This window comes from Arthrobacter sp. Y3224198 (assembly GCF_059090025.1).
Genome location: NZ_JBNHFG010000020.1, coordinates 1 through 48,737, shown reverse-complemented (window position 1 = coordinate 48,737; position 48,737 = coordinate 1). Strand labels below are relative to the sequence as shown.

General features: G+C 66.6%; 43 protein-coding genes. 16 read left to right on the top strand and 27 right to left on the bottom strand.

Annotated elements, in window-relative coordinates:
• Window positions 1-165: 165 nt before the first annotated feature.
• The 10 genes from AC5RUF_RS11795 to mdlC form a co-directional block, all read right to left on the bottom strand.
• Complete coding sequence (locus AC5RUF_RS11795) at window positions 166-969, bottom strand: enoyl-CoA hydratase/isomerase family protein (RefSeq protein WP_494130697.1); 804 nt, start codon at window positions 967-969, stop codon at window positions 166-168.
• Window positions 966-2,198, bottom strand: a complete 1,233-nt coding sequence (locus AC5RUF_RS11790) for a CaiB/BaiF CoA transferase family protein (RefSeq protein WP_494130696.1) — start codon at window positions 2,196-2,198, stop codon at window positions 966-968. Before AC5RUF_RS11790 ends, AC5RUF_RS11795 begins: the two co-directional genes overlap by 4 nt.
• Window positions 2,195-3,340 carry a hydroxymethylglutaryl-CoA lyase-like TIM-barrel protein gene (locus AC5RUF_RS11785; protein ID WP_494130695.1) on the bottom strand — a complete coding sequence of 382 codons (1,146 nt, stop codon included), beginning with the start codon at window positions 3,338-3,340 and terminating at the stop codon, window positions 2,195-2,197. The genes AC5RUF_RS11790 and AC5RUF_RS11785 overlap by 4 nt, the downstream gene beginning before the upstream one ends.
• Entirely contained in the window at window positions 3,337-4,719 is a 1,383-nt protein-coding gene (locus tag AC5RUF_RS11780) for an MmgE/PrpD family protein (protein ID WP_494130694.1), read from the bottom strand. Before AC5RUF_RS11780 ends, AC5RUF_RS11785 begins: the two co-directional genes overlap by 4 nt.
• Before the next feature lie 25 nt (window positions 4,720-4,744).
• Window positions 4,745-5,932 carry an acyl-CoA dehydrogenase family protein gene (locus tag AC5RUF_RS11775; RefSeq protein ID WP_494130693.1) on the bottom strand — a complete coding sequence of 396 codons (1,188 nt, stop codon included), beginning with the start codon at window positions 5,930-5,932 and terminating at the stop codon, window positions 4,745-4,747.
• Window positions 5,933-6,011: 79 nt separating this feature from the next.
• The gene (locus AC5RUF_RS11770; protein ID WP_494130692.1) at window positions 6,012-7,331 is read right to left on the bottom strand and encodes an MFS transporter; all 1,320 of its coding nucleotides are present in this window, start codon (window positions 7,329-7,331) and stop codon (window positions 6,012-6,014) included.
• A 165-nt stretch (window positions 7,332-7,496) separates the two neighbouring features.
• Window positions 7,497-8,600, bottom strand: a complete 1,104-nt coding sequence (locus AC5RUF_RS11765; protein ID WP_494130691.1) for an ABC transporter substrate-binding protein — start codon at window positions 8,598-8,600, stop codon at window positions 7,497-7,499.
• Window positions 8,601-8,661: 61 nt separating this feature from the next.
• The gene (locus AC5RUF_RS11760) at window positions 8,662-10,476 is read right to left on the bottom strand and encodes an ABC transporter permease (protein ID WP_494130690.1); all 1,815 of its coding nucleotides are present in this window, start codon (window positions 10,474-10,476) and stop codon (window positions 8,662-8,664) included.
• Window positions 10,473-11,591 (bottom strand): ABC transporter ATP-binding protein, encoded by a 1,119-nt coding sequence (locus AC5RUF_RS11755; protein ID WP_494130689.1) that lies wholly within the window; start codon window positions 11,589-11,591, stop codon window positions 10,473-10,475. Before AC5RUF_RS11755 ends, AC5RUF_RS11760 begins: the two co-directional genes overlap by 4 nt.
• 8 nt (window positions 11,592-11,599) lie before the next feature.
• A complete protein-coding gene (mdlC, locus tag AC5RUF_RS11750) occupies window positions 11,600-13,180 on the bottom strand; it encodes a benzoylformate decarboxylase (protein ID WP_494130688.1) in 1,581 nt (526 codons plus the stop codon).
• Between the two features lie 111 nt (window positions 13,181-13,291).
• On the opposite strand from mdlC, the gene AC5RUF_RS11745 reads away from it, so the two are divergent.
• The 3 genes from AC5RUF_RS11745 (at window position 13,292) to AC5RUF_RS11735 (ending at window position 16,262) form a co-directional block, all read left to right on the top strand.
• On the top strand, window positions 13,292-14,233 hold the full coding sequence (locus tag AC5RUF_RS11745) for a LysR family transcriptional regulator (RefSeq protein ID WP_494130687.1): 942 nt from the start codon (window positions 13,292-13,294) through the stop codon (window positions 14,231-14,233).
• A 146-nt stretch (window positions 14,234-14,379) separates the two neighbouring features.
• Entirely contained in the window at window positions 14,380-15,408 is a 1,029-nt protein-coding gene (locus tag AC5RUF_RS11740) for a cupin domain-containing protein (protein WP_494130686.1), read from the top strand.
• Window positions 15,408-16,262: a fumarylacetoacetate hydrolase family protein gene (locus tag AC5RUF_RS11735; RefSeq protein ID WP_494130685.1), complete on the top strand. Its 855-nt coding sequence runs from the start codon at window positions 15,408-15,410 to the stop codon at window positions 16,260-16,262. The genes AC5RUF_RS11740 and AC5RUF_RS11735 overlap by 1 nt, the downstream gene beginning before the upstream one ends.
• A 2-nt stretch (window positions 16,263-16,264) precedes the next feature.
• Here the strand turns inward: AC5RUF_RS11735 and AC5RUF_RS11730 are convergent, their stop codons facing one another.
• The 4 genes from AC5RUF_RS11730 to AC5RUF_RS11715 are packed head-to-tail and all read right to left on the bottom strand — an operon-like array spanning window position 16,265 to window position 22,053.
• Entirely contained in the window at window positions 16,265-17,311 is a 1,047-nt protein-coding gene (locus tag AC5RUF_RS11730; RefSeq protein ID WP_494130684.1) for an MBL fold metallo-hydrolase, read from the bottom strand.
• Window positions 17,308-19,989, bottom strand: coding sequence for an aconitate hydratase AcnA (gene acnA, locus AC5RUF_RS11725; protein WP_494130683.1), 2,682 nt, complete (start codon window positions 19,987-19,989; stop codon window positions 17,308-17,310). The genes AC5RUF_RS11730 and acnA overlap by 4 nt, the downstream gene beginning before the upstream one ends.
• 37 nt (window positions 19,990-20,026) lie before the next feature.
• Window positions 20,027-20,821 carry a citryl-CoA lyase gene (locus AC5RUF_RS11720; protein WP_494130682.1) on the bottom strand — a complete coding sequence of 265 codons (795 nt, stop codon included), beginning with the start codon at window positions 20,819-20,821 and terminating at the stop codon, window positions 20,027-20,029.
• The gene (locus tag AC5RUF_RS11715) at window positions 20,821-22,053 is read right to left on the bottom strand and encodes a CaiB/BaiF CoA transferase family protein (RefSeq protein ID WP_494130681.1); all 1,233 of its coding nucleotides are present in this window, start codon (window positions 22,051-22,053) and stop codon (window positions 20,821-20,823) included. The genes AC5RUF_RS11720 and AC5RUF_RS11715 overlap by 1 nt, the downstream gene beginning before the upstream one ends.
• Before the next feature lie 290 nt (window positions 22,054-22,343).
• Between AC5RUF_RS11715 and AC5RUF_RS11710 the strand changes: the two genes are divergently transcribed.
• Genes AC5RUF_RS11710 through AC5RUF_RS11700 form a run of 3 tightly spaced genes read left to right on the top strand, consistent with a single transcriptional unit; the run spans window position 22,344 to window position 24,923 of the window.
• Window positions 22,344-23,249, top strand: coding sequence for a transporter substrate-binding domain-containing protein (locus AC5RUF_RS11710; RefSeq protein WP_494130680.1), 906 nt, complete (start codon window positions 22,344-22,346; stop codon window positions 23,247-23,249).
• 7 nt (window positions 23,250-23,256) lie between these two features.
• Window positions 23,257-24,129 carry an amino acid ABC transporter permease gene (locus tag AC5RUF_RS11705; protein WP_494130679.1) on the top strand — a complete coding sequence of 291 codons (873 nt, stop codon included), beginning with the start codon at window positions 23,257-23,259 and terminating at the stop codon, window positions 24,127-24,129.
• The gene (locus tag AC5RUF_RS11700) at window positions 24,126-24,923 is read left to right on the top strand and encodes an amino acid ABC transporter ATP-binding protein (RefSeq protein WP_494130678.1); all 798 of its coding nucleotides are present in this window, start codon (window positions 24,126-24,128) and stop codon (window positions 24,921-24,923) included. Before AC5RUF_RS11705 ends, AC5RUF_RS11700 begins: the two co-directional genes overlap by 4 nt.
• Window positions 24,924-24,945: 22 nt before the next feature.
• On the opposite strand, the gene AC5RUF_RS11695 is transcribed toward AC5RUF_RS11700, so the two are convergent.
• Both AC5RUF_RS11695 and AC5RUF_RS11690 read right to left on the bottom strand, forming a co-directional pair.
• Window positions 24,946-26,112 (bottom strand): GDSL-type esterase/lipase family protein, encoded by a 1,167-nt coding sequence (locus AC5RUF_RS11695; RefSeq protein WP_494130677.1) that lies wholly within the window; start codon window positions 26,110-26,112, stop codon window positions 24,946-24,948.
• Window positions 26,113-26,146: 34 nt separating this feature from the next.
• Window positions 26,147-26,995, bottom strand: a complete 849-nt coding sequence (locus AC5RUF_RS11690) for a helix-turn-helix transcriptional regulator (protein ID WP_494130676.1) — start codon at window positions 26,993-26,995, stop codon at window positions 26,147-26,149.
• 148 nt (window positions 26,996-27,143) lie between these two features.
• Between AC5RUF_RS11690 and AC5RUF_RS11685 the strand changes: the two genes are divergently transcribed.
• A complete protein-coding gene (locus AC5RUF_RS11685; protein WP_494130675.1) occupies window positions 27,144-27,398 on the top strand; it encodes an Atu4866 domain-containing protein in 255 nt (84 codons plus the stop codon).
• A 33-nt stretch (window positions 27,399-27,431) separates the two neighbouring features.
• Here AC5RUF_RS11685 and AC5RUF_RS11680 read toward each other — a convergent pair whose 3' ends face one another.
• The gene (locus AC5RUF_RS11680; RefSeq protein WP_494130674.1) at window positions 27,432-28,163 is read right to left on the bottom strand and encodes an 8-oxoguanine DNA glycosylase OGG fold protein; all 732 of its coding nucleotides are present in this window, start codon (window positions 28,161-28,163) and stop codon (window positions 27,432-27,434) included.
• Between the two features lie 257 nt (window positions 28,164-28,420).
• On the opposite strand from AC5RUF_RS11680, the gene AC5RUF_RS11675 reads away from it, so the two are divergent.
• On the top strand, window positions 28,421-28,972 hold the full coding sequence (locus AC5RUF_RS11675) for an HNH endonuclease (protein ID WP_494130673.1): 552 nt from the start codon (window positions 28,421-28,423) through the stop codon (window positions 28,970-28,972).
• Window positions 28,973-28,992: 20 nt separating this feature from the next.
• On the opposite strand, the gene AC5RUF_RS11670 is transcribed toward AC5RUF_RS11675, so the two are convergent.
• The gene (locus AC5RUF_RS11670; RefSeq protein ID WP_494130672.1) at window positions 28,993-29,214 is read right to left on the bottom strand and encodes a hypothetical protein; all 222 of its coding nucleotides are present in this window, start codon (window positions 29,212-29,214) and stop codon (window positions 28,993-28,995) included.
• Window positions 29,215-29,545: 331 nt separating this feature from the next.
• Here AC5RUF_RS11670 and AC5RUF_RS11665 point away from each other — a divergent pair, with 331 nt between their 5' ends.
• Entirely contained in the window at window positions 29,546-30,724 is a 1,179-nt protein-coding gene (locus AC5RUF_RS11665) for an acyl-CoA dehydrogenase family protein (RefSeq protein WP_494130671.1), read from the top strand.
• A 69-nt stretch (window positions 30,725-30,793) separates the two neighbouring features.
• Here AC5RUF_RS11665 and AC5RUF_RS11660 read toward each other — a convergent pair whose 3' ends face one another.
• Window positions 30,794-31,594, bottom strand: coding sequence for a helix-turn-helix domain-containing protein (locus tag AC5RUF_RS11660; protein ID WP_494130670.1), 801 nt, complete (start codon window positions 31,592-31,594; stop codon window positions 30,794-30,796).
• Between the two features lie 64 nt (window positions 31,595-31,658).
• Between AC5RUF_RS11660 and AC5RUF_RS11655 the strand changes: the two genes are divergently transcribed.
• Window positions 31,659-32,210, top strand: a complete 552-nt coding sequence (locus tag AC5RUF_RS11655) for a VOC family protein (protein ID WP_494130669.1) — start codon at window positions 31,659-31,661, stop codon at window positions 32,208-32,210.
• 10 nt (window positions 32,211-32,220) lie between these two features.
• Here the strand turns inward: AC5RUF_RS11655 and AC5RUF_RS11650 are convergent, their stop codons facing one another.
• From AC5RUF_RS11650 to AC5RUF_RS11630, 5 genes are all read right to left on the bottom strand, one after another.
• Window positions 32,221-32,637, bottom strand: coding sequence for a VOC family protein (locus tag AC5RUF_RS11650; protein ID WP_494130668.1), 417 nt, complete (start codon window positions 32,635-32,637; stop codon window positions 32,221-32,223).
• A gap of 115 nt (window positions 32,638-32,752) precedes the next feature.
• Window positions 32,753-33,952 (bottom strand): multiple monosaccharide ABC transporter permease, encoded by a 1,200-nt coding sequence (gene mmsB / locus AC5RUF_RS11645; RefSeq protein WP_493996596.1) that lies wholly within the window; start codon window positions 33,950-33,952, stop codon window positions 32,753-32,755.
• Window positions 33,949-35,496, bottom strand: coding sequence for a multiple monosaccharide ABC transporter ATP-binding protein (mmsA, locus tag AC5RUF_RS11640; protein WP_493996597.1), 1,548 nt, complete (start codon window positions 35,494-35,496; stop codon window positions 33,949-33,951). The genes mmsB and mmsA overlap by 4 nt, the downstream gene beginning before the upstream one ends.
• Before the next feature lie 81 nt (window positions 35,497-35,577).
• On the bottom strand, window positions 35,578-36,693 hold the full coding sequence (gene chvE, locus AC5RUF_RS11635; RefSeq protein ID WP_493996598.1) for a multiple monosaccharide ABC transporter substrate-binding protein: 1,116 nt from the start codon (window positions 36,691-36,693) through the stop codon (window positions 35,578-35,580).
• A 444-nt stretch (window positions 36,694-37,137) separates the two neighbouring features.
• Complete coding sequence (locus AC5RUF_RS11630) at window positions 37,138-37,533, bottom strand: hypothetical protein (RefSeq protein ID WP_493996599.1); 396 nt, start codon at window positions 37,531-37,533, stop codon at window positions 37,138-37,140.
• Window positions 37,534-37,961: 428 nt separating this feature from the next.
• Between AC5RUF_RS11630 and AC5RUF_RS11625 the strand changes: the two genes are divergently transcribed.
• The 6 genes from AC5RUF_RS11625 to AC5RUF_RS11600 all read left to right on the top strand — a co-directional run bounded on the left by AC5RUF_RS11625 (window position 37,962) and on the right by AC5RUF_RS11600 (window position 45,206).
• Window positions 37,962-39,101, top strand: coding sequence for a thermonuclease family protein (locus tag AC5RUF_RS11625; RefSeq protein ID WP_494130667.1), 1,140 nt, complete (start codon window positions 37,962-37,964; stop codon window positions 39,099-39,101).
• An 85-nt stretch (window positions 39,102-39,186) separates the two neighbouring features.
• Window positions 39,187-39,801 carry a hypothetical protein gene (locus AC5RUF_RS11620; RefSeq protein WP_494130666.1) on the top strand — a complete coding sequence of 205 codons (615 nt, stop codon included), beginning with the start codon at window positions 39,187-39,189 and terminating at the stop codon, window positions 39,799-39,801.
• Window positions 39,802-40,044: 243 nt separating this feature from the next.
• Window positions 40,045-40,803 (top strand): LamB/YcsF family protein, encoded by a 759-nt coding sequence (locus tag AC5RUF_RS11615; protein WP_493996602.1) that lies wholly within the window; start codon window positions 40,045-40,047, stop codon window positions 40,801-40,803.
• Entirely contained in the window at window positions 40,800-42,731 is a 1,932-nt protein-coding gene (locus tag AC5RUF_RS11610) for a 5-oxoprolinase subunit B/C family protein (RefSeq protein WP_494130665.1), read from the top strand. The genes AC5RUF_RS11615 and AC5RUF_RS11610 overlap by 4 nt, the downstream gene beginning before the upstream one ends.
• Complete coding sequence (locus AC5RUF_RS11605) at window positions 42,728-44,470, top strand: acetyl/propionyl/methylcrotonyl-CoA carboxylase subunit alpha (RefSeq protein ID WP_494130664.1); 1,743 nt, start codon at window positions 42,728-42,730, stop codon at window positions 44,468-44,470. The genes AC5RUF_RS11610 and AC5RUF_RS11605 overlap by 4 nt, the downstream gene beginning before the upstream one ends.
• A 70-nt stretch (window positions 44,471-44,540) precedes the next feature.
• Window positions 44,541-45,206 carry a GntR family transcriptional regulator gene (locus AC5RUF_RS11600; RefSeq protein ID WP_494130663.1) on the top strand — a complete coding sequence of 222 codons (666 nt, stop codon included), beginning with the start codon at window positions 44,541-44,543 and terminating at the stop codon, window positions 45,204-45,206.
• A gap of 49 nt (window positions 45,207-45,255) precedes the next feature.
• Here the strand turns inward: AC5RUF_RS11600 and AC5RUF_RS11595 are convergent, their stop codons facing one another.
• The 3 genes from AC5RUF_RS11595 to AC5RUF_RS11585 all read right to left on the bottom strand — a co-directional run bounded on the left by AC5RUF_RS11595 (window position 45,256) and on the right by AC5RUF_RS11585 (window position 48,666).
• Window positions 45,256-46,095 carry a putative hydro-lyase gene (locus AC5RUF_RS11595; protein ID WP_494130662.1) on the bottom strand — a complete coding sequence of 280 codons (840 nt, stop codon included), beginning with the start codon at window positions 46,093-46,095 and terminating at the stop codon, window positions 45,256-45,258.
• A 30-nt stretch (window positions 46,096-46,125) separates the two neighbouring features.
• Complete coding sequence (locus tag AC5RUF_RS11590) at window positions 46,126-47,343, bottom strand: NRAMP family divalent metal transporter (protein WP_494130661.1); 1,218 nt, start codon at window positions 47,341-47,343, stop codon at window positions 46,126-46,128.
• A gap of 159 nt (window positions 47,344-47,502) precedes the next feature.
• Window positions 47,503-48,666: an NRAMP family divalent metal transporter gene (locus AC5RUF_RS11585; RefSeq protein ID WP_494130698.1), complete on the bottom strand. Its 1,164-nt coding sequence runs from the start codon at window positions 48,664-48,666 to the stop codon at window positions 47,503-47,505.
• Window positions 48,667-48,737: the final 71 nt, after the last annotated feature.

Below are 48,737 nucleotides of genomic sequence, written 5' to 3'. Positions count from 1 at the left end.
GCGGGCGGCTTCTTCCGCCTGCGCCACGGATGCGGTGCGCAGCGTGGTGATCACCTCGCCGGTGGCCGCCTCGCGCACCGGCAGCGGCTCGCCGCCGCCGTTCGTCCAGACGCCGCCGCGCGGAACCGCCCATTCCTCAGCCTTGACCATGTCCATGTCCGCTTCCTACCTGTTCTTCCACTGCGGGGTGCGCTTCTCCAGGAACGCGCGGACCCCCTCGGCCCGGTCCTCGCTGGTGTACGGATTGGGGCCCACGTTCAGGCGCAGCGCCGAGCTGACGGGCAACCCCCAGCTCTTGGTGGCCATTTCCTTGTAGCGGCGCAGGGACACCGGGGAGTTGGCGACAATGCCGGCCACGTAGTCCTTCACCGCGGCGTCGAACTCCTCCCGCGGCACCACGTTGTTGACCAGCCCGATCTGCCGGGCCTCCTCCACCGGCACCATCCGGGCGGTGTAGAGCATGTCCATGGCCAGGGCGCGCGGAATCAGCCGGGGCAGCACCACGGAGCCGAAGTTGGCGCCCATGCCGCGCTTGGCCTCGGTGAGGCCAATGGTGGCTCCCTCCACCGCAATCCGGATGTCACAGGCCAGGGCTATTTCGCAGCCGCCGGCCAGGGCATGGCCGTTGATGGCGGCAATCACGGGTTTGTAGGTCTCCAGCATCACTTCCAGCAGCGCACGGTACTCACCGGTCATGGGGGTGTGCACCTGCCGTCCGGCGCGGGCCACGCTGTCCATTTCCTTCATGTCGCCGCCGGCGCAGAACGCTTTGTCGCCGGTGCCGGTGATCACCACGGCCCAGACATCCGGATCCTCCCCGGCCTCCACGAAGGCCTTCACCAGGAGCTGGACGGTGTGCCGGCTGATGGCGTTGCGCCGCTCCGGCCGGTTGATGGTGATCCAGGCTACCGAGTCCCGGACCTCGTACAGGACTTCCTCGGGGCTGCCGGTGATCAGTCCGTCGCTCATGCGCTTACTCCTTCCGTGGCGGTCCGGCCGGTGCCGGTCTCGATGACGCCGGCGGCCAGTAGTCCGTCAATCTGCTCGTTGGTGAGCCCCAGGGCCGTGAGGACGTCCGCGGTGTCCGAGCCGAGTTCGGGCGGGGTCCGGCGCTGGGCCAGGTACTCCCCGTTGAAGGTGACCGGGGTGTTCACCACAGTCACGTCGCCCAGGACCGGATGCCGAACGCCCTCCAGTTGGCCCAGGGCCTCCACCTGCGGGTCGGCCAGGACCCGGTCCAGGGTGTTCACCGCGGAGTGCGGAACCTTCGCTCGTTCCAGGCGCTGCAGCAGGTCATCCATGGTGAACTTCGCGGTTGCTTCGCTGAGCCGTTCATTGACCACGTGCCGGTTCTTCACGCGGGCCAGGTTGTCCTCGAACCCCGGTTCGTCCCGCAGGTGCGGGGCCTCAAGGGCGTCCAGCAGCCGGTAAAAGCTCTCATTGTTGCCCACGGAGAGGAACACGTAGCCGTCCGACGCCGGAAAGGCTCCGTTGGGGACGTTGCCGCGGAACCCCGAGCCGAGCCGTTCGGGGACGGCCCCGCCGGCGGCGACGCTCATCAGCGGGGTGTTGACCCAGGCCAGGGCGGTCTGCAGCAGTGAGACCTCCACATGGGTGCCCTCGCCGGTCTGCTCGCGGCGCCGGAGCGCGTCGAAAACGCCCAGAGCCAGCCACATGCCGGTGCCCATGTCCATCATGGACAGCGGCACCCGGGCCGGCGGGCCGTCGTCGGACCCGGTCATGGCCACCACCCCGGCGTAGGCCTGCAGCATGGCGTCATAGGCGGGCTGCTGGCTGCGCGGTCCGGTGCGCCCGTACCCGGTCATTTCCACATAGACCAGGCGCGGGTTGATCTCCCGGATCCGTTCCCAGGAGAACCCAGCCGCCGCCAGTGCTCCCGGGCGCAGGTTCTGCACCAGGACGTCCGCGGATTCAAGCAGCTCTTCGAGCAGTTCCGCGCCGCGCTGGTCCTTGTAGTTCAGGACCACGGACTTCTTGTTCCGGTTCAGGGACAGGAAGGTGATGGAGATGCCGCCGCTCAGGGGCGCCCAGGTGCGGGCGTCGTCGCCGCCGCCCAGGCGTTCCACCTTGATGACCTCGGCCCCGAAGTCGGCCAGGATCTGGCAGCCGTAGGGAACGGCCACACTGGTGCCGATTTCAATGATCCGGATTCCCTTCAGGGATCCCTGGGTACTCATAGCGCCGGTTCCTTTCCTGCGGCGAGCCGCGCGTCGTAGTTCTCCCGTGCCGGGGACTGCACCGGCTCCCGCCAGGGCGAGAGTGCCCCCTGATAGACGGAGGGCCCCAGCCGGAAGTGCTGGGCTTCCTCGAAGGTTTCAATGAACGGCATGTCCATCGGATAAACGTCCGCACCAGTGGGGCGGGGACCGGCGGCGGTCACCTTGGACCACAGGGGATGCCCCACCACCTCCTCGGCAATCTTTCCGGCCTCGATCAGCAGGGGCAGGTCGATTCCCGTCTCGATCCCCTCGGATTCGAGCAGGTGCACAAAGTCTTCCGTGGGGATCATCCGGGTGGCCCGGCCGTTGCCGCAGTAGGGGCAGCCGCCCATGCCACCGATGGCGGTGTCGATGAGCAGGGTGTGGCGCTCATCCAGTTCCTCCATCGCCACGTAGGCCGACAGCATTGCCATCCCCCGCGCGTCGTGCAGGTGCAGGTGGTAGTTGCGGACCTCGGGCCAGGTCCGGACCACGCGGCGCATCATGGACCGCACCGCCGCCGGGGTGTTCCAGCTCATCGGGTCGCCGATCTGGATGCGGGTCACCGGGATCCCGGCGGAGGTCCAGGCGTCATACTGCAGCTGCAGCAGCCGCATCCGCTCATCCTCGGTGAATTCGCCCAGCCAGTTCGATCCCCAGGCCGCGTTGATGGAAATCTCCGCGTGCGTGATGCCGGCGTCGCGGGCGGAGGCCACGGCGCTGTCCAGCTGGTCCAGTTCATCCTGCTGGCTGCGGTTGGCGTTGCGCCGGACAAACACGTCGCAGAGGTGGACCTTGATCCGGCCCAGGGCGGGATCCGGGAGGGTGAGCTTGGAGGCGTATGCCGCCCGGCGCTCGGCGCCCTTCCGGTTGAGCACGATGGCCGTGTACTCCACGCCTTCCGCCGGGGTGAAACCGTCAATGACGGCCTCCACCTCGGCCATCTGCGGTGTCCACTTGGGACTGACGAAGGAGCCTACGATGATGTGCTTCAACCCGGTCCGGGACAGGGCATCCAGCAGGCGGATCTTGCCGTCGACGGGGATGTCGCGGCTTTCGATCTGCATGCCTTCGCGCATGCCCTCCTCCTGGATGACCACGGTTGGCCTGCCCTTGCTCATGAGTTCCCTCCTGGAATAAGAAGACGTGTGAAGGCCGGCCCCGGAGCGTCCGAGACCGCCTGAATGATCTGGTCGGCCAGTGCGGCCGGGTTCCCGCCCGCCACAACGCACTCCACGCATTTGTCGCGCAGCTCGGCGGCCGTCAGCGGGTCTGCATACTGGCCGTGCGTGATTTCCACGCGGGCCGCGCCGGTGGTTCCGTCGGCGAAGGTTGCCTCCACCACGGTGAACCCGGTGGCATACTCCTCCGGCCCCACCGGCGGTTTGTCGCTCTCACCCACCACCACCCGGCGCATCAGCGCCTGGACCTGGGTATCGGCGAAGGCCTGCTCGGTGAAGTCATCCAAGGTGACCCGGCCGCGCAGGTAGGCCACGGCCAGTACGTATTCCAGGCTGAACTTCGCTTCGGTGCCCGACGTCGGGGCGGTCCGGCGCAGCGGCCGGGTTCCGCGGCGGTGCAGCGTTGCCTTTACCGATACCGGCGGCTGATGGGGATGCTGCCGGCGGATCTGCAGCATGGCGTCGATGCCGCGGTGGGTTCCGTAGCAGCTGGCGTAGCGCTTGAGCCCCCAGTCCTGGATCCAGGCATCGGTCCAGTACTCCAGGCGCTCGTCCAGGGTCTGCGCAGCCGAACCCACCGGTGCCAGCAGCGGATCGCCGTAGCGTTCCAGGAACCCGTTGGGCGCTTCCAGCTCTTCCGGATTGGCGGTGAATCCCGCCCGGGCCAGTTCCACCGCCATCACCGCATCGCGGGCGGCCGTGCCGGCATGCAGCGGCTTGGTCATGGAGCCGAAATTGGGCCGCGACCCGGCAGCCAGCGATGACACCAGGCCCAGCGCGTGCCGGGTGGTATCCACCTCCAGGCCGCCCAGCCGGGCCAGGGCGGCGACCGCGGCCAGCCGGCCGACGGTGGATGTGCTGTGCCAGCCGCGGGCATAGTGGACGTGCTGCGGCAGCAGGTCCGCCAGCGCACGGAACGTTGCCGCCCCGACGTCGTACGCGCCGGTAAAGCGTTCCGGCACGGCGGCCGGGCCGCCCCACGCCTCGGCGGCGGCCACCAGTGCCGGCATCAGCACGGCACTGGGGTGCAGCGGCATGGACGGAGAGATGTCGTCGAAATCCAACAGGTGCGCCGCCGTCCCGTTGACCAGCGCCGCGTTGGACGCCGACGTCCGCTCCCCCGAGGTCCACACCGTGGCGGGTCCCGACGGCGACTGGGTCCGGGCCCAGTTGCGCAGGATCGTCTCCCCGGCGGATCCGGTGCTGCCCAGCGCCACCGCCACCGTGTCAATCAGTGCCCGAGCCACCTCTGCCCGGTGGTCCGCGCCGGCCCCGGTGCCGGCCACGGCATAGGAGGCGAGGACCTCCGTGGCGCCCATCTCCGCTGTGTACCCGGCCAAGGCGTCAGAACGACTTCGGCAGGCCGAGGGTGCCGTGGGCAATACCGGCCAGCACCAGGTTGTTGCTGATGGGCGCGGTGCGCGGCAGCCGTGCCTCGCGCCACTTGCGCTCGATGCCGTACTCCTCCGCTGCGGCGTATCCGCCGAAGGTATCGAACGCGGCGTCGGCGGCGGCCCACAGCGCTTCGGAGGCCAGCAACTTGGCGCCGTTGACTTCGAAACGCGGGTTCTCCCCCGCCGCGTACATTTCGGCGGCCCGCCAGCGCATCAGCGAGGCGGCCTGCAGCTGGGCGTAGGCCCGGGCCAGGGGCACCTGCAGCGCCTGGTTCTGGCCGATCTTGCGGCCGAACACCTCACGCTCGTTGGCATACTGCACCGCTCGGTCCAGCAGGTAGAAGCCGGCGCCGATGTATTCGCTGGTGACAATCACGCGCTCGGAGTTCATGCCGGAGAGGATCACCCGGAAGCCCTTGCCCTCCTCGCCGATGCGGTTGGCCACCGGCACCCGCAGGTTGCGGATGGCCAGCTCGTTGGTCTCGTGGTTGACCATGGTCTTGATGGGCGTGGCCTCGATCTGCCCGTTGGCGAGCGCCGTCTTCAGGTCCACCAGCAGCACGGTGAAACCATCCGTGGGCTTGACGCCGTCTTCGCGCTTGGCCGTGCGGGTCAGCAACAGCAGCAGGTCGGAGTGCTGGACACGGGAAATGAAGATCTTGTTGCCGTTGACCACGTAGTCATCACCCTCCCGCACCGCGAAGGTCTTGATGCGGGTGGTGTCGGATCCGGCGTCGGGCTCCGTCACGCCGAAGGACTGCAGGCGCAGCTCACCGGAGGCGATCTTCGGCAGCCACTCCGCCTTCTGCTCCTCGGAGCCGTGCCGCAGGATGGCGCCCATGGTGTACATGCCGGCGCGGGCCGCCCCGGCGTGGCCGCCGTTGCGCTCAATCTGCTCCAGCACCACGGCCGCGTCGCGGATATCGGCACCGCCGCCGCCGTATTCCTCCGGGATCAGCATGCTCATCCAGCCGGCTTCGTAGAGCGCGTCAACGAACTCTTCCGGGTAGGTGTGCTCGGCGTCGTGCTTGCGCCAGTACTCGTTGTCGAAGGGGGCACACAGATCATCAATGGCCTTGCGGATGACGAGCTGGTCCTCTGTGAGGCCGAATGCCGATGACTCAATGAAATCTGCCATGGTTACTCCTTATGTCGTGTTAGACACCAGTGAAACGAAGCACGGAGCTGGGTGGAACCGGATGTATCACCGGGTGGAATTAGGGCCGGGAGTTTCCGGGTCGGCGTCTTTTGGCGAGCGCCTGCGCGGCACCGGCACCCCCGGCGTCGGCACCCGCGCAGTCCAGCAACGCTGCCGCCCGGGGGACGCAGGCCAGGACCAGCGCGGCCAGCAGCAGCGCGCCACCGAGCAGCAGGAAGGCGGTCCGGACGCCCAGGGCATCCGTGAGCAGGCCGGCCAGGAGCGAGCCGGCGGCCACCGAGGTAGAGAACACCATGTGCCGTGCGGCCAGGATGCGGCCGCGGAGCGGATCGGGCGCGAGCAGCTGGATGACGGAGTTGAAGGTGGACATGGCGGCCAGGAACGCGGCACCGATCAGGACCGCGGCAATGATTCCCCCGCCCAGTCCGGAGACCACCCCAAGCAGAACGTGGCCGATTCCCAGTACGGTGATGCCGACTTGCGTGCGGCGGGCGAAGGAGGGCGGCCGGCGGCGGGGCAGCAGCCCGGCCAGGGCGTACAGCACCGAGCCGGCACCCAGGGCGGCGGTCAGCAGTCCGAGTCCGATGGTGTCCGTGCGGTAGACCGTTTCGGCGAACACCACGGTCATGCTGAAGACGGGGTTGCTGAGCATTCCCACCACGCAGCACAGTGCAACGGCCAGCAGCAGCGGCCGGCTGGACGCCAGGTACGCGCCGGCCCGGCGCCACTGCACCACGAAACCCTCCCGGTGTGCCGGCCGCTCCATGGTCCGGTAGGCACGCACAAAGAGCAGGCTCACCACCACTACTGCGAAAGAGACCGCGTTGAAAAAGAACGCCCAGGTGGCGCCCAGCGTGGCCAGCAGGACGCCGGCCAGGGCGGGTCCGACGGCGCGGGCCAGGTTGAACTGCAAGGAATTCAGGGTGACTGCGGAGAGCACATCACCCCGGGGCACCAGGTCATTGACCAGTGACTGCCAGGCGGGGTTGTTCAGCCCGTTGAACACGCCGGAGAGGGTCAGCAGGGCGATCAGCAGCGCGGGCGAGTGCAGGCCGGAGGACCATTGGAGCCACATGGCCACCGCCACGGCGCCCATGCACATCTGGGTCCACAACAGGAGCCGGCGGCGGTCCAGCGAATCAGCCAGCAGCCCGCCGAGCGGCGAGAGGACCAGGGCCGGGCCGAACTGCGCGGCCGCGGCCAGTCCCACCCAGAAGGCGCTGCCCGTGCTCTGGTACAGCACATACGGAACGGTAAGGTTCCCCAGCCAGGTCCCGGTGTTCGAAAGCAGCGCTCCGGTCCAGAACAGGGCGAAGCCCCGGTGGCGGAGTGCGGCGAACGGATGTCCCTGGACGGCCGGGCCGGTACCGGTAGCCATGTTTCCCCCAATATCGGTCGAGCCCGTGTGGAGTCGGTTGAACCCGTCCCAAAACGGGCCTGGACATAAAGCGAGCCCGGCACGGGGTCCGTGCCGGGCTCTGCGTGGCGTTCGGTGCGGAGGTGAACGCCGGCCGTACGGTGCCCTGACGGGCCGCCCGGCGGATCAGCGGCCGAAGGCACTCCGCCAGAGGGCGGCGTCTTCGGTGGCGTACTTCAGCTCATCCTCGGCCGGCATCAGCCAGACCTGGTCGGAGTTCAGGGCGGGCAGTTCACGGCCTGCGGCCACGGGCGGATCCACATCCGCACGTGCCGAGTAGTCCCCCACCTGCCGGATCACGGACTGGCCCCGCTCGGAGAGCGCGTAGTTCAGGTACAGCTCCGCCGCCTCCGGATTCTTGGTATCTGCAGCCTTGCCCGCGAAGAAGCTGAAGAGCACAATTCCCTCTTCCGGGACCACGTACTGGATGGGGGCGCCGTCCTCCGTGATGGCCACGTTCACGGCGGCGGTTCCGGCGGTGGCCACGTTGAGTTCACCGCGGGCCAGTGCCTCCTGGCGCTGTCCGCCGCTGTCATAGACGGTGGGCTTGAGCGCGGCCATCTTGGTCCAGTAGTCCGGGTCCACTTTTTCCTGGATGAAACGGTTCAGGGCAATGGATGACCCGCCCGCAGTGCCCTGGACAATGCCGATCTTGCCCTCGTTGGCCGGGTCCAGCAGATCCGCCCAGGAGGTGGGGGCATCTTCTTCGGAGACATTGTTGGTGTTGTAGGCGAAGGTGACGGGCACATTGGCGAAGGTCACGAACTTGCCGTCATTGTGCTGCAGCTCCGGCAGGTCTGCCACGGCGTCCGGGACGTAGGAGTCCCAGATGCCGGCCTCATCAAATGCGTTGGCCACCTTGTAGTCGGAAGTGATCAGCACGTCGGCGCCCAGCTGGCCGGCACCGGCCTCGGACAGGACGCGTTCGGAGAGCTTGTTGGTCACGTCGCGGACGTACTCCACCTTGATGCCGGTGTCTTCGGTGAACGCATCGTTCAAGACGTGCTGGTTCGCTTCCTGGTAGCCCGTGTAGACAGTGAGGGACTGCTGTTTCGCCGCTTCATAAGTTTCCTTGTCGGCGATCTGCTCCCCGTCGATCACGAGGCTGCCGTTGCTGGTGTCCACCTCGGCTTCGTCGGTGACCACGGAGTTGGCCGTTGCACCGGAACATGCGGAGAGGGCCAGCATGAGGGCAGCAAGCGAGGCGACGCTGCCAATTCGCTTCTTCATGGGTGGTGCCTTTCATTCTTGTGGGGGGCGGGCAACGCCTTCGCGCTGCCCGGTAGAAAAGTCAGTGGCCGGGTTCCTTGAACTTCTTTTCCCGGATGCCGATCACCTGGGTGGCAATGGCAACAATGGCGATCAGGAGCACGAACACCAGGCTGATGGCGGCCGAGTAGCTGATGCTGCCGTTTTCGAAGCTGTGGAACACCAGGATGGAGAGCACCCGGGTGTCCGAGGTGTAGACGAAGAGGATGGCGCTCATCTCCCGCAGGCCGAGCATGAGCAGCAGCAGCAGGGTGGACACCATGCCGGTGCGCATCAGCGGGATGGTGATGTCCCGGACGGCCCGAAGGCGTCCGGCCCCCAGCATGACCGCGCTGTGTTCCAGGTCCCCGTCCATCTGCAGCATGGAGGAGGAAATGCTGCGGTACCCCTGCGGCATGTTGACTGCCACGGTGGCGATCACCAGCAGCAGCAGCGTGCCGAAGACCGGCAGCGGCAGGGTCAGCCAGCCCCAGAGGATGCCCATGCCCAGGACCACCTGCGGAATGGCCAGCGGAAGCATGGACACCTGTTCCAGCAGCTGGCCCGCCTTCGACGTCGTCCGGAACCGGACATAGGAAGCCATAAAGGCAATCAGGGTGCCCGCCACCGCGGCGGCAAGGGCCATCAGGATGGAGTTCCAGGTGGACTGCTGGAAGTCTGCCTGGCCTATGGCCTGGATCAGCCGGTGGGCGGAGAATCCGCCGAACAGGTCCCCGAAGCGGTTGATGTAGGTCTTCTCCCCCATCGCGGTGAACACCAGTGCACCAACGGGAAGGACCACGGCAAGCGCGAAGTAGGCCGTGGCGAACCCGGTGGCCACCCACCGCAGCCAGCGCAGCGGAATGGTGCGGGGCCGGTTCCCCTTGCCGGTGAGGGTGGTGAACCGCTTGCGGTTCACCACCCGCTGCTGCAGCCAGGTCACGGCCACCACGGCCACCGTGAGGGCAATCGCGATGCCGGCCGCGGCGTTGGGACGGGAGTCCCCGGCCATCAGCCGGTAAATGTAGGTGGGAAGCGTTTCGATGCCGGCGGGGTTGCCCAGGATGGCATTGACCGGGAAGTTTTCCATGGCCAGGGTGAAGCAGAGGATGGCGGCGCCGGCCAGGGCAGGAATGGACAGCGGCAGGGTGACCGTGCGGAACAGGCGGCCCAGGCTGGCACCGTGCACCGATGCTGCTTCTTCCAGGTCCGCGTTCATCATGGAGAACGAGCTGTAGGTGAGCATAAAGGCGTACGGGGCGTAGTACAGGCCCAGGACGAAAATGATGCCGCCGTAGGAGTAGATGTTCAGCGTTCCGCCGATGCCGATGGCCTCCAGGAAGAGGTTCAGGTGCCCTGCGGTGGGGCTGGCGAGGATGGACCAGGCCAGGGCGCCGACCAGTGCCGGCAGGAACATCGGGGCAATTCCGGTGATGTAGATGAACCGCTTCCAGGGCGCGTCGGTCCGGGCCGCGATGAAGGCCAGCAGTGCCCCGATCAGCAGCGAGAGCACGCCTGCGCCGGCCCCGATGATCAGCGAGTTGATGATGCTCTGGATACCCTCCGGGGCGCCCAGGATCCCGAAGTTGGCCCACGTGAAGGTGCCCACCTGGGTGTTCCCGGGACGCGGCACCGCGGTGGAGAACGCCGCAATGACAATGAAGATGATGGGCAGGATGATCAGGAAGAACAACAGCACGCCCAGGATCCCGCTGGGGATCTCGCGGCGGAGGTTCTTCAGCCGAACGAGGCCCCGCCCTCCGCGCGACCGTTTCCGGTGCGGCCGGTGCAGCGGGTTTTGGGTGCCGTCGAGGGACGGGATGGCTTCGGGTTCGACCGGGCGCAGCGTGGATGTCATGCGGCCACCGCCGCCGTCTGCAGCGTCCGCGGGCCGGGATTCTCCGGGAGGATCTGCACTGCCGCCGGATCAATCGTGACCCAGACATCCTGTCCGGGCTGGAAACGCTCCGCGGCGCTGAGCGGGGCAAGGACATCGAGTTCCATGTGCCCGTCGCCGAGGGCCACGGCATAGCGGATGCTGCTTCCCTGGAAGCTGGAAACCTTGACGACGCCGCGCCAGCTGTTGGCACCGGGGGCGCCCATCTGGGAAAGCCTCAGGTCCTCGCTGCGGAAACAGGCCCGTAGGTCCTCGCCCGTTTCCCGGACCGGGGAGGCGGGGGCCAGGATGAGGTCGGAGCCCGGGAAGCTCCACGCGCCGCCGGGAGCCGGATCCACCGGATGGACGTTGGAGACGCCGAGGAAGTGCGCGATGGATGCGCTGGCCGGTTCCAGGTACATGGAGGTGGGATCCTCCATCTGGACAATGATGCCGTCCTTCATCAGTGCAATCCGGTCAGCGAGGGCAAATGCTTCCTGCTGGTCATGGGTCACGTAGACGGTGGTCAGGCCCAGCTGCAGCTGGATCTCGCGGAGTTCAATGCGCAGCCGGTCACGCAGCCGCGCGTCCAGGTTGGACAGCGGTTCATCCAGGAGCAGCACGTCCGGGCGCATGACCAGGCTGCGGGCCAGGGCAACGCGCTGCATCTGGCCGCCGGAGAGCAGGCTGGCACCGCGGGAGGCGAAGTCCTCCAGGCCCACCAGTTCCAGGACTTCATGCACCCGCTGCTTGATCTCGCCCTTGCCGATCCCCTGGATCTTCAGCGAGTAGGCCACGTTTTCGAAGACGGTCATGTGCGGCCAGACGGCGTAGGACTGGAACACCATGCCGACATTGCGTTTGTTGGGCGGCAGGTTGATTCCCGCTTCGGCATCGAAGACCACGGTGTCCCCGATGGTGATGCGGCCCGCGGTGGGCTGTTCCAACCCGGCGATGCAGCGCATGGTGCTGGTTTTTCCGCAGCCGGATTTACCCAGGAGCACCACGGACTCGCGGTCGCCGATTTCCACATTCATGTTGTCGATTGCGGTGAATTTGCCGTACCGCAGCTGGAGGTTTTCGATGGTAATTTTCATTGTTCCGCCTATTCGAAGTAGGTGAATGCTTCAATCAGGACCGGCTCCTGCGCGCTGAACGCCCGGGCCAGTGCGTCGCGAAGCTCGTCCTCGGTGGTTGCGGACTCCGCCCGCACGCCATATCCCTTTGCAATGGCCACGAAGTCGATTCCGGGAAGCTCGAAGGACGGGGTTCCCAAGGTATTAAGGCGTCGGCCGAAGTTGACCAAGGCCCCGTAGGTTTCGTTCCGGAAGATCACGAAGACCACCGGCAGATGGTGGCGGGCTGCGGACCACAGCCCCGTGATGCCGAAGTTCGCCGATCCGTCACCGATTTCCGCCACCACCCGGCGTCCGGGCTGGGCCAGCTGGATGCCGACGGCGGCCGGCAGGCCGAAGCCGAGGCCGCCGGCGGCTGCCGAGTAGAAGGAGCCCTGCGAGCGCAGCTTCACGTGGGACCAGAAGGACTCAGCGGTGGAGGTGGATTCCACCACGTGGATCAGGTCCTCCGGGCCCAGGTCCTGGATGGCCCGGAACACGGTGTCCGGGTGCATCCGCCCGGGCCGGTCGGTGCCCGGGGCAGGGATGGTCCGGGCGGGAACCGCCGCGTCGGTGCGTTTCCGTACCCGGCCGGCGAGGGCGGCGAGGGTGTCCGCAACCGGTGCCAGATAGGCGTCGCCGAAGGGGGCGCGGGCAAGCTCGTCCGGGTCCTGGGACAGCTGGATCAGCCGGGTCCCCTCCCCCAGGTAGGCCCCCGGCTTGTCGTGGTGGTAGCGGAACACCGGTCCCCCGACCACCAGGACCAGGTCATGCTTCGACAGCAGCCCGGAGATGTCCCGGACATTGGCGGGCAGCAGCCCGGCAAAGTGCGGATGGTCGGTGGGGAACGGGCAGCGGGCCGGCGACGGCGCTATCCAGACCGGTGCGCCGAGCTGTTCGGACAGGGCCACGGCGGCATCATTGGCGTGGGTGGCGTCAACTTCCGGCCCCAGCACCAGCACCGGGGATTCGGCGGCGTCCAGCAGGGCGGCGAGCTCTTCCAACTGGGCCGGTGCCAGGGACATGGCGTCCTGGACCGTGCGGCTGATGGTGAGCCCGGCGTTTCCGTCCACCGGCCGGTCCCAGTCGTCATGCGGAATGGACACGTGGGCCGGCCCCTTGGGGTGCATCCCGGCAAGGTGGATGGCGTGGGCCATGGTGCGCACGACGTCGTTCGCGGAGAGGGGTTCGGCACTGAACTTGGTGAGCGGCTGCGGCAGCTGTGCCGCGTTGGCGCTGCTGACCATGATTTCCTGGCCCACCATGTCCCGCAGCTGCTGCCCGGAAAGCACCACCACCGGGGATTTGGACTGGACGGTGTTCGCCAGCACGCCCATGGAGGTTCCCGTCCCGGCGGCAGAGTGCAGGCTGACCAGCGGGATTTCGCCGGAGGCCTGGGCATATCCGTCGGCCATGGCCATCACGGCACCTTCATGGAGGCCCAGGATGTAATGGAAGTCTTCGGGGAAGTCCTTGAGGAACTGCAACTCGTTTGATCCGGGGTTGCCGAAGACCTTGGTCATTCCCTGCCGCCGCAACAATTCATATGTCGCTTCGCGGTTTGTCGTCATGTTGTTGCCTTTGGGATCAGTAAATGTGTTGCACATCACCCTAGGAGAGCCCAACATAAATTCAAACAATGAATACTTGATGCCGACATAGAGGGTCTTTATAGTCAGGGAATGTCCTCTTACGACCTTGGGATGCTCCGGGTTTTTGTCCTTGTGTATGAAACCGGCAGTGTCACCCATGCCTCCGAACGGCTGTTCATCAGCCAACCCTCCGTCAGTTACACGCTGCGCAAGCTGCGCTCGCACTTCGGGGACTCGCTTTTCCAGCGCAAGGGGCACCGGCTCGAACCCACCCGCCTGGCGCACGAGCTCTACCCGAAGCTGCGCCACCTGCTGGAGTCGCTGGATGACCTCATGGAGACCCCGGGGGAATTCTCTCCGTCCGCATCCGGCCGCCGCTTCCGGCTGCGGATGACCGACGTCGGCGTGAGCGGATTGCTGCCCTCCGTCCTCCGCTCCGTCCGCAGCCAGGCTCCGGGGGTGACGCTGGAGGTGGAGTCGCTGAACCTGGCCACGGTGCTGCACGACCTCCGGACCGGGGCGGCGGACGCAGCCATCTCCACCACCCGGCTGGACGAATCGGACATCCGCAGGGACCTGCTCTTCAACCAGGAGTATGTGGGCCTGTGCGCCGCCAATCATCCGCGCATTTCCGAGGAACCTGCCCTGGGCGCCTATGAGGACGAGGAACACGTGGCCGTGGCAACCTCCACCGGCCACACCGCCCTGGACGTGCGGGCGCGGGAGCTCGGCATCAACCGGCGGGTCTCCGTGGTCATACCCACCTTCAGTTCCCTGCCGGACTTGCTGGCGGACAGCGAGCTGGTCTCCTATGCCCCAACAAGCGTCGCCAGCCGCATGATCCGGCACCACGAGGTCCGCTCCTTCCGGCTTCCGTTCGACGTTCCTGTCACCCAGGTGGCGATGTACACGCTGAGGCGGGACATGCCGGCCGCGGATGTGGAGTGGCTCCGCGCAACGGTGATGTCCTCCGTGCAGGCCCGGCACACCCCGGCCCCCAATTCCGTGCGCGTGGCCGGCGGCTTCACCTAGGCGCTTCACCCAGGGCCCAGGAGGCCTTCTGCGGGCAGTTGGGGGCGGCCGCAAATCTCACCCAGCGAAAGAGGCCTTGACGAAGGGTGACCCGTGACACATTCTTGTAAGCGGAATAAGAATCTGTCATGCAGAATGGAGCTCCGATGACAACCGAGACAGTCACCGCCGACGAGGCCTTCTACGCCGAGCTGGCCGAGAACCACTACTCGCCGCTGTGGAAGCTCATGGGCGGTATTGGCCCCGAGGCCAAAACCAACCTGGTGCCGCACATCTGGCGCTATGAGCAGGCCCGTGAACTCATGGTGAAGGCCGGCGAGGTGGTTCCCCTCGAGGATGCGCTGCGCCGCGTATTGGGCTTCCGCAACCCGGGTTCACGCCCGGACCAGCGGACCGGCGCCACCGACTCCCTCTGGGCGGCCCTGCAGTTGGTGATGCCCGGCGAGGTGGCACCCCCTCACCGCCACACCCCCTCCGCCCTGCGGTTCATTGTCGAAGGCGACGGTGCCTACACCGTGGTGAACGGGCAGCGCGTCCCCATGGAGGTGGGTGATTTCCTGCTCACTCCGTCCCTGCACTGGCACGAGCACGGCCACGAGGGCAACGGTCCCATGATCTGGCTGGATGGCCTGGACTCGCCGCTGATCAGCCGGCTGAACCAGTACATCATCGACGAGTCTTCGGACGAGCAGCCGGTGGAGAAGTCCATGCCGGCCGCCTATGTGGAGGGCATGCTGGCCAAGACCTACGGCGAGCCCCACCAGCTGCAGCAGCCGCTGGTCTACAAACTGGCTGACGCCCTGGCGGCCCTGGAGTACCTGCGCGACGGCGAAGGCGACCCCTATGACGACATCATCGTGGAGTACAAGAACCCCGTTACCGGCGGTCCGGTCATGACCACCATTTCCGCCTACCTGCAGCTGATCCGCCCGGGCGTGGACACCCGGTCCCACCGGCACACCCACAGCACCGTCTACCACGTGGTCAGCGGCAGCGGCTACTCGATTGTGGACGGGCAGAAGATCGAATGGACCAAGGGCGACACCTTGGCCGTTCCGCTCTGGTACGAGCACTCCCACCACAACTCAACGTCCGAGGACGCAGTGCTGTTCTCCTACACGGACCGCCCGGCCATCACGGCACTGGGTCTGTGGCGCGAGCAGGGAGGCAAGTAATGCGGCTTTGTGTTTTCAATGACCAGCTGGTCGGTGCCCTGGCCAAAGACGGCACGGTGGTGGACCTGACGGATCTGGTGCCCGCGCACACACCCGCCGCGGAGCGGATGAATGCCCTGATCTGGGACTGGGATTCGCTGAAGTCCGCTGCGGCCGAACGTGCGGCTGCCGGCGGCGGCATTCCGGAGGCCGACGTGACCCTGCGCGCCCCGCAGCCGCGGCCGCGCAACCTGTTCGCCGCCCCGGTCAACTACCACAAGCACCAGCAGGAAATGGGCGGCGCAAACGGCGTCTACACCGACCGCAAGATCCTCACCGCCGAAGTGCGCAAGGGCTTCCTCAAGGCCGTGACCTCCGTGGTCGGTCCCGACGGCGCCATTGAACTGCCCTGGGAGGACCGCCGGTTCGACCATGAAGCGGAAATCGGCGTCATCATTGGGAAGACCGCCAGCCGCGTGTCCGCCGAGGACGCCCTGGACTATGTGTTCGGCTACACGCCGCTGCTGGACATCACCCTGCGCGGGGAAGAGGACCGCTCCTTCCGGAAATCCTTCGACACGTTCACACCGATCGGGCCGTACATTGTCACCGCTGACGAGGTGCCGGACCCCGAGAACCTGGATTTCTGGCTGACGGTGGACGGCGAGGAGCGGCAGCGTTCCAACACCTCCTACCTCATCTACGGAATCGCCAAGCTGATCGAGGTGTACTCCGAGGTGATGACCCTGCAGCCGGGCGACCTCATCGCCACCGGCACCCCCGAGGGCGTGGGGCAGATCCTGCCCGGGGAGACCGTGGTGCTGACCATCCCGGAGGTCGGGGAACTGACCATGCCGGTGGTTGCCCGCGCGTAGGTTCAGGACGTTCGGGTCCTGGCAGGCAGCTGCCAGGACCCGAACGCTTTTTTATGCCCGCCGGACCGGACCAGGTCCAGGTGCATGGCGGTCTGGCGCAGGGCGGACACCAGGTAGTGGCGGGTCAGTGCTTCCCAGCCCCTCCCCCAGCTCAACCGCTCAGCGGTCTGCCACACCGTGGCACCGGGATCAGTTTGCAGTACCTGCTCCACCTCGGCGGTACGGGTCAGGTGCCGCCGCGCAATGGCCTGTGCGCGGTCCGCGATGCCCCGGTACCGGTACTCGTGGCCGGGCAGGTTCTGGCAATCGTCGTAGCCGCGCAGCCGGTGCAGGCTGTGCAGATACTGTTCCAATGGGTTTTCCGGGAAACCGCCGGACGCGCCGATGCCCGGCGTGACCCGCGGCAGGAGGTGGTCGCCGGAGAACAACAGCCGCTGATCCTCCTCCACCAGGCACATATGCCCGGGGGTATGGCCCGGGCTGTGCAGCACCCGCAGCCGGCGGCCGGGCACTTCCAGCAGGTCTCCATCCTCCACCAACCGGTCCGCGGGGACCACCACGCGCGGGCTGCCCTTGGCGTAGCCCAGGACTTCGTCATAGCGCCCGGAAGGCACACCCCAGGCGTCCAGGTCAGTACGGATCTGCGCGTCGTCGGCCACCCACCGGGCATACGCCTGCTGCGCCCTCTGCTCCCGGCGGTGCATCACAATCCGGGTTCCGTGCCCGTCCCGGAGGCTCCGGGCCAGCCCGGTGTGGTCCGGGTGCAGATGGGTGAGGATGGCGGAGGCGGGAGCCCCCAGTCCCGGGCGGATCCGGTCCAGTGCCGCCGCCAGGAACCCGGTGTTCGCAGCCAGGTCCCACCCCGGGTCCAGCACATGGATGTCTCCTGCAGAGTCTTGGATGAGATAGGACAGGGTGAAGGGCATGTGTCCGGGCTTGTTCGGCTGCGGCAGGGTCCAGATCCCGTCCGCCACCTCTTCGGATGCAGGGAGGGTTCCTGCGGTGTGTGCACGGAATTCCTGATCGCTGACGGGGCTGATCCCGCTCATGTGGCCAGCCCGGCCCGGAAGGCGAACGGCAGGATCCCGCCGTGGCGGATGTATCCGGCTTCAACGGGCGTGTCCACGCGGATGTCGACGTCGAACGCCACACAGGTACCGTCCTCCCGCCGGGCTTCCACACCCGCGGTGCGCGGCCACTCGCCGTCGGTAAACCCGGACAGGCCGGACACGCTGTACTCCTCGGTCCCGTCCAGGCCCAGGGTGGCGGCGCTGTCGCCCGCCCGGAACTGCAGGGGAATGACCCCCATGCCCACAAGATTGGACCGGTGGATCCGTTCAAAGGATTCGGCAAGCACCGCGCGGACCCCCAGCAGGTAGGTTCCTTTGGCCGCGTAGTCGCGGGCCGAGCCGCTGCCGTATTCCTTGCCGCCCAATACCAGCAGCGGAACGCCGTGCTGGCGGTAGCGTTGTGCGGCGTCGAAGACCGTCATGTCCTCCCCCGAGGGGAGGAACCGGGTGACCCCTCCGCTGCGGCCGTTGGCCAGCTGGTTCCGCAGGCGCACGTTGGCGAAGGTGCCGCGCACCATAACCTCGTGGTTGCCGCGGCGGGAACCGTAGGTGTTGAAGTCCCGGCGCGGCACGGCCTGCGCAAGCAGGTACTGCCCCGCCGGACTGTCAGCCCGGATCTGTCCTACCGGGCTGATGTGGTCCGTGGTCACGGAGTCCCCCAGTTTCAGCAACACCCTGGCGCCTGCCAGGTCGGCCACCGGCTGGGGCCGCAGGTCCACGCCGTCCAGGAACGGGGACGGGCGCATGTAGGTGGATTCGCCGAATTCGTAGGACGGGGTGTCCGGGATGTCCATGCCCTCCCACTGTGCCGTGCCGGCGAAGGCCTCCGCGTAAGTGTCCCGGTACAGGGAGCCGGTGACTGCGCGGGCAAGTTCCGCTTCCACTTCCTGCGGGCGCGGCCAGAGGTCGGCGAGATGGATTGCCCTGCCGTCCCTGTCGTATCCCAGCGGGTCCCGGTGCAGGTCAATGTCCATGGTTCCGGCCAGGGCGTAGCCGATGACCAGCGGCGGGGAGGCTAGGTAGTTCATGCGGACATCGGGACTGATTCGGCCCTCGAAGTTCCGGTTCCCGGACAGCACCGAGGTAAGGACAACATCCTGCGCGGCGTCGGACACCGGCTCGGCCAGGGGTCCGGAGTTTCCCATGCAGGTGGTGCAGCCGTAGCCCACAACGTGGAAGCCCAGCGTTTCCAGGTCCGGCATTAATCCGGCCTGTTCCAGGTAGCGGGTCACCACCTGCGAGCCCGGTGCCAGCGAGGTCTTCACCCAGGGCGGGACGCTCAGTCCGCGCCGGACGGCGTTGCGGGCCAGCAGCGCCGCCGTCATCATCACGTGGGGATTGGAGGTATTGGTGCAGCTGGTGATGGCGGCAATGGCCAGTGCCCCGTGCCGCAGCCGGACAGCGGACCCGTTGAGCGGCACATTCACGCCGGCGTCGCTGTTTTGGTTGGTTCCGCCGTCCCGGTCCCGGTCGAGCAGTGCGGCCAGATCTTCGCGGAACCGGGCTTGCGCACTGTGCAGGGGTATGCGGTCCTGCGGCCGGTACGGGCCGGCGATCGAAGGAACCACTTCGGAGAGGTCCAGCTGCAGGGATTCGCTGTAGCGGGCCGGTGAGCTCCCGCCGTCGCTCCACATTCCCTGGGCCCGCGCGTAGGCCTCGATCAGTTCCGTCTGTTCCCGGGAGCGGCCGGTGAGTTTGTAGTACTCCACGGTGTTGGCGTCCACCGGAAACATTGCTGCCGTAGAGCCGAACTCCGGTGACATGTTGGCAATGGTCGCCCGGTCCGCCACCGGGACGCCGGCCAGGCCGGGGCCGTGGAACTCCACGATCTTGCCCACCACGCCGTGCCCGCGCAGCAGTTCAGTGATGCGCAGGACCAGATCGGTTGCGGTGGTTCCCGGCGGGAGGCTGCCGGTGAGCTCCACGCCCACCACGGGTGGGACAAGCATGGACAGCGGGTGGCCCAAGAGTGCGGAAACGGCTTCAATGCCGCCCACACCCCAGCCCAGCACGCCCAGGCCGTTGACCATGGTGGTGTGGCTGTCCGTGCCGATGCAGGAATCCGGGTAGGCGATCCGTTCGCCATCCGCACCCGCGGTCATCACCCCGCGGGTCAGGTGTTCAATGTTGACCTGGTGAATGATGCCGCGTCCCGGCGGAACCACCCTCAGGCCCTCGAAGGCGTCCTGGGCCCAGCGCAGGAACCGGAAGCGTTCCTCATTGCGCTCAAACTCCCGCTCGGCGTTGCGCTGGAAGGCGTTGCTGCTGCCGGAACTGTCCACAATCACCGAGTGGTCCACCACCAGCTCCGCGGGAATGAGCGGCCTGACTCCGGACGGGTTGCCGCCGTGCCGGGCTACGGCTTCCCGCAGCGTCACCAGGTCATGGATGACGGGGGCGCCGGCCATGTCCTGCATCACCACCCGGGCAGGATGGAACGGGACCTGCTGCGCCTCCTGCCCGGAAGGTGCCGTCAGGAGGGCTTGCACGGCTTCCGGCCCGGCCCCGTGCCGGAGCACGTTCTCCAGCAGGATTTTCAGGCTCAGCGGCAGGAACTCCACGCCCTGCACCGTGGTGATGTCCACGTAGCGCACGGGGCCGGTGGAAAGATCCAGGGTCCCGGTTGCCTCAGGAGCAGTGGCGGACGTGGTGGGCATGGGGGCAATCCTTTGTGTGTAACCGGTAGGGGCAGGTTCAGGGGACGTCGCGCGGCGCCGGTCCCACGTAGTCCGGCAGGATGGTGCGGTGTTCCGGCCCCTTGTTGCGCTGCCCGGAGTTCGATTCCTCCCAGGCGTGTGCCAGCGCTCCGATGGAACGGGAGAGAATAAACAGGCCCCGGCCCAGGACCGGCGCAAACCCCAGTTCCGCGTAGATGATGGCTGTGGCGCCGTCGATGTTCATGGGAATGGGGCGCTGGCGGCCTTCGTTGATCCGCCGTTCGATTTCCACGGCCACCTCCAGCACGCGGCCTTTGACCACCCCCTGGTCCCGTGCCTGCTCCACCGCGGCAATCAAGGGTGCCCTGCGCGGGTCCACCGGGTGGAAGCGGTGGCCGAATCCGGGAACGTATTTGTTCTCCGCCCGCAGCCGGGCAATTTCGGCGGCCACGGCCTCCGGCACCGGCCGCGGATCTTCGAGGATCCGTTCGAAGATCTCCATCAGTTCCTGGCCCGCTCCGCCGTGCACGTCACCGAGCACGTTGGTGGCCGACGCCATGGCGTTGTTGATTCCCACCCCGCAGGTCATCGCCATGCGGGCAATGCCGATGGAGGGCGCCTGCGGTCCGTGGTCCACTCCCGCCACCAGCGCGCGTTCCAGCAGCCGCGCCTGCGGCACGCTGGGCAGCTCGCCCCGGGTCATCAGCCAGGCCATGGTGGCCATGCCGACGTCGGCGGAGGAGATCAGCTGCTCCACCGGGTAACCGTGGAAGCGGATCACGCCGGGTGAGATGTCCGAGATGGAGGTCTTCCACCAGGTTGAGCGTTCCACTAGATGACTCCCTCGTTGCGCATTGCCGCTATCTCCTCGGGGCCGTACCCCAGGCCTGCCAGTACCTGCTCGGTGTGTTCGCCAAGCAGCGGCGGCGGCGCGTCCGGGCCTACCGGCGCGCCGTCCACGTGCGTGGGGGCGCCCAGCAGCCGGATGTCCCCCTCGGGTCCGACGCCGGTGCCGGTGATGCCGGCTGCGGCGTCGATCCTCAACGTCGAGACCAGGCCGCGTTCCACAATCTGGTCGGAATCCAGGACTTCAGCCACATCCATGACGGGGGCACCGGGGATGCCGGAAGCGGCGAATTCCTTGTCCCAGTGGGCGCTGGGGCGGGTGGTGAGGACGGACTCGATTTCCGCCTTCAGTGCCAGGCGGTGGGTTTTGCGGGCTTCCCGTTCGGCGAAGCGCGGGTCCCCGGCCAGCTCGGGACGGCCGATCACGCGGCACAGCTCTTCGAACTGTTCCTGCTTGTTGGCGGCGATGTTGAAGTCGCCGTCGGCGGTGGCGAAGGTGCCCGACGGCGCGGCGGTGCGGTTTTCGTTGCCCATCGGTACCGGTTCGCTGCCGCCCACGAGGTAGTCGGAGGCCACCCAGCCCATGGCGGTGAGCGTGGCTTCCAGCATGGACACGTCCAGGAACGCTCCCTGGCCCGTCCGTCCGCGCCGCACCAGGGCCGAGGCGATCGCAAAGGCCGCCGCAAAACCGCCCACTGTGTCGGCGATGGGGGCGCCGACCCGCAGGGGTGCGGTCTCCCGGTCGCCCGTCACGGACATCAGGCCGGACATCCCCTGGATGATCTGGTCATAGGCCGGCCGGTCCCGCAGCGGTCCGCTCTGCCCGAACCCGGAGATGGCGCAGTAGACAATGCCGGGATTGATTTCCTGCAGGGACTCCCAGCCAAAGCCCAGCCGGTCCATCACCCCGGGACGGAAGTTCTCCAGCACCACGTCGTGCGTTTCCACCAGCCGGCGGAACACCTCCCGGCCCTGCTCGGACTTGAGGTTCAAGGTCAGTGACTGCTTCGAGCTGTTCTGCGCGAGGAAGGAGATACCCAGGTGGCGGGCACTGAGGTCAGCGGACGCCCCCAGTTTCCGGGCAAGGTCTCCCCCGCGTGTTGCCTCAACCTTGAGGACTTCGGCACCCATCAGTGCCAGCTGGTAGCCGGCGAACGGCCCGGACAGCACATTGGTCAGGTCCAGAACCCTGACCCCGTCTAGCAGATTTGTTCTCATCCCAGTCCTCCTCCGGAGCGCAGCCGCGCTTATCAGCCGGTCTACCGGACTCTATTTCCGTAGTTCGTGGCCCTGAACCGCTTCGATCATTCAGCGGAACGGCTCGGTGCGGGCAAGCATCGATCCCGGGACTTGTCCGCTGCTGTGACTTGACTCACATGCATTACCGATGCGACCATTCTGCATGACAAAACCTATTTTTACCAAGCAGAATTATGGTCGTGCCTGACGGGCACGTGGAAAACGAGGACCCTGTGTTTTCTTCGCATAAAACTCTTCTTCGGGCCTCTGTGTGGAAGCCCGCAGCACTGGCCGCTGCCGCCGTCGTCGCCGTGTCCCTGGCCGGCTGCGGGAGCAGCGCCGGCGAGGCTGCGGATAAGCCGGAAACGAGCCAGCAGGTCCAGGCACTTCATGACCGCCTGCCGGACGCCATCAAGGACCGCGGCGTCCTCCGCATCGGCACCGTCACCTCCACCACGCCGCTCACGCAGAAGCCGGGCAAGGACGTGGAGGGGCTCATTCCCGAACTGGCCGATGAAATCGCCGGGATCCTGGGCGTGGAGGTCGAATTCATCGAATCGCCCATGTCCGCGCAGATCACTGCCCTGCAGGCAGACAAAGTGGACCTGACCTGGAGCGCCATGACGGATACCGCCGAGCGGGAAGCCAGCGTGAACATGGTTCCGTACCTGAAGACCACCAGCTCGCCGATTGTCCTGGAGGGCAACCCGTCGAACATCCAGAAGAGCGAGGATCTTTGCGGCCGCTCCGTGGGAATTGTCCGCGGCGGCAACAGCCACGTGGCCTTGGAGGCATTCCAGGAAAACGTGTGCAAGGGCGGCGGGTTGGAACCCATGGAGGTGAAACTCTACGACAAGAGCACGGACGGGCTGTTGCAGCTCCAGTCCGCCAACATTGAGGCCTTCGTGGGCATCGGCATCCAGCTGAAGCACAACGCCGAAACGGCCAACAACGGAAGCACTTTCGATTTTGTCGATGTACCGATTGATGAATCGGTCATGACCATCTGCACCAACAAGGATGAGGCCGAGCTGGCGGACATCGTCCGCGCGGCGCTGGTGGAAATGGCTGATTCGGGTAAGTACAGCGAAGTGCTGGAACGCTACTCGGCGCAGCAGTACGCCGTGGATTCAGCGGACATCGTCGTGAATCCGTTGCAGAGTGAAGGAAGGTAGCAGCCCTGTGAACGCTTCAACTACGACGGCGCGGCAGGCTGCCGCAGTTCCGCCCCGGTCCGAATACGTTCCGGTCCGCCACACCGCGCAGTGGGTGGCGGCGGCCGTCGGACTGGTCATCCTGGCCTGGATCGTCTCCCTCATCCTGGTAAATCCGAACCTGGATTTTGGCACGGTACTTTCGAACATCACCAACGAAATGATCCTCGAGGGCCTCCTGCGGACCTTCCAGCTCACCATTGTTTCCATGTTGATCGGCACTGTGCTGGGTGTGGTCATTGCATGTGCCCGGATTTCCAACAACCGGCTGATGAACGGCCTTGCAAATCTGTATATCTGGTTCTTCCGGGGTGTGCCCCTGCTGGTGCAGATACTCATCTGGGGCAACTTCGCCCTGCTGTTCCCGAACCTCGGGGTCGGCATACCGTTTACCAGCTTTATGTTCTTCGAAGTGCCGACCAACTCCGTCATCACCGTGTTCGTCGCGTCGATCCTGGCCTTGTCACTGCACGAAGCCGCCTATATGGCCGAGGTGGTCCGCGGCGGCCTGCAGGGCGTGGACCAGGGACAGGAGGAGGCCGCCAAGGCCCTCGGCATGTCCGGGCCGCGCATCATGATGCGCATAGTGCTGCCGCAGGCCCTGCGGATGATCATCCCGCCAACCGGCAACCAGCTGATTTCCCTGCTCAAGGCCAGCGCCCTCGTGTCGGTCATTGCCGGCGGCGAACTTATGACGGTGGCTAATGATATTGGCGCCATCAGCTACAAGACCCTGGAACTGCTCGCCGTCGCCACCTTCTGGTACCTGGTGATCGTGACAGTCCTGTCAGTACTGCAGAAGTTTCTTGAAAAGCGGATGTCCCGAGGAGCACGGCGATGAATCAGAACCAGACACCGGACACTGCCGCTGGAGAGCCGCTGCTGACCATGCACCAGGTCCGGAAGGCGTTCGGCAGCAACCAGGTACTGCAGGGAATCGACTTGGAGATCTACCCCGGGGAAGTGGTGTGCCTCCTGGGGCCCTCCGGCTCCGGCAAGTCCACGGTCCTGCGCTGCATCAACCAGCTGGAGACCATCGATTCCGGATCGATCAACTTCAAGGACCAGTACATTGGCGTCCGCCCGAAGAACGGACGCTGGTTTGACCTGACGGAACGTGAGAAGGCCCGGCAACGCCGCGACATCGGCATGGTGTTCCAGAAATTCAACCTGTTTCCGCACATGACGGTGCTGGAGAACATCATGGAAGCCCCGGTAAAGGTCAAGGGGATCGCCCCGGACGCTGCCAGGCAGACGGCCCGGGACCTCTTGGAACGGGTGGGAATGGAAGCCTTCGGCGACCGTTACCCCGTCCAGCTTTCGGGCGGGCAGCAACAGCGGGTGGCGATTGCCCGTGCCCTGGCGATGGATCCGGAACTGATGCTCTTCGATGAGCCCACCTCGGCGCTGGACCCCGAATTGGTGGGCGAAGTGCTGGATGTCATGAGGAAGCTAGCCAAGTCCGGCCGCACCATGATGGTGGTTACCCACGAAATAGGTTTTGCCCGGGAAGTAGCCGACCGGATCATCTTTATGGCGGACGGCACCATTGTGGAGGAAGGACCCGCTGCCGCTGTGGTCGGGTCGCCGCAGATGGAACGGACCCAGCAGTTCCTCTCCGCGGTGATCCACTAGCCGGGCGGCGCGGGCTGCCGGATCACCCTTGGTTCGGGTGCCGGCCGCCCGCGAACGGTCCCTCCCCCGCAAACGCATACTTGGCAAACCGCTCCCCGATCAACTGATGGGTATCGCTGTCCGGATGCAGCGCGTCGGGCAGCGGGTGCTCCTGAGCATCCGCTGCCCCGTACAGCTCCAGCCCGTCCAGGTAGTACAGGTTCGGGTCCTCCGCACGGCGCTCCACCAGGGACGCCAGCGCCTCACGGATCACCCGCAGCGTCAGCTGACCGGCAGCCACACCCGCCGGATCGCCGGTCGCCACAAACCGGACCTGCCCGGTCCCGAAGGACGAGGGATCGAAAGCGCCGGGACCGGGAGTGTCCTCATGGATGCCGCAGAAGATCGGCGAAATGAGCACCAGCGGCGTCTCCGGATGCCCCTCGCGGATGGTGTCCAGGAACCCGTGCACCGCTGGCACAAACGCGCGTAACCGCATCACGTCCCCGTTCACCACATTGATGCCCAGCTTCACGCTGATCAGGTCGGCCTGGGTATCCCGCATCAGCTGCGCGGTGAACGGATCCACCATGGCGCTGCCGCCCAGTCCGAGGTTGTGCGGCTCCACCCCGCCGAGCCGTGCAGCCACCGCAGGCCAGATGCCCGACGGCGAAGCCGCATTGGAGCCGTGGCTGATGGAACTGCCGTGGTGCAGCCAGAGCGGCCGCTCCGAAGCATGCGGCTCCACCGGAGCGTCAGACCGCAGCTCCACCAGCTCCACGGTCTCGTTGTGCGGCAACCAGATCTCCACCACCTTGGACCCCGCGGGCAAGGAAAACACACTGGTATGTGACGGACCGTCCACCTGCCGGCTCGCCCCCGTGGACAGGTCCACCTCCGTGTAGGAGCCCCCGGTGAGCTCGTCGCTGTGCAGCAGCTCGCCGTCGACCAGCAGGTCCACCCGGCCCCGCGGCCGGTCCGCGCCCAGGTAGACCACGCGCGTGGGATGCAGGACCACTTCCAGCTGCTGCGCCGTCGTCGTAAAGACCAGCCGGACGCCGGAGGGCTGGGCCTCGACCATGAGCAGCTGCGGATCCGGGAACCGGGTGCGGACCGCGGCCGGCAGCCGGTGCGGGCGCAGTCCTCGGGCCGTCGTTTCGTATTCCACGGCGCCGCGGATCAGGGACTCGGTGATGGGCGTGGTGATCATGCTGACGGTTCTCCCAGAGGTGCGGATTAGAAAGTTAGGCACCCTCAGTGTAAATCCCCGCGCCGGCGTCCACCGGGTCCGCCTGCAGCAAACCCAGGCTCCCGCTGCCCGGGCCTTGCGCATCCCGGTACACCACCAGCTGCCGGCCCGGCGCACCAGCCACGTTGAACGTTTGGAAGTCCACGCTGAGCAGGCCCGCCCGCTCGTGCCGGAACTGCTTGACGGCGCGGGTCTTGGGTTCGACGTCGTGCTGTTGCCAGAGCCGGGAAAACTCGCTGTCTGCCAGCAGCTCCGCGAGCAAGGCGTCGCGTTCCTGCGCTGACGGGTGCAGGTGCATGGTGGCGCGCAGGGACCCGGCACAGGAGGCAGCCGACCGCTCCCAGTCCACAAAGAACCGGCGGCCGGCCGGGTCCAGGAAGACGTACCGGGCCAGGTTGCGGGTGCCAGCGCCGTCGTCCGCAAAGCCGCTAAAGAGATCTTCGGCCAGTGGATTCATCCGGGTGATGTTCAGCAGCGGATCGAGGATGAACGCGGCGGAGTCGGGCAGGGAATCCATGAGGTCCGCGAGCGCCGGCTCCACCCCGTCCGCCGGTGCGGCGAGGCGTTGCGGCGCGAGCGCGGCGAGCCGGTGCAGATGCTCGTCCTGCGCGTCGGTGAGCTGCAGCGCGGCGGACAGCGCCCGCACCACCTGCTGCGAGGGGTGCCGTTCGCGGCCCTGTTCCAGGCGGATGTAGTAGTCGGTGCTCAGCCCGGCCAGTTCGGCCACTTCTTCGCGCCGCAGGCCCGGCACCCGCCGCCGGGTAACTGACGGAAACGGGTAGGCCGACGGCGGGGCAGCGTTGCGGCGGGCCCGGAGGAAGGCGCCAAGCGTGTCATCGGGCATGGACCGAGCCTACCCAGCCCTGCCCGAACGCTCCAGCACAGGGCGGGTGCAGCACAGGGTGGGTGCAGCACACCCACGCTCAACGGTTCGCAGATGCGTAGCCTCGATCCGGGACCGGCGGAACCACGCCGGCAGGAAAGGAACCATCATGGCAACTCAGGACCTCGACGTCGTCGGCATGTGGGTGACCGCAGACGGGCACATCCGCCAGGAGCTGCTGCCCAACGGCCGCTATGACGAAGCCCGCGGCACCCGGCAAAGCGCCTACACCGGCAGCTACACGGTCACCGGTGCGCATCTGGACTACCGGGATGACACCGGCTTCACCGCCACAGGCGACATCCGTGACGGCGTCCTCTACCACGAGCACCTCGTGCTCTACCGGGAGACGCCCCCGGCATAAGTCCCGAATGCAGGTCGCCGGTGCACCGGAGATTTATACCGGTGCACCGGCGCTCTCCGCCGCCGGCGCAACATTTTTGAAAAGGACATACTCAATGCAGTCCGGCCGAGGGATCGGGTCAAGCAGTCCGCAAATTTCGTCTATCAAATCTATGTAGTCCTTGTACTCATCGACAGTCCACCAGGTCTTGGCCGGCCAGCCGATAGACTTTGCGACCTTTTTGTCCAGAATCAGCGCATGTCCGTCATCACCTGCTGCAGGTTCCCCTGCTGCAAAGTAAAGAAGCTTGGTGAAGAAGGCCGGCCCCAAGCCCTTCACATAGGCGACGTCACCACTGCTGAACGCTTGATACCCCGCGATTGCCGAGCCGCCCGACCCCTGAACGGCGGTAATTCCCTTGAGCAGGCGTTCCCCTGCCTCAGGGTTCGTCAGCGGTGCTACCCGCCTGTAGACATCCCGCGCTTTGTTTCCCACTCCCCACGAGCAAACCGCCACGTAAAACTCAATCGCATCGGCAGGAGTCTTGATTCGCTGCCCAATGCTGAACAGGTCTTCACGGGTGAGCCGTTTGCGTCCCCGAGCGTCCAGACCTTCGCTACCGAGGATCTGTGGGACCTTTGGCATATCCGATTCGTTCCACTTTGAGAGCCAGTGCCGCGGATAGAACGCAAAACCCTGGGACCGCACTTCTTCCTCGTGCGGGAGTCCTCCGCTCTCGCGTAAAAGCTCGGCAATATCTTGGGCTGTCTTGCGGGTTCTGGCCACAGGCTGGATCCTCCGGACTCGAGGGCGAACGGGCGTCCCGACGAAATTTCGCGGCGCCACGGATGGAAGTTGTCCCAACATACCTGCCGACGGTTGACTCCGCCCCCAAAAAATCGCAGGTAAGCGGGGAAACCCGGGCCCACCCTAATCCCCATCCTTACCGCCTCCCATCTCCCCGTAGACACGCCTAGTACAGTCGACCAATAAGCAGTGGGCTATCTAGCCCACGTATTACCGCATTAGTTAGGTATTTGGGGATGCTGCGTAGCGCTGAAAACGTGAGTTTCGGTCACCGACCGGGTTTCTGGACAGGCAAAGGCCCAGCCGTTCTCACCGTCGGCAAAAAGGTTTATCTCCTGCGTAAAATGTCGCGGGCCGAGTTCCAGGACCGATTGGATATTCAGCTCCAGCGCCCCCGCCTCGTAGCCAAGATCTCCGGTAGAAGGTATTGGCACTACCAGGACAGGTTCTACTGGGAAAATGAAGGCTTGAACTCTTCCGAGGTGTACGCCCTGATTACGACCAGAGCGCAACGAAGAGCGCAACAGATTGAACGTGCTCAAGCCACGGTGGCTATCGGGACTCAGCCACGTGCAGCATCTCCCAGGACCCGGATACCCGACGATCTGAAGCAGTATGTCTGGACCAGAGATGGTGGACAATGCCAAGGATGTGGATCAGTGTATGAGCTTCAGTTCGACCATATTATTCCCGTGTCCAAGGGCGGAAGCAGCAATGCTGAGAACCTTCAAATTCTGTGCGGTCCGTGTAATCGCTCAAAATCTGCAGGACTGACAACGCCCCGATAATTAGTGCTCAGCGCTTCCCCCTACTTCCCGACCCGCCCCATCCGGCCGGCGACCGCGGTCATAAACAGCGGCTTGGTCAGGAACCAGCCGGCCGCCACAGCCAGCAGTGAGAGCACGAAGATTCCCAACCCCCACCAGTCGGCGGTGTCGCGGGAGGTGAACATGTGGTTCAGGTTCCGCAGCGCTCCGGTGAAGAAGACCAGGAACACGTGCACGGCCGTGAACGCCACGAAATAGACCATCACCGGCACCGCTTACGGGTGGGAGCCGCCGATCCTGGGGGTGCTGCGGGTGTTTGGGCTTCGGTGCCCGGGCTGGCGGCGACATCCGCAACAGCTGGAACGCCCGCAGCGGCGGCAACGTCCGAAGGCTCCGGCACTGCTTGCGGATCGGGCGTTACCGTCCCCGCGGAGCCGTTCGAACACCGGGCCGATACCGGACAGTCTGATCACTCCCACCCGCTAAAGGCCATACGACCTGCCGCCGGTGTGAGATTCTTTGGCGGCACGGCCAATCTTTGGCAGGATGGCAGCCACGACGCCGGGCCCTGCCCGTTCCCCGCGAAAGGCTCCCATGTCTGAGACCACAGCCCTCCCCGCCACCAGCGACCTGATCGACTTCGACGACCTACTGACCCCGGAAGAGCGTGAACTCCGCGACACCGTCCGGGCTTTCGTGGCCGACGAAATCAAGCCGAACATTGCCCGCTGGTACGAGGACGCCGTCTTCCCGCTGGAGATTGTCCCGAAGATGGCAAAGCTCGGACTGCTCGGCATGCACCTGGAGGGCTACGGCTGCGCGGGCCGCTCCGCCGTTGAGTACGGACTGGCCGCCGCAGAGCTTGAGGCCGGCGACTCCGGGCTGCGCACCTTCGTCTCCGTGCAGGGCTCCCTGGCCATGTCCGCCATCCACAAGCACGGCTCCGAGGAGCAGAAGCAGCAGTGGCTGCCGGCCATGGCCGCCGGCGAGGCGATCGGCTGCTTCGGCCTCACCGAGCCGACCGCCGGCTCCGATCCGTCCAGCATGACCACTTTCGCCCGCCGCGACGGCGAAGACTGGGTCCTGTCCGGCACCAAACGCTGGATCGGGCTGGCTTCGGTGGCCCAGGTGGCCGTGATCTGGGCGCAGACCGACGGCGGCATCCGCGGCTTTGTGGTTCCCACCGACACCCCCGGTTTCACCGCCGTCCCCATTGAGCCGAAGCTGTCCATGCGCGCTTCGATCCAGTGCGAGATCACGCTCGACGAGGTCCGGCTCCCCGCCGACGCCGTGCTGCCCGGCGTCGTGGGCTTGAAGGGGCCGTTCTCCTGCCTGAACGAGGCCCGCTACGGCATCATCTGGGGTGCCATGGGCGCCGCCCGCGACGCCTTCGAGGACGCCCTGGCCTACTCGCAGACGCGCATGCAGTTCGACAAGCCGCTGGCCGGTTACCAGCTGACCCAGCAGAAGCTGGTGGACATGGCCCTGGAAATCAACAAGGGCTTCCTGCTCGCCCTGCACATCGGGCGGAAGAAGGACGCCGGAACGCTGGGCCTGCACCAGATTTCGCTGGGCAAGCTGAACAACTGCCGCGAGGCCATCGCCATCTGCCGGGAGGCCCGCACCCTGCTGGGCGGCAACGGCATCACGCTGGATTACAGCCCGCTGCGGCACGCGAACAACCTGGAATCGGTACGCACTTATGAGGGCACCGACGAGGTCCACACCCTCATCCTCGGCAACAAACTGACCGGCGTCCCCGCGTTCCGCTGACCGCGGCACGACGACGGCGGCCCGGCGGGTCCCCCGTCCTCCCAGTTGTGCGGTCAATCGGCCGTGCGGTCAGCCGACGGCGGACCGCCGGTAGCCGCTGGGCGTGAAGCCGAGCACCGACCGGAAGTCCGCCGCCAGATGGGCGTGGTCGGCGTAGCCCAACTCCGCCGCAATGTCCGCGATCGGGGTTTCCGGGTCCAGCCGCAGCCGTTCCGCGGCCTCCTGGAGCCGGTAGCGGCGGATCATCGCCAGCGGCGGCAGCCCCACGTGCCGGCGGGCAAGCCGCTGCAGCGTCCGCACGGATACCCCGAGTTGCCCGGCTGCCTGGTTCACCCGGGTCAGCGAGGGATCGGACTGAATCAGGTTCTCCAACCGGTTGGCCAGTGCGCCGTCGTCGGGCAACGGTTCCGGAACCCGGCGTGCCAGCCACTGCCCGGCAGCGGCGGCCGCCTGCTCACGCCGGTGTTCGCCTCCGCCCTCCATGGCGGCGGCGACGTCGGCATACAGGTCCCCGGCATCGACGGGGACGGCCCGGTTATGGAGGCTGCCGGGGTCGGGCGTGAAGGCCGGCACGGCGGCGGGCCGCAGCAGCATGCCCACGGCCCAGCCGGTTCCGCGCAGATCCCGGTAAGACCGGCGCGTGGCCGGGCCGTTGAGGCTGACGCCGTCCTGCTCCACCACCAGGTTCAGGGCGGGAAACGGCAGGACCTCCTGCCGGGATACCCGCCCGGGCGCCAGCTGCCATTCCGGAATCCAGAACCAGCGCACCACCTCCTGCAGCGGTTCCGGCGGCGGCAGCCGGTGGAAGGTGGGGAGCCGGGCCGGGTACAGCGTGCCGCGCCACTGCTCCGCGCTGGCCTGCTTTTCCACCCCGCTCTCCTTATCTGTCGCAAATTTCCAAGCCGGGTCCCGTCCCGGTTCCTAGTGTCGAAGCATGACTACTTCACCCAATACATCTCAGACACCTCAGACCACCGCCGGCGTCACCGGCCAGTACACCACCGGCGGTGTCCCGCACGGCGTCACCACGCTGACCCCGTTCCTCTCCGTTCCCGACGCCCGCAGCGCGATCGACTTCTACCGGGATGTCTTCGGCGCCCGGCTGATCGATGCCACGGAGATGGGCGGCGTCGTCGTGCATGCAGACCTGGACTTCGGGACCGGCCGGCTGCAACTGGGCGAACCCAACCCGGACTACGGGCTGGTGCCGGCACCGGAGGGCGACAGCGACTGCTACTCCATGGGCCTGTACTGCGTCGACGCGGATGAAACCGTGGCCCGGGCCGAGGCGGCCGGCGCGTCCATCCGCGAACCGCTGACCACCTTCGTCTCGGGAGACCGCTTCGCCAGCATCCGTGACCCGTTCGGGGTCCGCTGGTCCGTGATGTCTCGGGTGGAGGACCTCTCCGAGGAGGAGAGCGCCGCACGCGTGGCCGAGTGGGCGGCCGGCCAGGGCATGAGCGCCTCCGGCTCCGGGGAGGACTAGGGAAAAGCTCCTAGGAGTCCTCGCCCTCGATGCTGATCATCCAGCTGGTCCCGAACCGGTCCGTGACCATCCCGAAGACATCGCCCCACGGCGCCTTCTCCAGCGGCAGGGTCATCTGGCCGCCGTCGAGCAGTTTGTCCCAGTAGCGGCGCAGTTCGGTCCCGTTGTTGCCGCTGAGCGAGATGGAATAGCTGCTGCCTTCGTCCAGGTTCATGCTCGACGGCGTGTCCGAGGCCATCAGGACAAAGCCGTTGTCCGTGGTCAGGGAGGAGTGCATGATCTTGTTGGACTCGGCGGGGTCCTCGGCCATGTTCATGTCGCCGAAGGTGGAGCTTTCCAGGGTGCCGCCGAAAACGTCGTGATAGAACTCCATGGCCTCGCGGGCGTTGTCCCGGAAGCTCAGGTACGGGTTCATATTCATGGGCATAGCTGTCTCCTTAGTAACTACCGGTCGTCGCAGCGTGAGCGGAAGAGATAGCCCGAGTATGCCCCCGGCGCGCATCCGGCGGAACCCGGGGCGGGAAGTTCACCCGGCCGAAGCCCTACCGGGTCTTCCGCCGGCTGAGGCCGAACACCACGGCCAGCAGCAGCACCATGCCCTTGATGATCTGCTGCCAGGCGGCATCCACGGAGAGGATGGACAGGCCCTGGTTCAGCACACCCATCACCAGGCCGCCGATCACGGCGCCCACCACGGTACCCACACCGCCCTGCACCGATGCGCCGCCGATGAACACCGCTGCAATGGCATCGAGCTCAAAGCCGGCACCGGCGCCCGCCACGGCGCTGCCGGCGCGGGCGGTGCTGACCACTGCCGCCAGGCCGGAGAGGAAGCCCATGTTCACGAAGATAAAGAAGTTCACCCACTGGGTTTTCACGCCGGACATCATGGCCGCGTTGAGGTTCCCGCCCATGGCGTAGATGTGTCGGCCAAAGACGGTACGGCCAAGCAGGAAGGAGTACGCCAGCACCAGCGCGGCGAGGATGATCAGGATGATCGGCATGCCGCGGTTGTAGGCCAGCAGGTAGCAGAGGTACATGATGGCGAATACGGCCACGGCGTTCTTGAACACGAACGACGCCGTACGCTCACGCGGCAGGTCAAGGCGGCGCAGGTCCGCCCGGCTCTTGAGCTGCATCCCTACGAGGGCGATGGAAGCCAGGACACCGATACCCAGCGTGATGAGGTCGGGGGTGCCGGTGTTGGGCAGGGTCCCGGAGCCGATGTCCCGATACGGTCGGGGCAGGCCGCTGATGGTGCCCCCGGTGAGCAGGACCAGGGCGACGCCGCGGAACACGAGCATGCCGGCCAGGGTGACGATAAACGCAGGTATCCCCACAAATGCCACCCAGAAACCCTGCCAGGCCCCAATCACGGCGCCCACCACCAGGGACAGCAGCACGGCAGCCCACCACGGCATGCCCCAGTTGTTCATGGCCAGGGCGGCAATGGCCCCGACGGTGGCCACCACGGAGCCGACGGACAGATCGATATGCCCGGCAATAATCACCATGACCATGCCAATGGCCAGGATCAGCACATAGGCGTTCTGCTGGATCAGGTTGCTGACGTTGCCCGGATAGAGCAGCCGTCCGCCGGTCAGGATCTGGAACAGCAGGATGATGACAACCAGGGCAGCGAGGATCCCGTACTGCCGCAGGTCAACCCGGCGCCGTTTTTTCGGTGCCGCGGGCTCCGGCGGCAGCGGAGACTTCGCCTGTTCGGGGGTGGTGGTGGTCACGACGCTTGCACTCCTTGGGTCCGGTCAGCGGTCATGTGCCGCATCAGCTCTTCCTGGGTGGCGTCCGCCCGCCCGATTTCGGCAGTGAGGCGCCCCTCGGCAATGGTGTAGATGCGGTCCGACAGCCCGATCAGTTCGGGCAGTTCGCTGGAGATGACGATCACGGCTTTGCCTTGGGCCGCCAGTTCGTTGATGATGCCGTAGATTTCCAGCTTGGCGCCGACGTCGATCCCCCGTGTGGGTTCATCCAGGATCAGGACGTCCGGCCCGGAGTAGATCCACTTGCTCAGCACCACCTTCTGCTGGTTGCCGCCGGAGAGGTTCTCCACCAACGCCGAAACGGTGGGGGTACGGATGTTCATGCGCTTGCGGTACTCATCCGCCACGCCGTATTCCCGGTTCCGGTCGATGATCCCCAACCGGGCCAGCTTGCCCAGCGCGGCGGCGGAGACGTTCACGGTGATGCTGCCAATCAGGTTCAGCCCGTACCGCTTGCGGTCCTCACTGACGTACGCCAGTCCGTTGCTGATGGCCTCCCCCACGGTGTGGGTGCGGATTTCCTTGCCGTCCTTGAAGACCCGGCCGGAGATGCCGGTGCCATAGGAGCGCCCGAAGATGCTCATTGCCAGTTCGGTGCGCCCGGCACCCATCAGGCCGGCGAAACCGACCACTTCCCCGGCGCGCACGTTAAAGGACGCACGGTCCACGATCACCCGGTTGGTGTCGATCGGGTGGTGCACCGTCCAGTCCTCCACCCGGAACTTCTCCGCACCGATCTTCACTTCGCGCGGCGGGAACTGCCGGTCCAGGGGCCGGCCGACCATGGCGCGGATGATCCGCGTCTCGATCTCCTCGGTGTCCTCCACCGGGAAGGACTCGATGGTCCGTCCGTCACGGATCACCGTGACGTTGTCGGCAATGGCGCGGATCTCCCCCAGCTTGTGGGAAATGATGATGGCTGTGATGCCGTGGCCGCGCAGCTGGTCGATCAGTCCGAGCAGGTGCGCGGAGTCGTCGTCGTTCAGGGCGGCGGTGGGCTCGTCCAGGATGAGGATCTTCACTTCCTTGGACAGCGCCTTGGCGATTTCCACCAGCTGCTGCTTGCCCACGCCCAGTTCCACGATCTTGGTGGCCGGGTTCTCCTCCAGGCCCACCCGTTCCAGCAGCTTGGCGGCCTCCAGGTTGGTTTTATTCCAGTCGATCACTCCGCCGCGGGCCACTTCATTGCCCAGGAAGATGTTCTCCGCGATGGACAGGTACGGGCTCAGGGCAAGTTCCTGGTGGATGATCACCACGCCGTCGCGCTCGCTGTCATTGATGGAGCCGTAGCTGACCGGCCTGCCTTCCAGGGTGATGGCGCCTTGGAAACTGCCGTGCGGATACACTCCGCTGAGCACCTTCATCAGGGTGGATTTCCCGGCGCCGTTTTCGCCGCAGATGGCATGGACCTCGCCGCGCTCAACGCTGACCGAAACCCCGTCCAGGGCCCGGACGCCGCTGAACTCCTTCACAATGCCGTCCATGGAGAGGATGACGTCATTCATAGCGTTCTCGCTTCGCTGCAGGGAACGACAGCGGGACGGGGCACGGTGCCACGTCCCGCCCCGCCGTCGTCGTACGGGAGATCAGAGGCCGACGTCGGAGGCCTGCAGGAAGCCCGAGTCCACCAGCGTGCTTTGGACCGAGTCCTTGGTGACCACCACGGGCTCCAAGATGTACGTCGGGACCACCTTCACCCCGTTGTCGTAGGTCTCGGTGTCATTGACCTCCACCTCGTTCCCGGCCACGATGGCGTCGACCATGGTCTCCACCTGGTCGCCCAGCTGGCGGGTGTCCTTCCACACGGTCATCGACTGCATGTCCCCCAGCATGGCCTTGACGTTGGCGACGTCGGCGTCCTGCCCGGTAATGACGGGCCAGTCCGTGCCCGGCTGGTACCCGGCGGCGTCCAGCGATGCCTCGATGCCCAGCGCGAGGCTGTCATTCGGGGACAGGACCACGTCCACCTTCTTATCCCCGGTGTAGAAGGACTGCAGCCGGTTATCCATTTCTGCCTGCGCATCAGCCGATTCCCAGCCGAGGATGCCGATGGAGGTCCAATCGTCATTGCTGGCCGGGGACTTGCCGGAAGGAACCACCAGCTGGCCCTTCTCCACGTAGGGCAGCAGCACGTCCCACGCTCCGGCAAAGAAGAAGGCGGCGTTGTTGTCATCCGGGCTGCCGGCGAACGGCTCGAGGTTGTACGGGCCCTCGCCATCGGCCAGCCCCAGCTGTTCTTCGATGTACTCGCCCTGGAGCTGCCCCACCTTGTAGTTGTCGAAGGTGGCGTAGTAGTCCACGGCGTCGGTGCCGTTGATCAGGCGGTCATAGGCAATGACCTGCACGTCCTGGTCCTTGGCGTCCTCCAGGGTGGGTCCGAGGGTCTCACCATCGATGGCCGCAACCACCAGGATCTCGGCGCCGCCGGCCACCTGGTTCTGGATCTGGCTGATCTGCTGGTCGGTCTTATTGTCCGCGTACTGCAGGTCCACGGTGCAGTCCTTGGCCTCGAGTTTCTCCTTCAGCCCCTCACCGTCATTGATCCAGCGTTCCAGGCTGCGGGTGGGCATGGAGATGCCCACGTTGCAGGAGGCCGCCTCGCCTTCCCCGTCACCCGATGTTCCTGCCGGGGCGCAGGCCGCCATGCCGCTGGCGAGGCCCAAGGCCAGGAAGATAGCTGAGACATTTTTGATTCTGCTCATGCTGAAACCTTCGAAAAGGATCCGGCTGACGGGTTGCGGGTGCTGCCGCCGGGGAAACGGCGGCGGCCCGGCTGGGCCGGCGGCTGGATCGAGCGGATACAACGCTGTAACGCCCCGTCAACGGTCTGAGCCATTAACTATTTGTAGGCGCACACAACATATCCACCCGGGTCCGGATTCGGCAAGAGAAATCCGCCAGATATTTGTGCGGGATCCGCAGGTTTCAGCCGGGCCGATCCCCGGCCTGGCGTCCGGGTGCTGGCCCGCAGATTGCCGGCTGTGCCTGCCGGGCTGCTGGCCGGGCTTTTGGTTGGGCTTATCCCGGCCTGGTTGCCGGTTGCTCTCGGCTGCTTGCCGGCTGTTCGCCGGGGTCCTGTCGGGCTGCTTCCAGCCGCTTCTCGGCTATTTGCCGGGCTGTTCGCCGCCCGGCCTGCTGTTCGCCGGCTACTTTCCGGCCGGCCGGCCGCGTACCGCGGACCACGAATCGCTGAGTACGGCGTCGCCCACCGGTTCCCAGTCATTGGCCTCGAACAGGGAAGCCACAGTGTCCCGGTTCAGGTCCGGCGCCACGCCGTCCACCTCGGCGGTGGGATAGCAGACCCACAGCACCCCGCCCGGTTCCACGGAGGCTGCGGCGGTGGCCAGATCGTGGGCCAGATCGGCGGCTGCGGAGACAAACAGCAGGACGACGTCGGCCGGGAACCGTCCGCTGTCCTCGGCCAGGAACGCGGTGTCCGGCACGAAGCCCGCCAGATCCGGGCGGCCGTGTGCGCCGTAGGCGGTGACGCGTGCGTCCGCGGCAATACCGAAGGCGGAGGGTGCGGATGATTCGGATGACATGTGGAAGCTCCTGCGTGAGACTGACGGCTATGCGTCGGGAGGGGTAATCCACCGCGGTTTCTCCGCAACAGGACTCCCCCGAGCCGGCGTTTGTCCATTCTTTCAGGTTTACGCCTCGCAATGCCCGTAGACAGCACCCTTAGTGTCCCAAATCTCTGCGCGGGCCCGCTTCCCATCTACTGAGCACCTCCCGGGCTTTCCCGAGCCCCAATACCCCGTTATCTGCTCAGTCGAACCGGGTCGGTAGCTCAATCCCATCTACTGAGCACCTTCCGGGCTTTCCGGAGCCCGCTTCCCATCTACTGAGCACATCCAGGGCTTTCCCGGGCCCCAATACCCCGTTATCTGCTCGGACGATGCCGCACCTCCAGCCGGGCTGCTACCCCATCCGCGGAATGTGCCGATAGTTCTTCCGGATATTTCTATAGATGGGGAACATTTTGTATCGCACTACCGTCGGAGCTCACTGCTCCGCACTGAAAAGAAAGGCGGCAGCCGTAGCCGCTGCCGCCGTCGTTGTCCTAACCGTTTCGTCCTGCTCGGAACCGGCCGCAGCCGACGCGGAGGTCAAGCCCCGCGACGAGGCGACCGTTATCCGGGTGATCGACGGCGACACCCTGGTGGTGGACCTCGACGACGAGGACGTCACCGTCCGGCTGCTGAACGTGGACACCCCCGAGACCAAGGACCCCAACGAGCCCGTGCAGTGCCTGGGTCCGGAGGCCACCGAGTTCCTGAAGAAGGCACTTCCGGCCGGCAGCACCGTGGAGCTGGAGTACGACGTCGAGCGCAAGGACCGCTACGGCCGCACCCTTGCCGGCGTGTATGACGCCAAGGACCGGCTGATGAACGCCGAGGTGGCCCGCGCAGGCCTGGGCTTCCCTGTCACATACGGGAAGAACGTGAAGTTCCGCCCGCCAGTGGACGAGGCGTACCAGGAAGCGCGGGAGCGGAAGGTGGGACTTTACAGCACCACCGTTGACTGCACTGTGCCTGCCATGGTGGCCACCCTGGAACAGGCGGCAGCCCAGTCCGCCGCGGAGAGCGGATCCACGGCCGATGAGGCTGCGGCCGCGGCAACGGCAGTTTATGCCCTGGTTCGGACGGTGGATGAGACTGCCGACGCGGTGGAAAAGGCACTGAAGACCGGCGATTCCCTGATGTGGAAGGCATTGTCGGAGGCGGAGCGGGCCTCGTTGAAGGCCCGGGCCGCAGCGGCCAAGACCACCGTGCACACCCAGCACGAGCAGCTGGTCACGTTGCAGGGCCAGCGCCAGGCGGCGGAGGACGAGGCAGCCCGCGTTGCAGCCGAAGCCGAAGCCCAGCGGGTGGCAGCCGAAGCTGCCCAGGCCGAAGCCAACCGGATTGCCGCAGATCAGGCCGAGGCTAACCGCATTGCGGCAGCCCAGGCGGAGGCCAACCGCGTTGCCGCGGCCCAGGCGGAAGCCAACCGGAGGGCACAGCAGCAGTACGTTCCCCCGGCACCTCCCGTGCAGAGCAACCCGTACCCGGGGTACACCGGTCCCCGGTGCTACGCGCCCGGTGGCAAGTCCTGGCGTCCCTGCTAAATCCTGCTTACCTGTCGCTAACCGATCACTGGAGCAGCGAGCCGGACAATGTCCGGCCAGCTGCTCTGCGCACCGAAAGAACCACATGAAAAAGAAAAACCCAGCCTTTGCCTCCTTGGCGTTCGTCGTCCTTGCCTTGACGTCCTGCAGTGGCTCCGACCCGGTAGCCACGCCGCCGACTCCGTCAGTTGAACCGGCGACGAAGGAAGTTGAAACCGCAAAGCCGGAACCCACACGCAGCTCCCGGGGCAATATCATCAAGCAGATTGGGGAACCGGCAGGCGTCCGCCTTGAGGAGGGCAGCAATGATTGGGCCCTGAGCTTTACCGTCACCAACATCGAAGTAGACCCCGCCTGCACGAGCACCTACCCGTCAGAAAGTGTGAACGGCCATGTTCTCGCTCTCACCATTGAAGCCGCCACCGCGCCCGAACCGGAGTTCGGCAACAGCGGTATGACGGGAGTGTCTTTCCATCCCTTCCATTGGAAAGGTTTTGCCCCTAATGGCACTACCGTAAACACGGTGTACTCCTCGGCTGCGGACAACTGCATGTCAGAAATGGAGAAGATGCCGACCGATATCGGCGCCGGAGAAAAAGTTGTTGGCAAGGTTCTTCTGGACGTTCCCGATACGACCGGAACTGTGGCCTATTCGTGGGGAGGAACCACCGGCTGGGAATGGGAATACGGCACTAAGTAACCCCTACGGTCTGCGCGTTCCTGCAACCCAACCGAACGGATAACGGCAGCGGTCCCCGTCTGTTCATAGTGCAGTTATTGCTTCCTGTTGCCTGACGGACCAGCATCAACTGCACTATGAACGTCCCCGTTGTCCGCTCCGGCACCCCGTTCGCACACGAAACAACGGCTCAGATTGTTGAACAATCGGACGTGACCGGGCACACTGTAGGAACACATTGCATCAGAAGCAGGAGGCAGGACCATGACCGTCATTGACCTGAACAGCGACGTGGGCGAGTCCTTCGGCAACTGGAAGATGGGCGACGACGCCGCCGTCTTCGAATCCGTCTCCAGCGCCAACGTGGCCTGCGGCTTCCATGCCGGGGATCCGTCCACCATTGCGCAGACCTGCCGCGACGCCGTGGCCGCCGGCGTCACCATCGGGGCGCACCCCGCGTACCGCGACCTGGCCGGGTTCGGCCGGCGGTTCCTGGACTGCTCCTACACGGAACTGTTCGACGACGTGCTCTACCAGCTCGGCGCCCTGCAGGCCATGGCCCGGGCCGCCGGCTCGGAAATCCGCTACGTGAAGCCGCACGGCGCGCTGTACAACACCATCGTCCGCCACGAGGTGCACGCCAAGGCCGTGATCGACGCCGTCCGCACCTTCGACAAGGATCTGCCGGTCCTGCTGCTGCCCGGCGCCGTAGCCCTCGACGTCGCACGCGACGCCGGCCTGCGCGGCGTCACCGAAGCCTTCGCCGACCGCAACTACAACCCCGACGGCACCCTGGTGTCCCGCCGCGAAGCCAACGCGGTGATTCACGACGCCGATCAGGTCACCGCCAACATGGTCCGCCTGGCCACCCAGGGCACCATCACCGCCGTCGACGGCACCGAAATCCCGATGTCCGCCGAATCCATCTGCGTGCACGGCGATACCCCCGGCGCCGTGGCCATGGCCCGTGCCGTCCGCGCCGGACTTGAAAACGCCGGCGTCACCATCCAGAGCTTCGTGTGAGCCCCTCGCATACCGACGGACCGCGGATCGGTTCCATCCGTCCCGCCGGCACCCGGGCGCTGCTGGTCGAGCTCGGCTCCCTGGCCGACGTCGTCGCCCTCCACGCCCAGCTGCAGGCCTCCCCGCTGCCCGGCCAGATCGATGCGCTGGCCGCTGCCGGGACCGTGCTGGTCCGGTTCGACGGCCGCCGGGAAACGGTCGCCGCTGCCGCACTTCTCGAGAACTTGGACTTCTCCCACGCCGATCTGCCGGACGCCCGCACGGTCACCATCGACACGGTGTACGACGGCGAGGACCTCGCCGAGGTCGCCCGGCTCACCGGTCTGTCCGAAGAGGCGGTGGTTCGGGTGCACACCGGCACCCCGTGGACCGCCGGGTTCGGCGGCTTCGCCCCCGGCTTTGCCTACCTCGTCGGCGGTGACCCCGCCCTGAACGTTCCGCGCCGCAGCACGCCCCGCAAGGCCGTCCCGGCCGGTTCCGTGGCCCTGGCCGGCGACTATTCGGCGGTCTACCCCCGCACGTCCCCCGGCGGCTGGCAATTGATCGGCCGCACCAACGCCCCGTTATGGGACTTGTCCCGCGAATCTCCGGCACTCATCCGTCCTGGCGATCAGGTCATCTTCCAATCCGTCCGCGAACTCATCACCACCACTCCTAGTTCTCAGGCCGAGTCTCCGACCACGGCAACCGAAGGCCCAGCGCACGCCGACCCCGAGGCCTCGGAGGACGGGTTGGGGAGTTCCGTAAGCCCCGCATCGCCGACCGAGACAGGGCTGGATAGTCCCGTGAGTCCCGCATCGCCGAGTGAGGAACGAGGAGGCAGAGACGGATCAGGGTCCCCTCTCCGAGCTTGCGAGGAGGAGGGTGGATCCGGAACGCTAAGGGACGATGGGACTATCCAGCCCACCCAAGGTGAGGATGGGGCCCAAGGCAACCACGCGTCCCTCGAGGTGACAGCGCCCGGCCTCCAGTCCCTGATCCAGGACTTAGGCCGCCCCGGTTATGCAGACCTCGGCGTCTCCGTCGCCGGTGCCGCGGACACCCGTTCCGCCCGGCAGGCGAACCGGCTGGCCGGCAATCCTGCGGATGCCGCCGTGATCGAAAACCTCTTTGGCGGCATGGAACTGACCGCCCACGGGGACACTGTCCTGACCCTGTCCGGCGCGGAGGCCCCGGCCGCCGTCGTCTCCCCCGGAGGCGACCGGGACCGGCCGGCACCGGGAAATACCCCGTTTGCCCTGCTGGACGGTGAAACCCTGACCATCGGCACCCCGTACCGCGGCGTCCGCAGCTACGTTGCCGTGCGCGGCGGCCTGGCCGTGGACCCTGTCCTGGGCAGCCGCAGCACCGACACGATGAGTGGCATCGGGCCGGCACCGCTGGAGGCCGGCACGATTCTCCCCGTCGGCGCGGTGTCCGGCTCAGCCCCGGTCGGAACCGCCGAAGCCACTCCCCTGCCCGAGGGCACCACCCCGGGCACCCTGGGCGACGGCCGCACCCCCACCCTGCTCCGGGTCACGGCCGGTCCCCGGCAGGACTGGTTCGGACCGGATGCGGCCAGCGCCCTGACCAACCACACCTGGCTCACCACCAACGAGTCCAACCGGATCGGCGTGCGGCTGGCCACCGACCCGGAGGACCCGGAAGCCGCCCCGCTGGCACGCGTCCGCGACGGCGAGCTGCCCAGCGAAGGCGTGGTGGCCGGCTCGCTGCAGGTGCCGCCGTCGGGCCTGCCCGTACTGTTCCTGGCCGACCATCCGGTCACCGGCGGCTACCCGGTAATTGCCGTGGTGGTGCCGCAGGACCTGCCCGTGGCCGCCCAGCTGCCGCCCGGACATCCAGTGCGCTTTGTTTTCTCGAACCCCGACACCCTGGCCCCGCTCTCCGCGGAGGACACCGCCGGGCTGTTTACGGAAGGAACCCCATGAAGAAGGTCCTGATCGCCAACCGCGGCGAAATTGCCGTGCGCGTGGCCCGCGCCTGCGCCGACGCCGGGATCGGCTCCGCCGCCGTCTACTCGGATCCCGACGCCGACGCCCTGCACGTCCGGCTGGCGGACGAGGCGTATCCGCTGCACGGCTCCGCCAGCCCGGACACCTACCTGAACATTCCGAAACTGATCGACGCCGCCCGGCGGGCCGGCGCGGACGCCGTGCACCCCGGCTACGGCTTCCTGTCCGAAAACGCCGAGTTTGCCCAGGCCGTGCTCGACGCCGGACTCACCTGGATCGGCCCGTCACCGCAGGCCATCCGCGACCTGGGCAACAAGGTAACGGCCCGGGAGATCGCCGTCCGCGCCGGCGCACCGCTGGTCCCCGGCACCGAGGGCCCGGCGGAAAACGCCGAGCAGGTCCGGGCCTTCGCCGAGGAACACGGCCTGCCCGTGGCCATCAAGGCGGCCTTCGGCGGCGGCGGACGCGGCATGAAGATTGCCCGCCGGCTCGAAGACGTGGAGGACGCCTTTGAGTCCGCAGTCCGCGAGGCCGTATCCGCCTTCGGCCGCGGTGAGTGCTTCGCCGAACGGTTCCTGGACAAACCCCGGCACGTGGAGGCCCAGGTGCTGGCCGATACGCACGGCAACGTCGTCGTCGTCGGCACCCGCGACTGCTCGCTGCAGCGCCGGAACCAGAAACTCGTGGAAGAGGCCCCGGCACCGTTCCTCACGGACGAGCAGCGGGCCACCATCCACGCCTCCGCCAAGGCCATCTGCCGCGAAGCCGGCTACACCGGTGCCGGCACGGTGGAATACCTGGTCTCCCCCGACGGGCTGATCAGTTTCCTGGAAGTGAATACCCGGCTGCAGGTGGAACACCCCGTCACGGAGGAAACCGCCGGCGTGGACCTCGTCCGCGAGCAGTTCCGGATTGCCGACGGCCTGCCGCTCTCTTTCACGGAGGACCCGGTGCCGCACGGACACGCGTTCGAATTCCGGCTCAACGCCGAGGATCCCGCCCGCGGCTTCCTGCCCGGTCCCGGCCCGGTGGAGGCCTTCGAACCGCCCACCGGCCCCGGCATCCGGATGGATTCGGGCGTGCGGTCCGGGTCCGTGGTGCCCGCCGAGTATGACTCGCTGATGGCGAAGCTGATCGTGTGGGGCGAGGACCGGCCGCAGGCACTGCGCCGTGCCCGCGCCGCCCTGGATGAACTGGTGATCCGCGGGGTACCCACCGTGGTGCCCTTCCACCGGGCCGTGGTGCGCAGCGAAGCCTTCAGCCGCACGGACGAGCTGGGGGTCTACACCACCTGGATCGAGTCCGAGTTCGCCGAACCGCTGGCGGCCTCGCCGGAAATCGCCGCCTCCCTGCCCGGGGCCGAACGCGAAACGGTGACCATCGACGTCGACGGCCGGGCCGTTGAGCTGGGCGTGCCGGCTGCACTGCTCAACGCGCTGCGGGTCGGCGGCAATGCTGGAACGACTGCCGCGCCGGAGGTTGCAGCCGGTGCCGCCGACGAAAGTGTCCTGGCCTCGCCGATGGCCGGGAACCTGGTGAAGTGGGTGGCCGACGACGGCGCGCAGCTGGCCGAGGGTGATCCGGTGGCCGTGCTGGAGGCGATGAAGATGGAAACCACCGTCCGCGCCCACCGTGCCGGCACGTTCGCCCGCGCCGCGCTGGAACCGGGCACCGCCGTCGCCCGCCAGGACTCCCTGGGAAGCATCGGCGCCTAAGACCCGGAGGCCCGGCCGTCCCCCTGCGGCCGGGCCTTCGTTTACCCTGCACTGCGGCTAGATTAGGGAGATGCCTGTGAACCTGGGGGATGTCACCACCGAGCGCGCCGACCATGCCAACACCACCGTCTGGGTGGCCGATGTGCTGCGCGGCAGCATTGCCGCCGGCGAGCTGCTGCCCGGCACCAAGCTCTCCGAACAGCAGCTGGCCGCGTCCCTGCAGGTCTCGCGCAATACGCTGCGCGAGGCGTTCACTATGCTCAGCATCGAAGGGGCCGTAACCCGTTTCCCCAACCGCGGAGTGTTCGTTGCCTCCCCCGGGGCGGACAATGTGCGGGAGATTTACCGGGTGCGTCGGATGTTGGAGCCCTCCGCTGTGCTGTGGGGGCCGGACCTGGATCTGGAGCGGCTGGACGCGGTCATTGCCCGCGCCCGTGACGCCAAAGCGCGCGGCGCGGTTCCCGAAATGGCAGCCGCAAACCAGGCCTTCCATGAAGCCGTGGTGGCGATGTCCGGCAGCGCCCACCTGCAACAGGTGATGGGCCGGGTGCTGGCCGAGATGCGGCTGGTGTTCCATGCCATGAGCAGCCAGCCGGACTTCCACTCCACGTACGTGGAGCAGAACGCACGACTGGTGGAACTGCTGCGGCAGGGCAAGCGCGCCAAGGCTGCGAAGGTGCTGCAGGCCTATTTGGATACCGCCGAGGCAGAGCTGCTGGAGCACCTCGGCGCATAGCCGGCCCGGCCCGGTTCTGCAGCCGTGCCGCCGGCCCGCCCTGCCGGCCTCAGACCAGGTAGGAGCTGTCCCGGGCGTCGGTAATGAGCATGTGGCCCGGTGCGTGGCCGATGGCCAGCGAGGGTTTGGATTCCATCACGGCCGCCTGCGGGGTGACGCCGCAGGCCCAGAACACCGGCACATAGCCGTCGGCAATCTCCACCGGGTCGCCGAAGTCCGGCCGGCCCAGGTCGGCTATGCCGATCTCGGCCGGATTGCCCACATGCACCGGCGCCCCGTGCACCGCCGGATAGCGGGCGGTGATCCGCACGGCGTCGGCCACCTGCGAGGCGGGCACCGGACGCATGGAGACCACCAGCGGTCCGGACATGGTCCCGGCCGGCTCGCACCGGACGGAGGTCCGGTACATCGGCACGTTGGTGCCCTGGTCGATGTGCGCAATCCGGATGCCGCCCTCCTGCAGGGCCGCCTCGAAGGTGAAGCTGCAGCCCACAATGAAGGTCACCAGGTCATCGCGCCAGTACCCGGTGATGTCCGTGGGCTCGGCCACCTTCACGCCGTTTTCATACACGGTGTAGCGGGGCAGGTCGGTGCGGATGTCGCCGCCGGCCAGCAGCGGCCCGGCGGTTTCCCCGGCGTCGAGGACCCCCAGGATGGGGCACGGTTTGGGGTTGCGCTGGGCAAAAAGCAGGACGTCGAAGGCCTGCGCCTTGGGCACGATGATCAGGTTGGCCTGAGCGTAGCCGGCGGACCAGCCTGCCGTGGGCGTGACCAGTCCGTCCCGGAACAGGGCCCGCGCCGCGGCCGGATCCAGGGCGGCGGGGTCCAGGGTGGCGGGGGCCGTTGAAGCGGGGTCCAGGGTGGCGACGTCGGGCGTGGGGTTCTCCATGTCGGTTTTCCTTTCCGGGGCGAGGCCCGGTTACTGCCAGAGTTTGGCGAGGCCGGAGAGGGAGTTCCAGCCCAGGTACAGGGTCAGTGCCCAGGCCAGCACACCGATGACCAGCAGCCACTTCGGGTACTCGTAGCCCTGCAGCAGGTCCCGGCGCCGCCAGGCCGCCCAAAGCAGGATGCCGAAGCCCAGCGGGAGAATCAACCCGTTGAAGGCGCCGGCAAACACCAGCAGGGTCTGCGGTGCCTGGCCCACCAGCAGGTAGGCCGCGGTGCAGAAGGCAATGAAGGCGACGGTGATCCAGCTGCGGGTGCGGTCCTTTGTGGCCGGCGTCGTAATGAAGGACACCGAGGTGTAGGCGGCACCGATCACCGAGGTCAGGGCGGCGGCCCAGAACACAATGCCGAACATCCGCAGTCCGATTTCGCCCGCGGCGTGCTGGAAGGCATCCGCCGCCAGGTTGTTGCCCGCCAGGGTGACTCCGCCGGCAACCACACCCAGGATGGCCAGGAACAGCAGTGCGCGCATCACGCCGGTGACAATGATGCCCAGCATCGAGACCTTGGTGATGTCCTTGACGTATCCGGGGCCCGTGGTCCCGGAATCCAGCAGGCGGTGGGCACCGGCGTAGGTGATGTAGCCGCCCACGGTGCCGCCGATCAGGGTGGTGATGGTCAGGAAGTCCACCTGTTCGGGCAGCACGGTGTTCTTCAGCGCCTCGCCCACGGGCGGGGCGGCGCTGACGGCTACATAAATCATCAGCAGGATCATGATGGCGCCCAGGGCCACGACAATCCGGTCCAGGGCAAGGCCGGCCTTCTTCGAGAGGAAGATGAAGATGGCCACGGCGGCCGAGATGGCGCCGCCGATCTTGGTGTCCAGGCCCAGCATGGCGTTGAGCCCCAGCCCGGTGCCGGCAATGTTGCCGATGTTGAAGACCAGCCCGCCCACGAAGACGAGACCGGCGAGCACCCAGCCGGCGCCAGGGAGCACCTTGTTACCCAGCACCTGGGCGCGCAGCCCGGAAACGCCGATGATCCGCCAGACGTTCAGCTGGACGGCAATGTCCACCAGGATCGAGACCAGGATGGCGAAGGCAAAGGCGGCGCCCAGCTGGACGGTGAAGACGGTGGTCTGGGTGATGAAGCCGGGTCCGATGGCGCTGGTGGCCATCAGGAACATGGCACCGAGCAAGGCCGTACGTTTGGCGTTGGGCCTGACCTTTACCTTGGTGGCTGTGCTGTCCATGGTGATTCCGATCGCTGGAGGATGTGGGGGTCGCCACAAGGGCTTCCAGCAGTCTAGAGGTTGTTCAACAATCCACAAGCGTTTTGTTGAACGATCCGGCGATTGTTAACGCGGACTTAACCGGAGGAAACTACCCGGACATCCCCGGTACTACCCGGACTACCCCCACAGAGCGGCCAGCCCGGCAAGGGAGTTCCAGCCCAGATACAGCGTCAGCAGCCAGGCAAGCACGCCAACGCCCAGCAGCCAGCGCGGATACCGGTAGCCGGAGAGCAGGTCGTTTCGCCGCCAGGCTGCCCACAGCAGGACGGCGAAGCCCAACGGGAGGATCAGCCCGTTGAAGGCACCCGCGAAAACCAGCAGGGTCTGCGGCGGCTGCCCGGCGAGCAGATAGGCGGCGGCACACACGGCAATGAAGGCGACCGTGAGCAGGTTCCGGGTGCGGGTGCTGGTGGTGAGCCGGGTAATAAAGGACACCGAGGTGTAGGAGGCGCCGATGACGGAGGTCAGTGCCGCCGCCCAGAAGACGATGCCGAACAGCCGGATGCCGATTTCGCCGGCGGCGACCTGGAAGGCGTTGGCTGCCAGGTTGCCGCCGGTCAGCACGGCCCCTCCGGCCACCACGCCCAGGACGGCCAGGAACAGCAGCACACGCATCACGCCGGTGACAATCACGCCCAGCAGCGCGGCCCGGGTGATCGGGCGGATGTTGTCCAACCCGGAGTTGCCTGAATCGACCATGCGGTGGGCTCCGGCGTAGGTGATGTAGCCGCCCACCGTGCCGCCGATCAGCGTGGTGATGGCCAGGAAATCCACCCGGTCCGGCAGCACCGCGTTCTTCAGGGCGCTGCCCACCGGCGGGCCGGCGATGATCGCCACGTACAGCATCAGCAGGATCATCAGGGCCCCGAGGACCACCACCACCCGGTCCAGCGCCAAACCTGCCCGCTTGGACAGGAAGATCAGGATGGCCAGCACGGCGGAAATCCCGGCACCGATCCGCGGATCCAGGCCGAGCATGGCATTCAGGCCCAACCCTGTCCCGGCCACGTTGCCGACGTTGAACACCAGTCCGCCAACGAAAACCAGGATGGCCAGCACCAGTCCGGCACCGGGCAGGACCTTGTTGCCCAGGACCTGTGCCCGCAGGCCGGAGATGCCGATAATCCGCCAGACGTTCAGCTGCACGGCCATGTCCACCAGGATCGACACCAGGATGGCGAACGCGAACGCGGCACCCAGCTGGACCGTGAAGACCGTGGTCTGCGTGATGAAGCCCGGACCGATGGCACTGGTGGCCATCAGGAACATGGCCCCGAGAATGGCCGCGCGCTTCGGGTCCGGGGGCTTGCGTCCCCGCTTGCCGGCGGTCCGGCCGGGCCCGGCCGCGGAGG

What these genes read in the sequence shown, in the direction of transcription:
- AC5RUF_RS11765 (WP_494130691.1), bottom strand. Translation starts at nt 8,600, where the DNA reads ATGAAGAAGCGAATTGGCAGCGTCGCCTCGCTTGCTGCCCTCATGCTG.
- AC5RUF_RS11775 (WP_494130693.1), bottom strand. Translation starts at nt 5,932, where the DNA reads ATGGCAGATTTCATTGAGTCATCGGCATTCGGCCTCACAGAGGACCAG.
- mdlC (WP_494130688.1), bottom strand. Translation starts at nt 13,180, where the DNA reads ATGACGACAAACCGCGAAGCGACATATGAATTGTTGCGGCGGCAGGGA.
- AC5RUF_RS11785 (WP_494130695.1), bottom strand. Translation starts at nt 3,340, where the DNA reads ATGAGCAAGGGCAGGCCAACCGTGGTCATCCAGGAGGAGGGCATGCGC.
- acnA (WP_494130683.1), bottom strand. Translation starts at nt 19,989, where the DNA reads ATGCCCACCACGTCCGCCACTGCTCCTGAGGCAACCGGGACCCTGGAT.
- AC5RUF_RS11735 (WP_494130685.1), top strand. Translation starts at nt 15,408, where the DNA reads ATGCGGCTTTGTGTTTTCAATGACCAGCTGGTCGGTGCCCTGGCCAAA.
- AC5RUF_RS11665 (WP_494130671.1), top strand. Translation starts at nt 29,546, where the DNA reads ATGTCTGAGACCACAGCCCTCCCCGCCACCAGCGACCTGATCGACTTC.
- AC5RUF_RS11605 (WP_494130664.1), top strand. Translation starts at nt 42,728, where the DNA reads ATGAAGAAGGTCCTGATCGCCAACCGCGGCGAAATTGCCGTGCGCGTG.
- AC5RUF_RS11675 (WP_494130673.1), top strand. Translation starts at nt 28,421, where the DNA reads ATGCTGCGTAGCGCTGAAAACGTGAGTTTCGGTCACCGACCGGGTTTC.
- AC5RUF_RS11755 (WP_494130689.1), bottom strand. Translation starts at nt 11,591, where the DNA reads ATGAAAATTACCATCGAAAACCTCCAGCTGCGGTACGGCAAATTCACC.
- AC5RUF_RS11760 (WP_494130690.1), bottom strand. Translation starts at nt 10,476, where the DNA reads ATGACATCCACGCTGCGCCCGGTCGAACCCGAAGCCATCCCGTCCCTC.
- AC5RUF_RS11600 (WP_494130663.1), top strand. Translation starts at nt 44,541, where the DNA reads ATGCCTGTGAACCTGGGGGATGTCACCACCGAGCGCGCCGACCATGCC.
- AC5RUF_RS11685 (WP_494130675.1), top strand. Translation starts at nt 27,144, where the DNA reads ATGGCAACTCAGGACCTCGACGTCGTCGGCATGTGGGTGACCGCAGAC.
- AC5RUF_RS11650 (WP_494130668.1), bottom strand. Translation starts at nt 32,637, where the DNA reads ATGCCCATGAATATGAACCCGTACCTGAGCTTCCGGGACAACGCCCGC.
- AC5RUF_RS11715 (WP_494130681.1), bottom strand. Translation starts at nt 22,053, where the DNA reads ATGAGAACAAATCTGCTAGACGGGGTCAGGGTTCTGGACCTGACCAAT.
- AC5RUF_RS11740 (WP_494130686.1), top strand. Translation starts at nt 14,380, where the DNA reads ATGACAACCGAGACAGTCACCGCCGACGAGGCCTTCTACGCCGAGCTG.
- AC5RUF_RS11745 (WP_494130687.1), top strand. Translation starts at nt 13,292, where the DNA reads ATGTCCTCTTACGACCTTGGGATGCTCCGGGTTTTTGTCCTTGTGTAT.
- AC5RUF_RS11630 (WP_493996599.1), bottom strand. Translation starts at nt 37,533, where the DNA reads ATGTCATCCGAATCATCCGCACCCTCCGCCTTCGGTATTGCCGCGGAC.
- chvE (WP_493996598.1), bottom strand. Translation starts at nt 36,693, where the DNA reads ATGAGCAGAATCAAAAATGTCTCAGCTATCTTCCTGGCCTTGGGCCTC.
- AC5RUF_RS11595 (WP_494130662.1), bottom strand. Translation starts at nt 46,095, where the DNA reads ATGGAGAACCCCACGCCCGACGTCGCCACCCTGGACCCCGCTTCAACG.
- AC5RUF_RS11695 (WP_494130677.1), bottom strand. Translation starts at nt 26,112, where the DNA reads ATGATCACCACGCCCATCACCGAGTCCCTGATCCGCGGCGCCGTGGAA.
- AC5RUF_RS11620 (WP_494130666.1), top strand. Translation starts at nt 39,187, where the DNA reads ATGAAAAAGAAAAACCCAGCCTTTGCCTCCTTGGCGTTCGTCGTCCTT.
- AC5RUF_RS11670 (WP_494130672.1), bottom strand. Translation starts at nt 29,214, where the DNA reads ATGGTCTATTTCGTGGCGTTCACGGCCGTGCACGTGTTCCTGGTCTTC.
- AC5RUF_RS11780 (WP_494130694.1), bottom strand. Translation starts at nt 4,719, where the DNA reads ATGGGCGCCACGGAGGTCCTCGCCTCCTATGCCGTGGCCGGCACCGGG.
- AC5RUF_RS11625 (WP_494130667.1), top strand. Translation starts at nt 37,962, where the DNA reads ATGGGGAACATTTTGTATCGCACTACCGTCGGAGCTCACTGCTCCGCA.
- AC5RUF_RS11795 (WP_494130697.1), bottom strand. Translation starts at nt 969, where the DNA reads ATGAGCGACGGACTGATCACCGGCAGCCCCGAGGAAGTCCTGTACGAG.
- AC5RUF_RS11730 (WP_494130684.1), bottom strand. Translation starts at nt 17,311, where the DNA reads ATGAGCGGGATCAGCCCCGTCAGCGATCAGGAATTCCGTGCACACACC.
- mmsA (WP_493996597.1), bottom strand. Translation starts at nt 35,496, where the DNA reads ATGAATGACGTCATCCTCTCCATGGACGGCATTGTGAAGGAGTTCAGC.
- AC5RUF_RS11655 (WP_494130669.1), top strand. Translation starts at nt 31,659, where the DNA reads ATGACTACTTCACCCAATACATCTCAGACACCTCAGACCACCGCCGGC.
- AC5RUF_RS11770 (WP_494130692.1), bottom strand. Translation starts at nt 7,331, where the DNA reads ATGGCTACCGGTACCGGCCCGGCCGTCCAGGGACATCCGTTCGCCGCA.
- AC5RUF_RS11590 (WP_494130661.1), bottom strand. Translation starts at nt 47,343, where the DNA reads ATGGACAGCACAGCCACCAAGGTAAAGGTCAGGCCCAACGCCAAACGT.
- AC5RUF_RS11615 (WP_493996602.1), top strand. Translation starts at nt 40,045, where the DNA reads ATGACCGTCATTGACCTGAACAGCGACGTGGGCGAGTCCTTCGGCAAC.
- AC5RUF_RS11700 (WP_494130678.1), top strand. Translation starts at nt 24,126, where the DNA reads ATGAATCAGAACCAGACACCGGACACTGCCGCTGGAGAGCCGCTGCTG.
- AC5RUF_RS11790 (WP_494130696.1), bottom strand. Translation starts at nt 2,198, where the DNA reads ATGAGTACCCAGGGATCCCTGAAGGGAATCCGGATCATTGAAATCGGC.
- AC5RUF_RS11690 (WP_494130676.1), bottom strand. Translation starts at nt 26,995, where the DNA reads ATGCCCGATGACACGCTTGGCGCCTTCCTCCGGGCCCGCCGCAACGCT.